The sequence below is a fragment of the Rossellomorea sp. y25 genome, assembly GCF_038049935.1.
Lineage (GTDB): Bacteria > Bacillota > Bacilli > Bacillales > Bacillaceae_B > Rossellomorea.
The window spans coordinates 158,943-216,613 of sequence record NZ_CP145886.1 but is presented as its reverse complement, the minus strand read 5'-3'; the positions used below and the strand labels follow the sequence as shown (position 1 = coordinate 216,613).

At 42.6% G+C, this 57,671-nt stretch carries 53 protein-coding genes, 9 tRNA genes, 3 rRNA genes and 2 riboswitches (2 of these 67 cut by a window edge); of the genes, 18 read left to right on the top strand and 47 right to left on the bottom strand.

The genetic code is table 11. The features are described 5' to 3' along the window. A protein-coding gene (gene argS / locus AAEM60_RS01195) for an arginine--tRNA ligase (RefSeq protein ID WP_341357959.1) crosses the window boundary here: on the top strand, positions 1–1,106 show its 3' portion. The gene continues 583 nt to the left of window position 1, outside the view; 1,106 of the gene's 1,689 nt are visible here — the last part of the coding sequence; its start codon lies off the left edge, out of view; the stop codon is at positions 1,104–1,106. 229 nt (positions 1,107–1,335) lie between these two features. Further along, the gene (locus AAEM60_RS01190; RefSeq protein ID WP_299746703.1) at positions 1,336–1,917 is read left to right on the top strand and encodes a YqaA family protein; all 582 of its coding nucleotides are present in this window, start codon (positions 1,336–1,338) and stop codon (positions 1,915–1,917) included. Between the two features lie 48 nt (positions 1,918–1,965). On the opposite strand, the gene AAEM60_RS01185 is transcribed toward AAEM60_RS01190, so the two are convergent. The 3 genes from AAEM60_RS01185 to AAEM60_RS01175 all read right to left on the bottom strand — a co-directional run bounded on the left by AAEM60_RS01185 (position 1,966) and on the right by AAEM60_RS01175 (position 3,547). After that, on the bottom strand, positions 1,966–2,865 hold the full coding sequence (locus tag AAEM60_RS01185) for a diacylglycerol kinase family protein (protein ID WP_341357244.1): 900 nt from the start codon (positions 2,863–2,865) through the stop codon (positions 1,966–1,968). A 168-nt stretch (positions 2,866–3,033) separates the two neighbouring features. Then, a complete protein-coding gene (locus AAEM60_RS01180; protein ID WP_341357243.1) occupies positions 3,034–3,315 on the bottom strand; it encodes a hypothetical protein in 282 nt (93 codons plus the stop codon). 82 nt (positions 3,316–3,397) lie between these two features. Continuing rightward, positions 3,398–3,547, bottom strand: coding sequence for an Lmo0850 family protein (locus tag AAEM60_RS01175; protein WP_098351100.1), 150 nt, complete (start codon positions 3,545–3,547; stop codon positions 3,398–3,400). 166 nt (positions 3,548–3,713) lie between these two features. Here AAEM60_RS01175 and safA point away from each other — a divergent pair, with 166 nt between their 5' ends. From safA to AAEM60_RS01140, 7 genes are all read left to right on the top strand, one after another. Further along, on the top strand, positions 3,714–4,334 hold the full coding sequence (gene safA, locus AAEM60_RS01170; RefSeq protein ID WP_299746715.1) for a SafA/ExsA family spore coat assembly protein: 621 nt from the start codon (positions 3,714–3,716) through the stop codon (positions 4,332–4,334). Positions 4,335–4,462: 128 nt separating this feature from the next. Next, the gene (locus AAEM60_RS01165) at positions 4,463–4,876 is read left to right on the top strand and encodes a CBS domain-containing protein (protein ID WP_299746718.1); all 414 of its coding nucleotides are present in this window, start codon (positions 4,463–4,465) and stop codon (positions 4,874–4,876) included. A gap of 234 nt (positions 4,877–5,110) precedes the next feature. Then, positions 5,111–5,278: a hypothetical protein gene (locus AAEM60_RS01160; protein WP_156142539.1), complete on the top strand. Its 168-nt coding sequence runs from the start codon at positions 5,111–5,113 to the stop codon at positions 5,276–5,278. Between the two features lie 252 nt (positions 5,279–5,530). Further along, a complete protein-coding gene (locus tag AAEM60_RS01155; RefSeq protein WP_299746732.1) occupies positions 5,531–6,733 on the top strand; it encodes a DUF819 family protein in 1,203 nt (400 codons plus the stop codon). A gap of 303 nt (positions 6,734–7,036) precedes the next feature. Continuing rightward, the gene (locus AAEM60_RS01150; RefSeq protein ID WP_299746734.1) at positions 7,037–8,470 is read left to right on the top strand and encodes an alanine/glycine:cation symporter family protein; all 1,434 of its coding nucleotides are present in this window, start codon (positions 7,037–7,039) and stop codon (positions 8,468–8,470) included. Between the two features lie 117 nt (positions 8,471–8,587). After that, on the top strand, positions 8,588–10,036 hold the full coding sequence (gene cls / locus AAEM60_RS01145) for a cardiolipin synthase (RefSeq protein WP_341357242.1): 1,449 nt from the start codon (positions 8,588–8,590) through the stop codon (positions 10,034–10,036). Between the two features lie 84 nt (positions 10,037–10,120). Further along, positions 10,121–10,381 (top strand): YpbS family protein, encoded by a 261-nt coding sequence (locus AAEM60_RS01140; protein WP_299746740.1) that lies wholly within the window; start codon positions 10,121–10,123, stop codon positions 10,379–10,381. A 73-nt stretch (positions 10,382–10,454) separates the two neighbouring features. Here AAEM60_RS01140 and AAEM60_RS01135 read toward each other — a convergent pair whose 3' ends face one another. The 3 genes from AAEM60_RS01135 to AAEM60_RS01125 all read right to left on the bottom strand — a co-directional run bounded on the left by AAEM60_RS01135 (position 10,455) and on the right by AAEM60_RS01125 (position 12,869). Next, positions 10,455–10,727: a DUF2187 family protein gene (locus AAEM60_RS01135; protein ID WP_299746742.1), complete on the bottom strand. Its 273-nt coding sequence runs from the start codon at positions 10,725–10,727 to the stop codon at positions 10,455–10,457. Between the two features lie 194 nt (positions 10,728–10,921). Further along, entirely contained in the window at positions 10,922–11,545 is a 624-nt protein-coding gene (locus AAEM60_RS01130) for a hypothetical protein (protein ID WP_299746745.1), read from the bottom strand. Positions 11,546–11,696: 151 nt separating this feature from the next. Next, positions 11,697–12,869, bottom strand: a complete 1,173-nt coding sequence (locus tag AAEM60_RS01125; protein ID WP_341357241.1) for an MFS transporter — start codon at positions 12,867–12,869, stop codon at positions 11,697–11,699. A gap of 445 nt (positions 12,870–13,314) precedes the next feature. Then, a riboswitch (SAM riboswitch) is annotated at positions 13,315–13,421 on the top strand. 89 nt (positions 13,422–13,510) lie between these two features. On the opposite strand from AAEM60_RS01125, the gene AAEM60_RS01120 reads away from it, so the two are divergent. Next, positions 13,511–14,827: a Na+/H+ antiporter NhaC family protein gene (locus AAEM60_RS01120; RefSeq protein WP_299746910.1), complete on the top strand. Its 1,317-nt coding sequence runs from the start codon at positions 13,511–13,513 to the stop codon at positions 14,825–14,827. 408 nt (positions 14,828–15,235) lie between these two features. Here the strand turns inward: AAEM60_RS01120 and AAEM60_RS01115 are convergent, their stop codons facing one another. The 7 genes from AAEM60_RS01115 to AAEM60_RS01085 all read right to left on the bottom strand — a co-directional run bounded on the left by AAEM60_RS01115 (position 15,236) and on the right by AAEM60_RS01085 (position 22,331). Continuing rightward, positions 15,236–15,991, bottom strand: a complete 756-nt coding sequence (locus AAEM60_RS01115; protein ID WP_299746913.1) for a (S)-benzoin forming benzil reductase — start codon at positions 15,989–15,991, stop codon at positions 15,236–15,238. Between the two features lie 104 nt (positions 15,992–16,095). After that, positions 16,096–16,881: a divergent polysaccharide deacetylase family protein gene (locus tag AAEM60_RS01110; RefSeq protein WP_299746916.1), complete on the bottom strand. Its 786-nt coding sequence runs from the start codon at positions 16,879–16,881 to the stop codon at positions 16,096–16,098. A gap of 125 nt (positions 16,882–17,006) precedes the next feature. Then, positions 17,007–17,480 (bottom strand): helix-hairpin-helix domain-containing protein, encoded by a 474-nt coding sequence (locus AAEM60_RS01105; RefSeq protein ID WP_299746919.1) that lies wholly within the window; start codon positions 17,478–17,480, stop codon positions 17,007–17,009. A 16-nt stretch (positions 17,481–17,496) separates the two neighbouring features. Further along, positions 17,497–19,476 (bottom strand): ABC transporter permease subunit, encoded by a 1,980-nt coding sequence (locus tag AAEM60_RS01100; RefSeq protein ID WP_341357240.1) that lies wholly within the window; start codon positions 19,474–19,476, stop codon positions 17,497–17,499. A gap of 138 nt (positions 19,477–19,614) precedes the next feature. Continuing rightward, positions 19,615–20,325: an EAL domain-containing protein gene (locus AAEM60_RS01095; RefSeq protein ID WP_299746925.1), complete on the bottom strand. Its 711-nt coding sequence runs from the start codon at positions 20,323–20,325 to the stop codon at positions 19,615–19,617. Between the two features lie 90 nt (positions 20,326–20,415). Beyond that, positions 20,416–20,496: riboswitch (cyclic di-GMP riboswitch) on the bottom strand. 104 nt (positions 20,497–20,600) lie between these two features. After that, positions 20,601–21,185 (bottom strand): DNA-3-methyladenine glycosylase, encoded by a 585-nt coding sequence (locus tag AAEM60_RS01090; RefSeq protein WP_299746928.1) that lies wholly within the window; start codon positions 21,183–21,185, stop codon positions 20,601–20,603. 96 nt (positions 21,186–21,281) lie between these two features. Next, on the bottom strand, positions 21,282–22,331 hold the full coding sequence (locus AAEM60_RS01085) for a P1 family peptidase (protein ID WP_299746931.1): 1,050 nt from the start codon (positions 22,329–22,331) through the stop codon (positions 21,282–21,284). A 175-nt stretch (positions 22,332–22,506) separates the two neighbouring features. Here AAEM60_RS01085 and AAEM60_RS01080 point away from each other — a divergent pair, with 175 nt between their 5' ends. Together AAEM60_RS01080 and AAEM60_RS01075 are read left to right on the top strand one after the other, a co-directional pair. Beyond that, entirely contained in the window at positions 22,507–23,268 is a 762-nt protein-coding gene (locus AAEM60_RS01080) for a CAP domain-containing protein (protein WP_299746934.1), read from the top strand. Positions 23,269–23,434: 166 nt separating this feature from the next. Further along, a complete protein-coding gene (locus AAEM60_RS01075; protein WP_341357239.1) occupies positions 23,435–24,298 on the top strand; it encodes a DUF4097 family beta strand repeat-containing protein in 864 nt (287 codons plus the stop codon). A gap of 38 nt (positions 24,299–24,336) precedes the next feature. Here AAEM60_RS01075 and AAEM60_RS01070 read toward each other — a convergent pair whose 3' ends face one another. Both AAEM60_RS01070 and AAEM60_RS01065 read right to left on the bottom strand, forming a co-directional pair. Beyond that, positions 24,337–25,065 (bottom strand): YqcI/YcgG family protein, encoded by a 729-nt coding sequence (locus tag AAEM60_RS01070; RefSeq protein ID WP_299746940.1) that lies wholly within the window; start codon positions 25,063–25,065, stop codon positions 24,337–24,339. 151 nt (positions 25,066–25,216) lie between these two features. Then, the gene (locus tag AAEM60_RS01065; protein ID WP_341357238.1) at positions 25,217–27,415 is read right to left on the bottom strand and encodes an FUSC family protein; all 2,199 of its coding nucleotides are present in this window, start codon (positions 27,413–27,415) and stop codon (positions 25,217–25,219) included. 278 nt (positions 27,416–27,693) lie between these two features. On the opposite strand from AAEM60_RS01065, the gene AAEM60_RS01060 reads away from it, so the two are divergent. Genes AAEM60_RS01060 through AAEM60_RS01050 form a run of 3 tightly spaced genes read left to right on the top strand, consistent with a single transcriptional unit; the run spans position 27,694 to position 31,332 of the window. Then, positions 27,694–28,770, top strand: a complete 1,077-nt coding sequence (locus AAEM60_RS01060) for an endospore germination permease (RefSeq protein WP_341357237.1) — start codon at positions 27,694–27,696, stop codon at positions 28,768–28,770. After that, a complete protein-coding gene (locus AAEM60_RS01055; RefSeq protein WP_341357236.1) occupies positions 28,767–30,218 on the top strand; it encodes a spore germination protein in 1,452 nt (483 codons plus the stop codon). The genes AAEM60_RS01060 and AAEM60_RS01055 overlap by 4 nt, the downstream gene beginning before the upstream one ends. Before the next feature lies 1 nt (position 30,219). Then, a complete protein-coding gene (locus tag AAEM60_RS01050) occupies positions 30,220–31,332 on the top strand; it encodes a Ger(x)C family spore germination protein (protein ID WP_299746952.1) in 1,113 nt (370 codons plus the stop codon). Positions 31,333–31,398: 66 nt separating this feature from the next. On the opposite strand, the gene glmS is transcribed toward AAEM60_RS01050, so the two are convergent. The 6 genes from glmS to sigW form a co-directional block, all read right to left on the bottom strand. Continuing rightward, a complete protein-coding gene (gene glmS, locus AAEM60_RS01045) occupies positions 31,399–33,201 on the bottom strand; it encodes a glutamine--fructose-6-phosphate transaminase (isomerizing) (RefSeq protein WP_299746955.1) in 1,803 nt (600 codons plus the stop codon). 559 nt (positions 33,202–33,760) lie between these two features. Continuing rightward, positions 33,761–35,110, bottom strand: a complete 1,350-nt coding sequence (gene glmM / locus AAEM60_RS01040; RefSeq protein WP_299746958.1) for a phosphoglucosamine mutase — start codon at positions 35,108–35,110, stop codon at positions 33,761–33,763. 25 nt (positions 35,111–35,135) lie between these two features. Then, a complete protein-coding gene (locus AAEM60_RS01035; protein ID WP_341357235.1) occupies positions 35,136–36,377 on the bottom strand; it encodes a CdaR family protein in 1,242 nt (413 codons plus the stop codon). Continuing rightward, positions 36,370–37,206, bottom strand: coding sequence for a diadenylate cyclase CdaA (cdaA, locus tag AAEM60_RS01030; RefSeq protein ID WP_299746964.1), 837 nt, complete (start codon positions 37,204–37,206; stop codon positions 36,370–36,372). Before cdaA ends, AAEM60_RS01035 begins: the two co-directional genes overlap by 8 nt. A gap of 234 nt (positions 37,207–37,440) precedes the next feature. After that, a complete protein-coding gene (locus AAEM60_RS01025; protein WP_299746967.1) occupies positions 37,441–38,073 on the bottom strand; it encodes an anti-sigma factor in 633 nt (210 codons plus the stop codon). 15 nt (positions 38,074–38,088) lie between these two features. Beyond that, positions 38,089–38,652, bottom strand: a complete 564-nt coding sequence (sigW, locus tag AAEM60_RS01020) for an RNA polymerase sigma factor SigW (RefSeq protein WP_044340373.1) — start codon at positions 38,650–38,652, stop codon at positions 38,089–38,091. A gap of 167 nt (positions 38,653–38,819) precedes the next feature. On the opposite strand from sigW, the gene AAEM60_RS01015 reads away from it, so the two are divergent. After that, positions 38,820–38,981 carry an aspartyl-phosphate phosphatase Spo0E family protein gene (locus AAEM60_RS01015; protein ID WP_082051360.1) on the top strand — a complete coding sequence of 54 codons (162 nt, stop codon included), beginning with the start codon at positions 38,820–38,822 and terminating at the stop codon, positions 38,979–38,981. Positions 38,982–39,131: 150 nt separating this feature from the next. Here AAEM60_RS01015 and rocF read toward each other — a convergent pair whose 3' ends face one another. The 14 genes from rocF to AAEM60_RS00945 all read right to left on the bottom strand — a co-directional run bounded on the left by rocF (position 39,132) and on the right by AAEM60_RS00945 (position 47,148). After that, positions 39,132–40,034 (bottom strand): arginase, encoded by a 903-nt coding sequence (gene rocF / locus AAEM60_RS01010; protein WP_299746974.1) that lies wholly within the window; start codon positions 40,032–40,034, stop codon positions 39,132–39,134. A gap of 635 nt (positions 40,035–40,669) precedes the next feature. Beyond that, positions 40,670–40,745, bottom strand: a tRNA-Ala gene (locus AAEM60_RS01005). A gap of 57 nt (positions 40,746–40,802) precedes the next feature. Next, positions 40,803–40,875: transfer RNA gene (locus AAEM60_RS01000), tRNA-Lys, on the bottom strand. A 5-nt stretch (positions 40,876–40,880) separates the two neighbouring features. Next, positions 40,881–40,955: transfer RNA gene (locus AAEM60_RS00995), tRNA-Gln, on the bottom strand. A 66-nt stretch (positions 40,956–41,021) separates the two neighbouring features. Further along, positions 41,022–41,105, bottom strand: a tRNA-Tyr gene (locus tag AAEM60_RS00990). Positions 41,106–41,116: 11 nt separating this feature from the next. Next, positions 41,117–41,192, bottom strand: a tRNA-Thr gene (locus AAEM60_RS00985). Positions 41,193–41,218: 26 nt separating this feature from the next. Further along, positions 41,219–41,294 (bottom strand) — tRNA-Val (locus AAEM60_RS00980). Between the two features lie 42 nt (positions 41,295–41,336). Next, a tRNA-Glu gene (locus AAEM60_RS00975) sits at positions 41,337–41,411 on the bottom strand. A gap of 19 nt (positions 41,412–41,430) precedes the next feature. Further along, a tRNA-Thr gene (locus AAEM60_RS00970) sits at positions 41,431–41,503 on the bottom strand. Between the two features lie 2 nt (positions 41,504–41,505). After that, positions 41,506–41,580, bottom strand: a tRNA-Asn gene (locus AAEM60_RS00965). Between the two features lie 8 nt (positions 41,581–41,588). Next, a 5S ribosomal RNA gene (gene rrf, locus AAEM60_RS00960) occupies positions 41,589–41,705 on the bottom strand. A gap of 151 nt (positions 41,706–41,856) precedes the next feature. After that, positions 41,857–44,791: ribosomal RNA gene (locus AAEM60_RS00955) — 23S ribosomal RNA — on the bottom strand. Positions 44,792–44,993: 202 nt separating this feature from the next. Beyond that, positions 44,994–46,545 (bottom strand): 16S ribosomal RNA (locus tag AAEM60_RS00950). The 16S, 23S and 5S rRNA genes sit together here with 9 tRNA genes alongside, the layout of an rRNA operon. A 375-nt stretch (positions 46,546–46,920) precedes the next feature. Beyond that, the gene (locus AAEM60_RS00945; RefSeq protein ID WP_299746257.1) at positions 46,921–47,148 is read right to left on the bottom strand and encodes a hypothetical protein; all 228 of its coding nucleotides are present in this window, start codon (positions 47,146–47,148) and stop codon (positions 46,921–46,923) included. A 140-nt stretch (positions 47,149–47,288) separates the two neighbouring features. Here AAEM60_RS00945 and pdaB point away from each other — a divergent pair, with 140 nt between their 5' ends. Continuing rightward, positions 47,289–48,038, top strand: coding sequence for a polysaccharide deacetylase family sporulation protein PdaB (gene pdaB / locus AAEM60_RS00940; protein ID WP_341357234.1), 750 nt, complete (start codon positions 47,289–47,291; stop codon positions 48,036–48,038). 46 nt (positions 48,039–48,084) lie between these two features. Here the strand turns inward: pdaB and AAEM60_RS00935 are convergent, their stop codons facing one another. Then, on the bottom strand, positions 48,085–48,720 hold the full coding sequence (locus AAEM60_RS00935; protein WP_341357233.1) for a KinB-signaling pathway activation protein: 636 nt from the start codon (positions 48,718–48,720) through the stop codon (positions 48,085–48,087). A 148-nt stretch (positions 48,721–48,868) separates the two neighbouring features. On the opposite strand from AAEM60_RS00935, the gene gerD reads away from it, so the two are divergent. Next, positions 48,869–49,516, top strand: coding sequence for a spore germination lipoprotein GerD (gene gerD, locus AAEM60_RS00930; RefSeq protein ID WP_299746248.1), 648 nt, complete (start codon positions 48,869–48,871; stop codon positions 49,514–49,516). A gap of 58 nt (positions 49,517–49,574) precedes the next feature. Here the strand turns inward: gerD and AAEM60_RS00925 are convergent, their stop codons facing one another. From AAEM60_RS00925 to AAEM60_RS00875, 11 genes are all read right to left on the bottom strand, one after another. Next, the gene (locus AAEM60_RS00925) at positions 49,575–50,624 is read right to left on the bottom strand and encodes a P-loop NTPase (protein WP_299746245.1); all 1,050 of its coding nucleotides are present in this window, start codon (positions 50,622–50,624) and stop codon (positions 49,575–49,577) included. A gap of 385 nt (positions 50,625–51,009) precedes the next feature. Further along, positions 51,010–51,738 carry an N-acetylmuramoyl-L-alanine amidase CwlD gene (gene cwlD, locus AAEM60_RS00920; protein ID WP_341357232.1) on the bottom strand — a complete coding sequence of 243 codons (729 nt, stop codon included), beginning with the start codon at positions 51,736–51,738 and terminating at the stop codon, positions 51,010–51,012. 106 nt (positions 51,739–51,844) lie between these two features. After that, the gene (locus AAEM60_RS00915; protein ID WP_299746240.1) at positions 51,845–52,291 is read right to left on the bottom strand and encodes a DUF2521 family protein; all 447 of its coding nucleotides are present in this window, start codon (positions 52,289–52,291) and stop codon (positions 51,845–51,847) included. Between the two features lie 208 nt (positions 52,292–52,499). Continuing rightward, entirely contained in the window at positions 52,500–52,892 is a 393-nt protein-coding gene (rpsI, locus tag AAEM60_RS00910) for a 30S ribosomal protein S9 (RefSeq protein ID WP_034765933.1), read from the bottom strand. Between the two features lie 22 nt (positions 52,893–52,914). Beyond that, a complete protein-coding gene (rplM, locus tag AAEM60_RS00905; protein ID WP_113970906.1) occupies positions 52,915–53,352 on the bottom strand; it encodes a 50S ribosomal protein L13 in 438 nt (145 codons plus the stop codon). A gap of 182 nt (positions 53,353–53,534) precedes the next feature. Beyond that, complete coding sequence (gene truA / locus AAEM60_RS00900; protein WP_341357231.1) at positions 53,535–54,287, bottom strand: tRNA pseudouridine(38-40) synthase TruA; 753 nt, start codon at positions 54,285–54,287, stop codon at positions 53,535–53,537. A 14-nt stretch (positions 54,288–54,301) separates the two neighbouring features. Further along, entirely contained in the window at positions 54,302–55,099 is a 798-nt protein-coding gene (locus AAEM60_RS00895) for an energy-coupling factor transporter transmembrane protein EcfT (RefSeq protein ID WP_299746228.1), read from the bottom strand. Continuing rightward, complete coding sequence (locus AAEM60_RS00890) at positions 55,096–55,965, bottom strand: energy-coupling factor ABC transporter ATP-binding protein (RefSeq protein WP_299746225.1); 870 nt, start codon at positions 55,963–55,965, stop codon at positions 55,096–55,098. Before AAEM60_RS00890 ends, AAEM60_RS00895 begins: the two co-directional genes overlap by 4 nt. After that, positions 55,941–56,777 (bottom strand): energy-coupling factor ABC transporter ATP-binding protein, encoded by an 837-nt coding sequence (locus AAEM60_RS00885; protein ID WP_299746223.1) that lies wholly within the window; start codon positions 56,775–56,777, stop codon positions 55,941–55,943. Before AAEM60_RS00885 ends, AAEM60_RS00890 begins: the two co-directional genes overlap by 25 nt. Positions 56,778–57,062: 285 nt before the next feature. Further along, entirely contained in the window at positions 57,063–57,425 is a 363-nt protein-coding gene (gene rplQ / locus AAEM60_RS00880) for a 50S ribosomal protein L17 (RefSeq protein ID WP_299746220.1), read from the bottom strand. Between the two features lie 46 nt (positions 57,426–57,471). Next, positions 57,472–57,671, bottom strand: the 3' portion of a protein-coding gene (locus tag AAEM60_RS00875; RefSeq protein WP_034765941.1) for a DNA-directed RNA polymerase subunit alpha. It continues 745 nt past the right edge of the window; only the last 200 of its 945 coding nucleotides appear in the window; its start codon lies off the right edge, out of view — the gene reads right to left on this strand; it ends in the stop codon at positions 57,472–57,474.

The window sequence follows — 57,671 nt, the reverse complement described above, 5'->3', positions numbered from 1 at the left end:
AGAAGTTTCATCAGGAAGCAGAATCAGATCCCTCACTCGAGGAAGAAGGAAGAAGAGCCTTTAAGCTTCTTGAAGACGGAGATAAAGAAGTAACGGAGCTTTGGAGATGGTTTAAAGACGAATCACTTGAAGCCTTTAAAACGATTTACTCGTTGCTCGGAGTTGAATTTGATTCCTATAATGGCGAAGCGTTCTTCAATGACAAGATGGCAGAGGTCGTAACATTGCTTCAAAACCATCATCTCCTGGAAACATCACAAGGAGCGCAAGTGGTTCGTTTAGAAGAAGAGAATCTTCCGCCTTGTCTCATCAAAAAGTCAGATGGAGCTACCCTTTATGCCACGAGAGACCTGGCAGCTGCCCTGTATCGCCATCGCCAGTATGCCTTTGATGAAGCCTTGTATGTCGTTGGCCAGGAACAAACCGTTCACTTCAAACAAGTGATGGAAGTATTGAAGAAGCTCGGGTTTAACTGGGCGAATGATATGAAACATATCCCTTTTGGTCTTTATCTAAAGGATGGGAAGAAAATGTCCACCAGAAAAGGCCGAGTCATTTTACTCCAAGAGGTTCTTCAGGAAGCAATCAAAATGGCTGAAGAAAATATCAAACGGAAGAATCCCGACTTAATAAATGCAACAGAAGTGGCAAAAGATGTTGGGGTTGGGGCCATTATCTTTCATGATTTGAAAAATGACCGGGTTAACGATATAGAATTTTCCCTGGAACATATGCTGACCTTCGAAGGAGAAACAGGTCCATATATTCAATATACTTATGCCAGAGCCCAATCCATTCTGAGAAAAACGGATGCTGACCTTCCACTGACATTTAAGGGGCTTGACGATGCTGAGAGCTGGGAAGTGGTGAAGCAGCTACGATTATTTCCAGAAATGGTTGAGAAAGCATGGAACCACTATGCTCCTTCGGTTATTGCCAAGTATTTAGTCGATACCGCACAAAGCTTTAACCGTTATTACGGGAAAACTAAAATCATTTCCGAGGATCTAGAGCAAACCTCCCGCTTAGCACTAGTTCATGCTGTTTCGACAGTCCTTGCTGAAGGAATACGATTATTAGGAATGAAGTCTCCTTCTGAAATGTAGAATAAATTAGATTTCTGTCACTATTTCCCGAGAAATAGATTATTTTCGATTAAAGCTTTTTTCAAACTTTGTTAAGAGTATCATCAACTGCATATGTGACGAAACTTCCGTGAAGTGGTTTCAACCATACGGGATATTTCATGACTCCTTTTGTAAAAAGTGATATACTTTCTTATGTTCAATTAAAATCAAAAATGACGTTTTATCAATAAAGGAGAATACTGAACTTATGTCTGAACTACTTCACGCTTTCGAAGCTTGGTTACTGGATTATGGTGTATGGGGTCTGATTCTTGTTTCATTCGCCGATTCATCATTCTTCCCTATACCACCTGATGTACTACTGATTCCATTAGCGATAGCCAATCCGGATAGCGCATTGCTGTATGCACTTTATACGACTATCGCTTCCGTTGTCGGAGCCCTTTTTGGCTGGTTGATCGGAAAAAAACTTGGACGGCCGATCCTTGTATATTTCTTCTCTGAAAAGAGGATTCAAAAAGTAGAGGAATACTTTACTAAATATGGGGCAATGGCTCTTTTAATTGCAGGACTGACACCTGTCCCTTATAAGATCTTTACGATTTTCGCAGGGGTTTCCGGTGTTAAGATCAGGGTATTGGTGATCTGGTCTATTATCGGGAGAGGAATTCGTTTCTTCCTTGAAGGTGCGATTATTTTAGCACTGGGAGCTAAAGCTAAGCCCTTTATTGAGGAGAACTTTACACTTCTTACACTTGCAGCTGGTGGCGTTCTAATCGCCGTTTATCTTGTATACTTGGTCATAAAGAAGAGAAAGAAAACTGTATAATCATAGCAAAAGAGAGCAAGGGGAAAAATGCACCCCCTTGCTCTCTTTTTATTCTGAGCTGCCAACGACAAATCGCAAATGCTTAGTTAATACTCGAAGGGACTGCCCGGTTCCTTCATATAATTCTCCATCCATATCAAGCTTCTCATTCTGACCTAGTTCTATATGGGCTTCTCTTGCTTGGATATGCATAATATCATCATATTGCTCGCTGATATTGCCTGTACTTTTGATAACCAAAAATTCCTTTAATAATGGGAAACCGCTTTTTTTGACGACGTAAATATCCATCAGTCCATCTTCCATATCAATGGAGGTGGGCAGTGGATTAGAGCCAATGGAACGGCCATTTGCAACCAATAGCATCACCACTTCCTCTTCAATTACGTCATTTTCCGTTGTGACCTTCACATCTAAGATCGGCGATTCCTGGATGGATTGAAACGCACTTATATAATAGCTTAGTTTACCGAGGACACTCTTAGATCCTACATCTATATTATCGCTCGTCTGAGAGACCAGCCCCGTTCCCCAGAAATTGCTGAAATACCGATCGTCTGCCTTGACGATATCGATATCCTTTTCAAGAGGCCGTTCAGTTATAAGGCGGACAGCTTGTCCAATGTTCATGGGAATATGCAACGAACGGGCAAAGTCATTACACGTCCCTCCAGGGATAATCCCTACCAATGGCCGTTTTTCTAAGGCTGACAATCCGTTGATGGCCTCATGAATCGTTCCATCACCACCCATAATGACAACCAGCTCATATTGATTACCTGTCTCCTTACAAATTCTTTCAGCATCGCCTTTCTCTTTCGTTTTATGAATAATTAAGTTCGTGCAGATGTCTAATAAGGGAGGCACAGCATCTTTTAACAGAACTTCCAGCGTTCCTTGACCTGCCTTCCCATTACAGACCAGCAATATATCCGAAAACACCGTCATGAATATCGTCACCTAACTTTTAGATTAGAATAGTAAATAAAAAGAGGCTGACCCAAAACGATGAGTTAGTATCATCCTTACAGGACCAGTCCTTATGCTTTCAGAGTTACTTATATATGTCTGTGATTTGATTTTAGAACCCCTTGGATCTTGGGTCAACCTCTTTCGCTATGCTGTATTGGAATCTTCTTGAGGAACTTTGAGTACAGATCGATAGGCAATTCCCAGCCGGCCTTTAATATAGCTCTGTGGGTCATAGGGGATAGGATGATTCTGCATGCGATGAATTTCCATTTCTGCAAACATCGCAAGGGCACGACATACTTGATCTAACGCCATGCTTACACGATGAGGATCCGGTTGATTCCGGCTCATACAGTGGTATGAAATTTCATCTGCCTTCTTTCTGATTTCCTTTAATGCTTGTAAATCAAACATCATTCTCTCCATACCTAACCCTCCTCTTCACTACTATTTAGTATATCGTGAGAAAAGGGGAAATATGTCTGTCCAACGTTTCTAAGATGTGAGCTTAAGAGTCTTGGGTTAACGTCTTAGGTAATGGCTGATACTGCTTTAGTGAATGAAGAATTTCCCGTCTTGATTTCGTTTTTGAAATATTTACGCCCACGTTTGACAATTTCGTTATCACTTTTTTAAAGCGATCGTTCTCCTTTACCACGTTATTCACCTCTTTTATAAAATATCGTTACCTATTTGTACGATTGGTTTCGCAAAAAGTTTCACTTTATGTTTAATAGTTTTTCTTTTCCCTAAAAATGAAACAATAATCCTATTTTTGAACTTTTTCTTAGAATATTTTGTCCATAATTACACATTTTATAGTCATGAAAACTAAACTCGCTCTTATCATTGTTGCACTATCCATTATCATTAGTCTATTTGGTCTAAATGAAACCTCTGCAGCAAGTGCCTATACAGTCAAGAAAGGAGATACTCTTTGGAAAATTTCAAAAAAGTTGCGGATTGGACTGTCTGAAATCATAAAAGCTAATCCTCAATTGTCGAATCCAGATTTAATTTATCCAAGTCAAGAAATCTACATCCCGGGGATTAAAGGTTCAATAACGATTGAAAGCCAGGTCATTGACCTGACGAATCAAGAAAGACAAAAGAATGGACTTTCTGTTCTTCAGCTTGATTGGCAGCTTTCAAGGGTGGCCCGTTACAAGTCTCGAAATATGAGGGACATTGGATACTTCTCTCACAGAAGCCCGACATACGGATCTCCTTTTGATATGATGAAGAGCTTTAATGTCAGCTACATCAAAGCTGCAGAAAATATTGCAGCCGGTCAAACGAGTCCCCGGCAGGTTGTGAGGGAATGGATGGAGAGTCCTCCACACAGAAAGAATATCCTGACGGGATCCTACACTCATATTGGCGTGGGATATGCGGAAGGTGGAACGTACGGTACGTATTGGACTCAAATGTTCATTGAAAAGTAGTATTCAATTCCCCACCTATGAAGTCCGTCCCCCTCATTTGAAAATACTGGCTGAACGCATTAAGAATAATTCAGTGGAATTGTCGAATAATAATGGTGTACTGCCAATTTGATTAAGGGGGAATTTACATGCAAGTACGTGATATTATGTCGACAAATGTGGAAGCAGCTTCTAACCAGGATTCACTTCAGAGCGTCGCATCTAAAATGAGTTCTAAAAATGTTGGTTCCGTTCCCGTTGTTGAAAACGGGCAAGTTGTCGGTATGGTAACAGACCGTGATATTGCTACTCGTGGACTGACTCAAGGTACACAAGGAAATGTCTCTCAAGTTATGTCACAGCATGTTGTGACAATCTCTCCGGATGCCTCTGCTGAAGAAGCTTCAGCTTTAATGTCCCAGCACCAGGTTCGTCGATTACCTGTTGTGGAAAATGGGCAGCTTGTCGGGATGTTGGCTCTGGGAGATTTGGCAGTACAGCAGAAATCGGATCAAAGTGCAGGAAGTGCCCTTAGCGAAATCTCAGAAAATCACCTCCGCTAACAAAGGCAACTGGCACGCTACTGTAAGCTTTCTTTATGAGAGTAAGAGGCTATCCTAGTATAGCCTCTTACTTTATTTTGGACTCTAGACACAAGGAAGGTCCGTCCCTCTATTCGACTGAATTAGACGGAGTTACAGGGAAGTCGTCAAATATTTCACTTTCAGGAAGGATTTTCTTATTTTGTGGTGAATATGTTTAGTATTAATGATGTTTATGGAGGAGGAGGTTTTTGTATGAGTCGTGCTGCACGATCGTATCGTAAGGAAGTACGTCATTTTAAACGTGAGAACCGCAAAAGAGTCTTCGCTGACAGCATTCTTGATTTCTTATTTATGTTATTTGGTATTTCAATGATTACGGGAATTTTATTATTCGCTTTAGGATTTTGGAATTACTATTGATCTCTATCTCTCCTTCTTTATAAAAAATCCAATTCATCTCTATTTCATCTATTTCAAATGAGAGAGCAAGTTGTTGCCATGGATTTCTATGGCATTTTTTTGTGAACCATGCTTCTCAAACCCCCCCATTCTTTCCTTCAACTCCAATTATATTCTGTATTGAACAAAGATTAGCACTTATTAAAATTCTAATTAGTAACCGTTTTCAATGTTATAGTAAACCTTGTTATCGATTTTTAAGGAGGTTTTACTATGTGGTGGCGTTTTGACACTATCTTAATTCAAGAACCTATGGCAATCTTTTCTTACTTAGCTGCCTTAGTTGGTCTTGTATTCATTCTTGGAGAGTCGAAGAATCCTTTCCTACAGAAGTTCTTTCACTATGCTCCCCCATTAATCTGGACTTATTTCCTTCCGATGTTATCTACAACGTTTGGAATCATCCCGGATCAGTCATCTTTATATGACTTTACATCAGCTTACATATTGCCAGTGGGATTATTATTGCTGCTTCTTTCTGCGAATGTTCCCGCAACATTAAAGCTAGGTCCGAAAGCGATTACGATGTTCCTTGCAGGGACACTTGGTGTCGTGATCGGAGGACCCATCGCTTTAGCCATCTTCCAGCCGTTTCTTCCTGAGGACGCTTGGACTGGTGTAGCGGCTCTCGCTGGAAGCTGGATTGGCGGAAGTGCCAATATGGCAGCCATGATTGAAGCTACTGGTACACCTAAAGAAATTCTTTCGCCTATTATTGTCGTTGATACCGTTGTCGGATATAGTTGGATGGGAATCATGATCGCCCTTGCAGGATTTCAGCATAAATTCGATAAGTGGAACAAAGCGGATAACTCGATCATCCGTAAAGTGAATGAGGATATGGGGGAAATACAACGTAAAAATGCCCGTCCTATTGAAGTTCCTTATCTGGCTGCCATCATTGGTTTAGGATTCGGAGTCGCTTACGTTGTACGAAAGTTCTCGGAAACGTTACCGGTCACGAATGTACTCTCTGCCGGAACGTGGACGATTATGATCATTTCAGCGGTCGGGATCATCTTCTCCTTTACTAAAATTCGCACCCTGGAAAACTACGGGGCAAGTAAAATCGGATATGCAGGAATTTATCTATTGCTTGCAACAATTGGAGCAAAAGCCGACCTGGCATATGTATGGGATTCTCCTCAGTACGTCGCAATGGGAATTGTATGGTTAGCCATTCATGTGATGATTATTTTCTTAGTGGCACGCCTACTAAGAGCTCCTCTATTCTTCGTAGCTGTAGGTTCTCAAGGGAATATTGGCGGGACAAGCTCGGCACCTGTTGTAGCTTCTGTGTTCCAACCTTCACTTGCTCCTGTAGGACTGTTGATGGGGATACTGGGCAATGTAGTGGGAACTTACGCTGCCGTTGCCTGCGCCTGGATTGCCGAATGGGTAAGCAGGACACTTTAACCAATCTAAAACGGATCACTGTTCATCAGCAGTGATCCGTTTTTTTCATTTCACTTCAAGTTCGTCATACCCAAATAAAAAAACATTATCCGAATAGACCGAAATATATTATTTCAGAATAATTTATTTAACTCTACTTTATACCCGCCTCATTGAAAAAACCCTTAATTATTATGACAAAATAGTTCGCCCTCCTAAATACCTAACTGGTAATATTTTAATATTCAGATAATAACTTGACTTTTATTTTAAATTTTCAGATAATGTTAAGCGTAACCGACACAAATTTCTGAGGGGGTTATCATGGATATTTTAAACAATTTAGTCACGGAAGCAAATTCAATATTATGGGGATATATTTTAATAGGCGTACTCCTCATTTTAGGATTATACTTCACAATCGGATCTAAATTCGTTCAAATTCGCCACTTTGGTGAAATGCTTCGACTATTAGGTGATAAAGACGTGGTAGAGGCGGAAGGGGAAAAGCAAATATCATCCCTGCAAGCATTCTTTATTGGAGCAGGTACTCGAATTGGTACAGGTAATTTAGCAGGAGTAGCCATTGCCTTAGCAATTGGGGGACCTGGAGCGGTCTTCTGGATGTGGCTTGTTGCCATTCTGGGAGGAGCCAGCGCCTTTGTCGAAAGTACATTGGCCCAGATTTATAAAGAAAAAGATAAAGTTGGATTCAAGGGCGGCCCTGGCTACTATATGAAGAAACAACTGGGCAAGCCCTGGATGAGTTCGATCTTTGCTGTCACCATCATCCTTTCCTTTGGGACAACCTTTAACGCCGTTCAAAGTAACACCATCGCAACAGCTTTCAGTAACTCATTCGGAATCAATACGTTTGTTATCGGAATTGTGTTAGCTGGTTTGACTGCACTCATCATCTTCGGGGGCGTTAAACGTATAGCGACCTTTTCTTCCATTATTGTTCCGATCATGGCGGTCTTCTATATTGTTTTAGCCTTGTTTGTAGTCATTACGAATATTACGGAAATGCCGGGAGTCATTGCACTTATTTTTAAAAGTGCCTTTGGATTTGAACAAGTGGTCGGTGGTGGAATTGGTGCCGCGATTATGAACGGTGTAAAGCGCGGACTATTCTCCAATGAAGCCGGTATGGGTAGCGCGCCGAATGCTGCCGCTACAGCATCTGTTTCTCACCCGGTCAAACAAGGGTTCATTCAAGCACTTGGGGTATTCTTTGATACGCTGCTCGTTTGTTCTGCAACCGCGTTTATCATCTTAACTTCAGATGCGTACGGTTCCGGGCTGACGGGTATCGAGCTATCTCAAGCAGCCATGTCTGAGCACTTTAACTCATGGGCTGGTATTTTCTTAGCGATTGCCATTTTCACCTTTGCCTTTAGTTCCATCATTGGAAGCTATTACTACGGGGAAGCCAATCTTCCATTCATTAATAATAGTAAGACTGGACTTCTGATTTATCGCCTCATTGCTTTAGGAATGGTGATCTTCGGTTCTGTTGCAAGCCTTGATATTGTTTGGAGCTTAGCGGACTTTTCCATGGCATTGATGGCTCTTACCAACTTGATTGCCATCGGTATTTTAGCACCAATTGCCTTTAAAGCATTGGACAACTATATGAGTCAGCGTCGACAAGGATTGGACCCGATCTTCTATGCAGATGACATCCCAGGTTTAAAGGGTGTCGAAAGCTGGCCTACCCGTGGGCGCGAGATGACTAAAAAAGCTGTGAATGAATAAAGATTCCCACCGAACAGAGCAGGCTGACAGTCTGCTCTGTTTTTCTTTGTCATTTTTTTCTATTCCATTCTCAGGTATACTACTTATAGAAAGCTAGTTAAAGGAGCCTTACATATTATGAGTATCCTATCTACTCTTCTAGGGGTTTTATTTGTTCTTAACCTGGTCCTCGCGGGCGTCATCATCTTCCTCGAACGAAAAGATGCCGGTGCGACATGGGCCTGGCTTATGGTTCTGTTTTTCATTCCCCTTCTCGGCTTTATTCTCTATTTAATCTTCGGTCAGAACTTAAGCAGAAAGCGATTATTCGACTGGGAAGATATGAAGAAAATCGGCATTGATGATTTAATTCAAAAGCAAATACATTCTCTGAAAGAACACCGCTTCCCTTTTATAAATGAGACGTCCGCTCATTATCAGGACCTTATTTATATGCATCTCCTGAATAATGAAGCTCTTTTGACTCAGGATAACGAAGTACAAATGTTCACCCATGGGGAGGACAAATTTGAATCCTTATTAGAAGACATGGAAGCAGCACAGGATCATATTCATCTTCAGTATTATATCTTTAAGAAAGATCACTTAGGTAAGCGCATCCTGGAGAAACTTACTGAAAAAGCAAAACAAGGTGTTAAGATCCGGGTTTTATATGATGAAATGGGCTCCCGGCGGACAAGAAGAAGCTTCTTTAAAGAACTTCTCGCTGCAGGCGGGGAAGTGGCTGTGTTTTTCCCTTCGAAAATTCCCTTTATCAATCTCCGACTAAACTATCGTAACCATCGAAAGCTCGTGATTATCGATGGGAAGATCGGGTACGTAGGCGGTTTTAACATTGGGGATGAATATCTGGGCTTGAATCCTAAGTTCGGTTATTGGCGGGATACTCACTTGCGGATTGTCGGGAGCTCTTCACTTGCCATGCAAACCCGGTTTATTCTTGATTGGAATCAAGCCAGCCGTTCGAAGAAGATTGCCTATGATTTACGATACTTTCCACAGTCTTCCTTTACCGGTCATGCCGGTGTCCAAATTGTGACATGCGGTCCTGACTCTGAATGGGAGCAGATAAAAAATGGATATATTAAGATGATTTCTTCAGCGAAGAAGTCCATTTATATTCAAACCCCTTATTTCATCCCGGACGTGAGCCTGTTGGATTCATTAAGGATTGCCGCGCTTACGGGGGTGGATGTACGCATTATGATTCCAAACATGCCTGACCATTTATTTGTCTATTGGGCGACTTATTCCTATATCGGGGAATTACTGAAGGCAGGAGTGAGGATTTATATTTATGATAATGGCTTCATACATGCCAAAACCATTGTAGTGGATGACACCATTTCTTCTGTCGGTACAGCCAATATCGATGTACGAAGCTTTCGCCTGAACTTTGAGGTTAATGCCTTTTTATATGACCAGGCACTTTCTGAAAAATTGAGCGTTGTGTTTTGCAAGGATATTGATAATAGTAGGGAATTGACGCTCAAGGAGTATAACGAAAGACCTATAAAGATCAAAGTGAAAGAATCGGTTTCAAGGCTCCTTTCCCCAATCTTATAGAAGTGGTATTTGGACATTGCCATGAGTACGTTGAAGAAGGCATAATAGAGGGTATAATGCGTCAAATCAGAGAGGGATGAAATCATGAGTGTACACAAAGACATTACAAAGCATTCAAGTAAACAAAATCAATTGGTACAACAGTTTATGATATTAGATGAGCGTAGAGAAAAAGCGATCGACGAAGCTGTTGAGCTGTGTTTGGCTGAACAACCGTTTACAACGGATAAGATTAATCAGGTGACCAATGAAATCAACGCCCTTGCCCGTCAAGGTGTCGTGCCGCAGAGAAAGCTTGTCACCACTGGAATGGTTGAGGAATATGTAAACAGCAAATTAAAATAAAAAAGATCCTAATACGTCTTTAGCCATGCTACTGGTCTAGGCGTGTTAGGATCTTTTTCTTTGCAGATGAAGTTTAGGCTTTTAATGCGCTATTCCACCCATCATATACAAATACAGGTTGTGAATCATTTTCAGCTCTTTCAATGACGACATAGTTTTTATGTGCCACTACGGTTTGATCATCTGGTAAATCCAGCTTTTTTGCCACATTTTTATCCATTTTGACGATGACCGTATTTTCTCTAAGAGTGGTCACCACACCATTGATGACATTCTTCTTTCTTTTAAATTGCACGGTATCTCCAAGGTTAGCATTATCTTTTGAGTAGACGAATGTATTCTCCATTTTAAAATCCCCTTTTCTATAGATTAGACGCTATTTTTATTGGTATTTTACAATTGTCGTATATGAATTGATGCATTTATGAGATTGCTTTTGAATATCTTATCCTACTTGTACCACAATTCAAGATGATCAAAACCTTTTAATGTTACTTTTTTGAAGACTGATGTTCTCTGCCGTTTCGTTTTTCAGGTTTTTTATTCTGTTGATTGCAAAGCCTCCCGGTCGGTTACCGTGACTTTGAATACATACGCTTTGTCTGCTTCCAGGATTCCTCCTGAAGGCTTACCATTTTCATCAAGGGATAACCCTGAAATTTGACCATCTTGCGTTCCGGCAATCGCATACAAATATATGGGCTGCCCTTTTTCTAAAGTGGTTTTTGTTGAAAGAAGACTAGCAAAGGTATAACCACCAGAAACGAAATCATTCATCATGGTAAACGTTCCACCTTCACTGCCATGTATAAACTTTAACTTTTCCTCATCATCTGAAGTAAATCCAAAGGATAAGAGAGAATGCTTGAATAGGTGCTCCATTTGATTAGAAGAAAAAGGCTCGTTCTCCACTTGTTTGCCATTTTCATATACCTCAATCGTTTTTTGCAGATCATCCTCTTCTCCAAGACTTCCGTCTAACTCAAAATATTGAATATCCTGAATCCCGGTGAACATAATCAGCTCTTTTTCTTTTGCATTTAATTTATAAGGTTTAATCGTGAGTTCTGTCTTGTTTGATCGGTCTTTTTGATATGTCTGCTCAGGTGTACATGCTGTAAGTAAAAGGAAAATTCCTATTATGAAAACCCCTGTGATCCTCATTATGTCATCACCCACAAAATTTTCTGCTTCTATATACTATTACACGCAGACATAGGTAAATCCTTCCTTTATTTTAATTTATTTAAATTTTCTAACAAATAAAAAAGGCATCTAGGAGAGAGACTCTCATTAGACGCCTTGAAATAACATATTAATATGCAAGTGCATTCTTCTTTTCTTCTTTCATGAGAACGAAGCAAAGGAAAATACCTAATAGGGATAGGACTGCGAAGAATAAGTACACCGTGTAAATGGAGTACGTTTCATAGATAAAACCGCCAACAAAGGTACTGAACCAATTCCCCAGTCCGTTTCCGATTGCTGAATATACCGTAACGGCTGTTGCTGTAATGTGGGAAGGCGTGATTTCTTTAATGTAACGTAAGCCCGCCGGAATGAATAACCCAATGGCAAGTCCTTGCATCACAGCCGATGAATAGACCAGCCAAAGACTAGGTTCCGTAAAGTAAAAGAGCCAGCGGAGCATGGACGCAGCACCTGCTAACGCAGCCACCGTTAATAGTCCGAATTTATCAATCCATCCCCCGGCAATCCTCATAAAGGGCACTTCTGATAAAACGGCGATTAAAAACGCAAGACCGATTCCGGCATACGTCCCCCCAGAATCCTCAACAAATAAGCCGAAGTAAACATTATTGGCCAGGTTTGGACCGAATACTAAGAAGGTTACAGCTAAGAAAATGAGGAATTTCTTCATTGTAAATAATTCTTTCATCCCTGCTTTTAAATCAAGCTTTGCTGCCGCTCTCTCCTTAGGAAACCGAAAGGAAAGGAATCCTGAAAGTACCAGACAGATAAAGAAAGAGTAAAAGATGATGGTGGGTCCGATGAAACCTTCCGAAAGTTTCCCCATTATAAAGACAGCAATCCCGAAGCCCAATGAACCGAACAGACGGATATTTCCGTAGTTATACCGGACTTTACTTGTATACTTCAAGCTAATACTATCGGAAACCGGAATGATTGCACTTTGAAAGATTGCAACTAAAATGGCCACGATAAGCAGACCATAGTAAAAGTCCATAAACAAATAACCGAGTGCAAAGATCCCAGCCACTAAAGAGGTTAAACCAAGAACCAAGGTGGGACGATTGGTCGTGTCACTCACCATTCCCCAAATCGGCTGGAAGAAAATCGTCATGATCGGACCTACAGACATGATCGTTCCAATCTGATATCCGTTTAATCCAACGCTTTCACTCAAATACACACTGAGTAAGGGATATAAACTACCAACACCGAAGAACGTTAATAAATAAAATCCTTGTAAGGTAAAAATTTGATTTCGTACAGTTCTTTCCACTACCGTATCCCCCAGATGTTTTTTGTCTTCCTTATAGTAGACCTTGAACGTTCAATTGTCTATGAGTTTATACCTTATTATGGATAAAGTCATGCATTTTTAGAGCTTTGAATGTTTCGTCCAGCTACGGCGGCTAGCCCCTCGAGGTCATAAGCCAATAACGCCATAAAGGCAAAAGGCGCCTTTCCGGCGTTCTCGTCTTATGCTTGTCGGGCCTGAGCGAACCGCCTCCGCTTTTGTTTCGGCCAGCTACGGCGGCTAGTCCCTCGAGGTCATAAGCCAATAACACCATAAAGGCAAAAGGCGCCTTTCCGGCGTTCTCGTCTTATGCTTGTCGGGCCTGAGCGAGCCGCCTCCGCTTTTGTTTCAAAAATTCCCGTTTGACTTTTTTGAGTAAACCCTTTAAAGTATGGAAGTATATTTTAAATCAACTAAATAACATATCTTCTTATCCAGAGAGACGGAGGGACTGGCCCTGCGATGTCTCGGCAGCGGACTCAGGCTTTGAGTGCTGTGCCACATCCAGCAAGCGTAAAGCTTGAAAGATAAGAGGAGTGTTTCGTTCTATTGAAACCTCTTCTTATTTTTGAAGAGGTTTTTTGTATTTTACGAAATTGAACAATGACAAAGGAGTGTTAGGAATGAATCAAGAAAAAGGAAATTTATTGGCATTACTGCCTTTAATTATATTTGTTTCTCTGTTCCTTGGAGCAGGCATCATTTCTGGAGACTTTTATGCTTTTCCTGTATTAGTATCAATTATCATTGCATCCGTTGTAGGTCTGTTGATGAACCGGAAAGAGACGTTAACGGCTAAGATTGAGCGTTTCGCTAAAGGAGCCGGTCATCCTGATATCATGATCATGGTCTTTATCTTCCTTTTAGCAGGAGCTTTTTCAGGAGTAGCTGAAAAGATGGGAGCTGTTGATTCTACCGTAAACTTTGCCCTTTCCGTGCTGCCTGGTAACTTGATTATTGTAGGATTATTCATTATCGCTGCTTTCATTTCGTTATCGATGGGAACATCCATGGGGACGATCGCAGCACTCGCGCCAATCGGTGTCGGGATTAGTTCAGGAACAGATATTTCCATGCCGCTTGCCATGGCAACAGTCATTGGAGGAGCGATGTTCGGAGATAACTTATCATTTATTTCTGATACGACAATCGCAGCCGTTCGTACACAGAAAACGGAAATGAAGGATAAATTTAAAGTCAACTTTTTCATTGTATTACCTGCGGCAATCATCACAATGGTGATTCTTCTTGTTCTTACTATGGGGAATCAATCGACTGTCGGAGCGGAAAGCTTTAATTGGATTAAAATCCTGCCTTACCTTGGAGTGATCATCGGTGCTCTTGCAGGACTAAATGTGTTTGTTGTATTGTTAGGCGGAATTGTTTTAGCCGGAATTATTGGATTCATTGATGGAAGCTTTACCCCGGCAAGTTATTTCGGGAGTGTAGCCGATGGGATGACTGGCATGGCAGAGATTGTAATCCTTTCTGTACTGATTGGCGGGGTTGTTGAACTAATCCGTCATAACGGCGGGATTCAGGCTTTACTTTATCACGCCACCCGCAAAATCAAGTCTCCTCAGGGAGCACAGCTTGCTACAGCAGGATTAGTGAGTTCTACTAATCTTTGCACAGCAAACAACACGATTTCGATCATCATTGCCGGCCCCCTTGCTAAAACAATTAGTGAAAACTATGGAGTTGACGCCCGTAAATCAGCCAGTATCCTTGATATTTTCTCTTGTTCCGTTCAAGGGTTAATTCCATACGGAGCGCAGGCTCTGTTAGTGGCTGAAGTGGCAGGCATATCACCGATCAGCATTATCCCATATGCCTTCTACCCGATCTTAATTGCTGTTTGCGGCATTATTGCCATTCGATTTGCACTACCAAAATTCACACGCAAAACAGCACCTGACGCAAACCCGGTGCGATCTTAATAAATGAGAGTAGAGAGACAAATCCTTTGGGGTTTGTCTCTTTTTTTCGAAAAGAGAGTTATCACGGTAGGTTGATGAACGAAAATAACAAATATAGGAGACGAATTAAATCATTTCGGCAAATCTTCTTTGATTTTTATTCAAACTTGGACTTTTTTGTGTTGTTGGTTAAAAATTTTCCACTTCATCAGCACATTCCCATAAAAACCCCCAATTTTGCCTTTTAAACCTTAATTGTAGGGCCGTGGATATTTTTGTTGTGCCACTTTCGAGGAAACTTGTGCCACTCTCATCCAAAATTGTGCCACTTTTGCAGTTTATTGTGCCAAATTGTGAATACCGCTAATCATTATTGTTTACAGCCCAAAATTCAAAAAGCAGATCCCCTTCCAGGAATCTGCTTTCTTTTTATAATAAATCATTTACATGATAAAGCTTACCACTTTCAAGTTCGCTTTCTGTCACAAGCTTGACCAGTGCATCTGCCACCGTATCTGTTTCACGAAGCATGCCTTCCTCTTTATATCGCTGAAATGCTTCTACATCGACAAAGGCTTCTTTAGAGGATGAACGGATTTCTCCTTGCATATCCGTATTCATCACACCCGGGCTGAAGGCAATCGCTTGATGGCGGCTATGCTTTTTAGAAAGCTCTAAGCTTATGGTTTCTGTCAGCATGTTCACACCGGCTTTGGTTGCGCAGTACGTGCTCCATCCGTAAACAGGGCGACTTCCTGCTCCTGAGCTGATATTGATCATGATCATCTTCGAGTCAGAACCCCGTGCTGCTTTTATCATCTCATTGGTAGAGATCATGGGAGAAAGTAAATTCACATGCACACTCGTTTCGAGAGCTTGGTTTTCTACTTCACCAGACCGATTGATTGGTGTCACCACACCGGCATTATGGACAACATAGACTCTGTCCGGTTGATATCCGAATACCTTCGTCCCCACTTCACGGAAGACCGCTTCTGTTTCTCCTGATTGTGCAAGATCGCATGGAAAGAAGTCATACGATACCTCTTTTTCCCCGGCAAGCTTTTGCAGTCTTTCGTTATTTGATCTGGAAACATTGATCAACCCTATGCCTTTTTCAATAAATAGCTTGGCGATCGATTCACCTAAGCCTCTTGTTGCTCCCGTTACAATTGCATAATCCATATCGAATCATCTCCTTCTTACCTTCTGATTATAAGGGAGGGTCTTCTTATATCAAATAAATAAGCATTGGTTTAACAGAAGATTTACAAAGAAAGAGCACACCATCAAGGCATGCTCTCATCAATCAAATGATATTCAGGTATTAAATCTGACAGTGGTACAATGGATGCTTTTTTCTCATAAAGTGGAAGAAACTCTTCAAGCATGGTTGCGACCTTGATTCCTGTGACCCCGACATGACCTATGGCAATGGTGGAAGTGTCACTGTCCAATTCTTTAGAAAGGAGCTTGGCTTGCTTTCCGATATGCTGGACGGTATAGACATCATCAAAGAATAATTCATTTTCAAGATAGGGAACGTCCAATTCTTTCGCAAGCTTGGGAATGACGCTCTTTCCTGTTGTTTTACTATCCAAATAAAATAAACCCTTTTCCTTGCATACCTCTAAAACGATCCTCATGACCCTCTCATCAGCTGTGGCTTTTGAACCCATATGGTGATTGACGCCTACTGCGTAGGGAACCTCTTCAATCGCCTTTTCTACTCTTTTCCGGATTTCGTCATTTGAAAGTGAAGTGGTGATTGCCCCTGGCCCAAGCCAACTTGCTTTCCCTGACATCGGTTCCATGGGTAGATGGACGATGACCTCATGGCCAAGCCCATGTGCCTTCTCCGCATCTTGCCTTGTTGTGGGCAGAAAGGGCATAACTGCAATCGTCAAGGTGACGGGTAATTTCAGGATTTCTTCTGTTCCCTTCATGTCGTTTCCTAAATCATCAATAACGATTGCGAGTTCATTGTGATGGGCTGGAAGGGGCAGAATGTTTCTTGCAGAAGATGACGCATGAAAAAAGAACGGCAATAGAAAACAGATGAATAGGACTCTCATCTTTCATCACTCCTTTTCCCTTATCATGTCCATTTTGAGGAGTATATACGAAAGAGGTCCGTCCCTGAAGAGAACGCATATAAATTAAGACAGGAAGCTGATTCTTTGCTTCCTGCCTTTTTAGTTTATGAGGTCCGTCCCTCATCCCAGGCTTTGGTTGGACGGTCACTGGGGTAACCGTGGGTTTGGCGGTAGTTTTTTCTTTGGGTGGTGAAGTCCCACCAGTTTTTGGTGGAGTTTGGATTGTTTGCGTGGTGGACGACGCACCTGAGGGAGTCTTCCACGCACGGGTCCATCCAGACGCCGTACTTCTTTTCCAGGTCTATAATGAGGTCTTCCCCTTTTTCATTCTTAATGTCTTCGTATGAATGAAATCCAAGATCTTTAACCACATTATGCGCCATATTCGGTCCGATCGACGGAATTCGTTGGAAAATGGACATGCCTACTAAGTACCGGGCTCTAGCCATAGAGATGTTTAGTTTTTCACTTAACACATCGGGAGACAGTTCGAAGATGTCTCCCAGTCTGATTTTCTCTTTACGAAGTGCCGATCTTTCCTCATCGGTTAGTGGTAATTTAGGACTCTTTCTACTCACTCTCTATCTCTCCCCTCTATCCCTTAAAGGATTGTTGCCGAACCAAATGGAAGTCTTCCACCACTGGACGGTAGGTTTTGTTCTTGACCAGCTCATGTTTATTCTTAATTGGAGTGTTGTTCACCAGTACCCCCACCTTTGTTTGCTGGATTTCCTTCACACCTTGTACAATCAACTGCATGGCGATGATGGCAATCATAAAGGCTGCTAACGGAGCAATGACAATCCAGTACTTTCCGGTCATCAGGGAATCTTTAGTGGAACTGATCAGACCTGACCATTCAAATGTTCCTGATTTCGGAGGATCGGGTACCAGTCCTCCTGTAATGATCGTTCCACCCAGGAACAGATGAAACAATCCCAGGTGCACAAGGATGAGAAGCGTTTGGATAAATTGCTGTCCCCATATAATGAATAGTCGTGGTGCCAGATGTGGGAATAGGTGCGTCCACAGCAAATGCCGATTACTTCCCCCTAAGAGCTTCGCCGACAGGACAAAATCCTGTTTTCCTAATAACTTCAGTTCATTCCCTATTAAAACTGTCGTTAACGGCAGCACAAGAATCGTCAAGACGACAGCTTCAAAAACGAGTCTTTCAAAAATGGAGTGTTCCCATCCCAAAACGGGCAATCCCCAAAGCACAGGTCTTAATAGAAGATACGCAATGAGACTTAAAGGCAGGAAATGAATGGAATCAACCATTCGATCAAGCCAGTTTTTCCTGTTTTCTTTTAAATGAAAATGATAGGCAATACCTAGATAGAATCCACCAATCACCCTTAGGGAAGCGACAACCAGTGCAAATAGGAGGGTATACTTTGCCCCGACAATCAGTTGATCGAGGATGCTATACCCGAAGAAATCGGAGCCTAAGATCATCTCTCCAAATGGTTTATGAGGAGGTGCACTGATGATTCGTCCCTCATCGTTCTTCATAAACTGAATTTGTTTAATCGGCTCTTCTTTCATGACTGGATAAAGGAAACTGATAACAATCAAGAGAAAGATGACACTAAAGCCGATGGCAAACTTCCCATTATGCATATGCTGCCACCAAAGCCGTCTAATCGTAGAAAGCCAGCCCCATATCTTCCATTCATTCCACCTCGTTTTATCCCTTTTATATTTGGAATGATCGACGCTTCCCTCCCGATTAATCCATAGATATACACCTTGATACACAACAAAAAAAGGTGTGTAAATCATCATCAGCGAGATGGCTATGACCATCGGTCTGAAGTCCTGGACGATATAATACGTGATTCCTCTCATATTGAAAATCGTTTCAATGATAAATAAGCTCGACAGCATCCCCCAAATAATCAGCTTTCCATGATAAAACAGGCTTGGAGAAATATTTTTCAGTACGTGGGCAAAGAGGATCCTGCCTTTTGACATTCCCTTACTTTGGGCAAACTCTATATGTGGCTTAAGCATCTCTTCTTCCATAATAAAAAGAAGAATACGAAAGAAAGAGATCATGGGAATAATCGATAATGTGATGATAGGAGCAAGAAAGATCTTTTCATCCCCAAACTCTGTAAATTTCATTAATTCGAAGCCGAAATGCTTTATACCATACACAATGAGAAGCTGGAGCATAAACGCAAACATTAAGTCAGGTACCGTCTCAAATAGGTTTAATACTTTCTTTAGAGAAGACGTAACCCATCGGGGCAAAAACACTGTGAATAGTGTAAGGATGAATGCTATTCCCAGGCCCAAACCCAATGCTCCGCCGATAATCTGCAAAGAATACAGATAAGGTCCCCAAAGCATGTCCAGAAAATCGACGGTTATCCCTTTATAGGAATAGCTCCAATTTTCACGGTCCAAAAATACAAAAACAAATTTAATGAACTCTTCAAAGAATCCGACAAAATTATACAGACCCCTCTCCTTAAATACTTCAGGTGCGATACTCACGGCTAAAATACCAATCAACCCGAGAATATAATAGAACATAAATTTCAGCGGAAATGTGAGAAGCCTCATACCTTGATCCCCTTTTTTCTCTTTTTCCTCAGTTTAATGGAAATGTTAAATATTTTCAATTTTATTTCAATTCCAACAAAACCACTGTAGGTTTCCACGAAAAAAGGTAACTCCCACACTTCAGAGTCACCATTCCATTTAAGCTAATAGTCGACTTGGCCTTCCCAGATAAAAGCCTTGTCCTATTGTAATCCCAATTTCCTCTGCCACTTTCATATCCTGTTTGGTTTCAATTCCTTCTAACACAATTAACGTATCCTTACCGTAAAATTGATTAAAAAAGGACAGGAATCGTTGTTTCTTATCATCTTGAGCCAGATTTAGAGCAAAATAGCGATCCAGCTTAATGATTTCCGGTTCATATTCAATGGATTTCTTGATGGAGGATGTCCCTTGACCAAAGTCATCAATCGCATACCATACTCCATATTGCTTAAGTTCTTTGAGTGACTCTTTTAATAATGGATTCTGCCAGAGTTCCTCCGCACTCGACTCATTAATCTCAAGTACAAGACGCCCCTTAATTTCAGGATGCTTCTTCATGAGGTCATAAAAATAGGTATGAAAGCTTGGGTGAAGAATCGTCGTAATATAAATATTAAGAAATAACTTACAGTTCTTCAATCCATTCTCTGAAAAGCTTTCAAGAGCTTTTGAAATGGATAAGGTATCAAGCTTATATAAGATATTCGCTTTCATGGCAGACTGAAAGACACTTTCAGGGTTTTCGTTATACTTGTTTCGTAACAGGCCCTCATATGCATAGAGGGATTGATGCTTGCCCATTTCATATAAGGGCTGAAAATCATGATAAATATAATCGTTTTGAAAAATAGTAAAGATGTTCATAGGACCCCTATACTCTCTGTTTATTTTTATAGAAGATGTCTAAATGTAAAAAAGCCTTATAAAAAAACCACACAAAAACGTATTCCTACGTTCGTATGTGGTCGGTTGCGCTACTAGCTCCCCTAAATGTAAGCGCCCATCTATCATTTAGGTTCAAAGCTCCCATTCGAATTGTCTGTATTCAATGAAATTAGTCTTATAAGAAAAATATACCACAAACGTAGTACTTATGGGGTATGTTTTCAATGGATATTAGAAAATTCTTAAAAAAACACTCATCTTGATACATACGGATTGTCTTTAACCCAAAACCTCCATGGATAATCCCTCGCTTCTCCAGTGTTTTCAATTCCTATTCGTTTTCCTTCTACAATGTTTTCTGGCTGGTATCCTCTTGAGATGATGAGAGGCGGTTCTAAATAGCTCCCTCCGTAGTCCTCCATTGTGATGCCTAACGCTTTCGTCAGCTTTCCTGGACCATTTGTCCAATTTTTCTTTATATGACCCGGCCTTCTTCTTTCCATAAGCCCCAACCCTTCAAGTGGTTCAACGGCTCTAATGAGAATCGCTTCAGGCTTCTCTCGTTCACCGCTCACTACATTCACTAAACAATGGGTATGCATAACATATGTATATATCCGGCCTGCTTCATGAAACATGACTTCCGTCCGCTTCGTACGCCTGTTTCCATAACTGTGAGCCGCTCGATCCTCAGGCCCTAAATAGGCTTCCGTTTCCACAATGTAACCTGATGCAGTTCCCTCCTCCGTCTCTTTCATTAATACACATCCCAACAGGGACTTTGCAAGCTCCAAAGTGGGTTGTTCGAAAAAGGAAGGCGGCATAGGCGTATACTTCATGATTTTCACTTCCTTTAACCAAATAGTCAGTACTCATAAGTATTGGTATACCCCATTTACTTGAGGGTTAAATATAATAGAATGTTTAGCTTTTATTTATAGCCTACCCTTAAACAAATCTAAAGGTATGGCTTCCACCTTCCGATCATTCCTGCCCGTTGTGGTTTCTGCTTTACAAAGAGAGTTCCAAATGGCTTCTTCTACGCTATCCACGGTCATTTCAAATAGGGTGGATATGATCGGTCCGTCTTCTTTAATGAAAGAGTAAAGAATCGTGTTATCATTGTCGGGCTGATGTGGAATCCGGTGAGCAGTAGAGAAAGCAAGAACAACATCACCACTTCCATGTGCTGCATACGAACCCGTTCTTGAAAGACCGAATGAAGCACGTTTGGCCAATCGTTTAAGCTGCCTTTCATTGAGAGGTGCATCGGTAGCTAAGATGATCATGATGGATCCATCGGGTATATCCATATCCTCCCCGGTGTGAAGGGTGGGAACCATTAAATCTTTTCTGTGGCCGAAATTCGTTAATACGAGTGCTCCCACTTTATACTTTTCATCTCCAAATGCATACTCCCTGGAGCTCGTCCCTATACCACCTTTATATCCTAAACAAAGCATCCCGGTTCCCGCTCCTACACACCCTTCTTCAACAGGTCCGGATTGTGCATGAAGAATGGCTTCCCTGGCATCTTCAGGCTTTACATGAAGGCCCCGGATATCATTGAGATAACCATCATTGCATTCTCCCACAACGACATTTACTGTCCCTGTTGTGTCGCCGATTTCAGGTGTTTCGCCCAGCATATATTGAACGGTCCCTTTTAACACATCCCCAACGGAAAGAGTATTCGTCAAGAGAATCGGGCTCTCAAGGACACCCAGCTCCTCCATTTGAATCGTCCCGACTGTTTTTCCAAAGCCATTGATTACATAGCTGGCAGCAAATATCTTTTCTCGAAACAGATTGCCTTCATGAGGTAATACCGCCGTAACACCCGTCCTTACCACGGTACCGTCATGCTCATAGTGAAGGGTTTTATGTCCAACCTTCACTCCCTCAATATCGGTAATACTGTTATTTTCCCCACATGTATACGAGCCGATACTACCTCCGATCTCCCGAAATCGTTTCCGTTCCATTAATGAAAAACCTCCTTCTTCCTTATCAGTAATTATTCGGGTCAAGAGCTCAAAACCCTTTTAAAACACAGAAGTAAACCCTATTTTTTACAGGGTAAAAATGAAGGCGGGAGTACATATTAAAGACTGTTAATGCCTGTTATAAAAGGTAATCAACAATATTGGAGGATCAAACATGAAAAAACGCTTTCTTTCGATAACAGTCTGTGCCGTCATCCCGTTTATGCTGATGACTGCCTGTAACACTAACGATACAAACGATAACCTGATGGATACACAGAACGTGAATTACGATCCGGTTTCCTATGGAAACAATGGACGAGATAGAATGGATGGGATGCAAGGAAACCAAACTCCCCTTCACCGTTTCATGGCTCCGATCGATCCAAATGGAGACTTACGCGAATTTACACACTTAGATCCAGGTGAGGAAAATACGCCTGGAAATGAAGAAGCCGGGCAGCCGAATCAGCCTGCACAAGAACCGAATACGGGTCAGCCCGAACCACCCACGGAACAGCAGCCTAAGCAGGATACACAGACTTCAGATGCAAATGGATTTATGAAGCAAGTAGTGGATTTGACCAACCAGGAACGCAAGAAGAATGGACTTAATGCCCTGAAGATGGATGGAGAGTTAGCGAATGTGGCGGAGATGAAATCAGAGGACATGAAGGAAAATGACTATTTCTCTCATACGTCTCCTACGTACGGATCTCCTTTTGAAATGATGGAGAATTTCGGGGTGGATTACTCCACGGCAGCAGAAAACATTGCCGTTGGACAAAAAACACCTGAATCTGTCGTTAACGCTTGGATGAACAGTCCCGGACACCGCAAAAATATTTTAAATAAACAAGTCACTCATATTGGCGTGGGAACAGCGAAGGATCCCAGTCAGGGGATTTATTGGACGCAGATGTTCATCGCGAAATAAAGGCTAAGACCGGTCACCTGTGATCGGTCTTTTCTATTCATTAGCCCACACCGAACTCGGCCTCTGGTCTGATTCAAAAATAATCCTATGGCTCATTGTGATGAACCGGCAGCTGCATTAAAATAATACTATAAAATGGAAAAACAAACCAAAGCGAGGGATTTTAATGAAAAATGCTTTTGCCGTGATCATTGCACTGCTTGCACTTGGAACGCTATACGTCATCCTGAATGACAATACATCGTTATTTGCTAAAGAAAGTCAGTCAGGAGAACGCATCGGGGTAACGGACAGAATCGATCACATCGATCTTAAAATGGAAGGCAGCGACACAGAAGTTATTCCTACAGACCAGAATGAAGTCAAAGTTGATATCAAAGGAAAAGGAACACTGACTTTAGCTGAAAAAGGTGACACCATTGAAGTGGCTGTAAAGCATAAATGGTATGAATGGGTAGCATTCAACCGCAAATCGAACGTAACCGTATACATTCCAAAAGAGTATGATCGAAGCCTCGAAATCAATATTGGCTCCGGTAACCTGCAATTTGCCGGAGAATCCGAAAAGAATCGAATGAAGTTCGATGAGTTATCCGTGGAGATGGGTTCCGGAAACATGATTCTCGAAAATCTTGAGACGAATGTATTCGAACATGATGGTTCTTCCGGAGACTTGGTCGTGAATGCTCTCTCCACAAAAGAAGGTAATGTAGACATCAGCTCCGGGGATGTAGAATTGTCGAACTACGAAGGTCCTCTGGAAGGTGACTTATCATCTGGCGAATTAACGGTCTCGATGGACACTCTAAAGGGAGACCTGAATTTTGATGTAAGTTCTGGAGGTGTCAACCTGGATTTACCTGAAGACGCGAGCTTTAAGCTGAACGGAAAAGCAAGCAGCGGAGATATCTCCTGCAACCTCCCATTAAAGAATCAGAAGGTAGACAATGGAGACATTTCAGGTGTGGCAGGGTCTGGTAAATACAACATCAATGTTTCCGTTTCCAGTGGGAATGTCGATATCTATTAAGAAAAAGAGTGTCAGGCCGCGACCTGACACTCTTTCTCTTATTTATGGTGAAAAGGGCATTTGCCCTCGATCGGTACCACATCGTCTCCAATGAAGTATTGCTTCCACTCACGGTGTTCAGGATCCCCGTAATGGCTGATATTCGGGTGCTTCGGTAAGCCGTCCCACTTCTCGACCCGCTCCCTTACTTTCTCACGGGACATAATGCCACCCTTTGACGTTCCTTCCAACCCTTCAAAGATCCTTCTCGGCTGAAAGCCTAATACCAAGCTATTTCCAAGGTCTCTCGTCTTTCGCTGCTTATAAGCAGGAGCATTCCCAAACACGAAAAACGGCTCCCCGGCAAACGAAAACGCCCACAAATGATGATCCGGATCCTCCGGATAATCCTCAGGCCAAGCCTCCTCATCCTCATCATGAAGAAACTGCAGAATCTTCCAGAAATACTCACGATAATGAGGGACGGACCTCTCCTCATCCTCTGGTTCCACAAACAAAAAGAATCCGTGACGAATCAGCCGCTCACCTTCTGGTACATCGAACAAGTCGATAAACTCTTGAATCGTTTCGGGAAGATGCTCCCAATTATCGTGACTTATATACGAATACCGAAGCTCTCCTTTTTTCTCTCCGGTCATACCGAAGTAACAAGGAAACGTTCGATCAGTTACTACCTCGTGAAAGTTCTTATATTCTTCTATCACCCATTGGGGAACAAGATCAGGGTTTTTCATATCTTCTTTTATCAGTAATAAGCTTTTCGCCATTTGCTCCACCTCACCATTATAAAAATGTATAGATGGTATGGTTTTCCCGAAGAGTGTAGGGTTAAAACAATTTCTGACAAGAAGTTATCTAAAACGACTATCCCGACAGGTGGAATAAGCGCAATAAACAAAAGGGTAAAGCGAATTCGCTTTACCCTTTTGTTTGAGTTTCCTTCACTTCCGCGCCCAATTCCTCTCCAAGTGCCACAATCGATTGATTGATTTTCCACACATAGTAGAGGTGATGAATCAGATCCATCTGTGACTTCAGTCTGCTTGGTGCCAGGGTTTCGATCTTTTCCCTTTCCACACTTATACTCCAAAGAACTTGTGCGTTCTCTTTTTCTTTTAGCAGCTCACGTAATGTTTCGATGTTATGAGTGATTTTCTCTTCTGTCTGCTTAAAAACGCTATTTAGTTCATCGGAAACCTTTGATGGTACTTTTCTATGGGATGAAGCAAGCAGATGCTTCGCATAGTAGTTGGTGGCTGTCACCACTGTGATCCAACGGCCGATCCCCGATCGTGTCATGGATCCAGGTCGTTGCAGAAGCGATTGTGCTTCATCCTTTATACTCTGAAGCTTCTGATCGAGATCAAAGGCTTGATCTGTTAATGGTTTTTCATCAATATTCGTAAAGGTTTTTATATAGGAAGAAACATAGCCTCCAAGCTCTTCAAGAAAATCATCAAAGGCGTCTGCCACCTTGTCCTTCGTTTTCTTTGGAAATACAAATGCCGAGACAGTCAGGGCAATCAGCGCTCCAGCAATTGTATCAATGACCCGTGCCCCCATCAGCTGCATGCTGATTCCGCCTAGCAGCAGGTCATACATAAACGCAATGAGCATTGTAATGAACAAGCTCATTAGAGTATAAGAAACCGTGAAGAGATAGAAGGCCAGGAACAGAACGACAAACAGAAGAAAAACTTCAAGCTCAGAATTTCCTGAAACGAGTTTTGCCGCTCCGAATCCAAGTATTGCTCCGATCACCGTTCCGACCGATCGCTGAAAGGCTTTCATGTAGGTTCTTCCTACTGACTCTGTACCAATTTGAATAATAAAGGTCGTTAACAGCACCCAGTAGGGCTGTGCAGGAGCAATCAGCTCCCCAACGATAATAGCTAGTGTACCTGCTACAAGAGCTTGAATCGCCTTACGTGTAGACGGTTTTAAACTCTTAGTCTCTTCTTCAGGCTTATTCTCTTTTCCCTCATCTTCAGACTCGTCCTTATTCTCTATGTTCGTTTCCTTGCTTTCTGAGACTTTCAGTGATTCTTGAATGGTGATGGCTGCTTCCAGGACATGATTGGCAATGGACTCAATACGCCTTAGAAGGTACACCCAGCCCTTAGGCTTTACTTCTTGATTCAACATCTCTGATAACAGAAAACGAAGGGCCTGGATGGCTTTTTCCGCTTCTTCAAGTGAACGGGGATCATAATCCTGAGCCAGTACCTCGGCATCACGGAGCGAACGAAGAACCCAAACCAACAGGCGTCTAAGCTCCTTAACCTCTAAGGCATCCAACTCCTTGAGCCGCTTCAAAGAATCGGTTAACGTCTGAATCAACATCTCTGTATCAAAAACATATAGACGCAATTGCGAAGGCTCGATACCTGGCCAAAGCTTCTTCAAATCATTCTCATTGATATCACTGGCTACGATTCTTGCATACTCATTCAGCCTTCGAACATTTCGATCGAGAAGATTCCTACGTTTACTACTCGTATCCGGATCCTCTATCATCTTCATTAAAATCGTAAACGTCAAATTTGATTGAATATGAAACGAACGCATGCTTCTTCGTAAGACATGAACCGAACCTTTAAAGATAATGAAATTATAAAGAAAAGCGTACATGACACCAATCACAATCCCAATATAAAACCATGATAGATGCGCCACATCAAGCTGCAGAATCGACGAAATATAAATCGACATAAATCCTGCCATTCCCATGGAAAAATACCGGATGGCAAAGCGGGAGAAGTAAAAAGCGCTGAATATCGCTCCTACCAGTAGAGTATTCACCACGAGACTATAATGGGCAAAGGCGGAGCCTAATGTGATTCCAACCGCTACCGCCACACCGATCAACGGGGTCGTGACCTTCTTTTTAGCCGTTGTGTCATCCATGACGACGAAAATCCCGAGCATCCCCACCATCCCTGACACAATGGCCGGTGTAATCGCTGAGTGATTAAATAGTTTTAATAAGAATAGCATCGTAAATACGGCCGATATTAAGCTGATCGTTGCCTTACCTGCCTGCTGAAATCTCTTCCGGCCCGGGTCTGATGCAAGGAACCTCCCCAGCCATACATACTGTCTATGTAACTGTTTCATTTATCATCATACCCTTACTTTCAAACCGTTTTTCATTCTCTATTATCGTACCCTTCCCAATAAAAAAGTAACCTGGACTGCGGAAGCAGCAGGTTACTCTTTATTCGCTGGTGCACGAAGAGAACATGAATCTATTTGTATGATTATAAGGGTTTTGGATGGTTGGGTAAAGGAAAGTGCCTGGAGTTTCCTATTTTCTCACTACTTACCTATCGAGATACCTATTCTGTGCATAATCCCCACCCCAAATGGCAAACTACCAAATGGTGATAAATTCTATGAATAAACGATCGATCTATCTCATTCATATCTTCTCAATCATTATTCTTTCATCCGGATTGATGGTACATGTACTCATTCTTCCCAGCCTTTTAAGTGCCGGGAAACGTGATTCATGGATAAGTGTATTATTATCCGTACCTCCTCTTTTCCTTTGGATACTTTTATTGTATTACATTTATAAAAAGCTCGGAAATCAAGATCCCATCCAATTCATTCGCATTCATTTCGGTAAAAAGCTCTCGAATATGATCGGTTATTTATTAAGCCTCTATTTTATGGGGAGTGCCTTTGTCACTCTTAATTACACGGCGAACTGGAGCCTGACGAATTATACCTTCGAAGTCCCTTTCTGGGTTATCTTGACCAGCATTGCGGTCACCACCCTTTACGGGACGTACAAAGGGGTCAGGACCATTGGAATGATTGCTTTTATCTGTCTCCCTGTTGTCACCTTTTTAGGGTTTTTTGTGGCTTCAGGTAACATGAAGAATAAAGACTACTCCCGACTCTTCCCCATTTTCGAAAATGGAATGTCAGATGCATTATTAGGAATGATTTATGTAGGTGCCGGAATTTTTGAACTCGCCGTTTTTTTGTTTCTTGTTCCTTTCGTCGTGACGGGGGAAATCAAAAAGAAATGGCTGATTGGTCTGGGTATTATACTTGTATTTCTCACGTTGGGACCAGTTACCGGGGCAATTTCCGAGTTTGGGATAGAAGAATCCATGAAGATGAAGAATCCAGCCTATGAACAGTGGCGATTATTGACCCTTGGAGAGTATATAACCCGATTAGATTCCCTATCCATCCTCCAATGGCTATCCGGGGCATTTGTACGGATCAGCATCAGTGTCTACATCACTGAAAAACTTTTATTTACCACTGAAAATAAACGGTTCCTTAAAATCCTGATCTTATATGGGGTATTGTTTATAGGAGCTCTTATACCTTGGAATGAAGCTTCCTTTTTTAATTTTTTGTATACCTATTTTTTACCCTATAGTCTTGTTCTATTAATTCTATGCATCGGTGTACTGGGGATATTAGTAAAGATAGGAGGGAAAAAATCATGAAAGAGAATCATGGAAGGTCCATTGATTTGCTACCTTTTAAAGATAGCTCGGATATTTTGGTTTCCGAAAAAAAAGTTGTGAGGGACGGAAATGATATTGAGTTGATTTATGTCTATTCCCCCAATATGGCTGATCAAAATACCTTGTACAAGTGGATCATTCCTGAAGTCCAAAGACTCCTCCATTCAAACGGTTCACTGAAGGCGAACCAATTTTCCGATTTCATCAATGTTTCAAGTCCTGATCAGGACATAGATATTCAAAGGCAAGCTGAGCAGAGGATATTCTCCGGGGATATCATGATCGTGACTCCTCATGATCATCATGTACTCTTTTTCTCTGCCAGCAAGCTCGCCAAACGTTCACCGGAAGAATCAAACACTGAAGTTTCAATTAGAGGGCCCAGGGATGGGTTCGTTGAAGACGTTGGTGATAATATGACCCTCATCAGGCATCGGTTAAAGACCAGCTCATTAAAGAGTCTCAAAATATCCATCGGGAGACGGAGTCAAACAGATGTTATGCTTCTATATATAGACGATATCATGAACCCTGACATTCTTAAGGACGTAAAAAGCCGACTGAAATCCATTGATACTGATGTTATTGTCAGTAGTTACGAATTAGAAGAGTATTTATACGACAATACGTTTTCTATCGTTCCATTGGCCCAATACGTGGGGAGGCCCGATTATGTAGTGGAGTCTTTAAACCAGGGGAGATTCGCCATTCTTGTAGATGGGAACCCGACTTGCTTAATAGGTCCTGCTAACTTGGGATTGATGCTGAACTCACCGGAAGATGCCCACACCAGCTTCTTCTATGTGAGTATTGAAAGGATATTGAGATTCCTCGCTTTCGCAACGACCATTTTTCTACCTGGCTTCTGGGTTGCGGTTACGACTCATCAGCTGGAGCAAATCCCTTACCCTTTATTAGCCACTATTACGGTGTCCAGAACAGGACTCCCCCTTTCAACCGGGATGGAATTGACTCTTATGCTCATCCTATTTGAATTGTTCAAGGAAGCCGGTGTACGCCTTCCGAAAGCAGTCGGTCAGACGGTTGCCGTGTTGGGAGGACTCATTGTAGGGGATGCTGCCATCAGAGGAGGATTCACCTCTCCCACGATGCTGGTTGTCGCGGCGATTACCATCATTTCAAGTTATACACTAATGAATCAAAGCTTGACGGGAAATATTCTGATTTTACGGTTTACAAATTTATTCGTCTCCTCTTTATTAGGCTTATATGGATTCTTTTTATGCGGGTTTATCTTCTTGATCGCTCTCGTCAGTACAGAAAGCTTTGGACAACCCTTCCTGACCACCTTTGCAAAGCCTACAATGGGTGATTACTTTAAAGGATATATCAAATTGCCAAGCTCACTCACAAAGAAACGGAACTTGGGGTATTCACCAACCGACCAAGATCGGAAGGAGTCGTAAAATGGTAAGGCGATCAGTCATTCCATTGCACCTACTGGTTCTGTGTTGTTTACTACTCACGGGCTGTTTAGGTTCCAAGGAAATTCAGGATCAGGCTTATATCACTTCAATCGGATTTGATGTAGAAGATGAGCAGATCATCGTCTACTTCCAGGCACTCAGCTTTGCGAATATTGCCAAGAAAGAAGGAGGAGAGCCTACAGCAGCGCCCATTCTGATCGGCAGAGGGAAAGGATCCTCAATAGAAGAAGCGTTTAACGATATCGAGCAGACCACGGCTGTACCTCTTCATTACGGACAAATCAATACGCTTGTCATAAGTGAGAAAGCGATGGAAAAATGGTTGAACACGATTCTGGATTTTATGGGAAGAAATTCTTTTTTACGCTACACAACGTGGACGTATGGAACAAAAGAAAGTATCCAAGATATCTTTGCAGCAGAAAGTTTCTTTGGGCAACCTCCTCTTTATTCCATATTACATAGACCGTTAACAGTGATAAAGGAAAATTCCTTTCTTCCTGTAGTACCATTTCATGATTTCATAGGTGATTTTTATGAGCCAGTAGGGGCTTCCTACATTCCTTCTATTTATATCCATAAAGAAAATTGGCAGGAAGAAAAAGAAAAGAAATTAACGGCTATCGATGGATTATATTTATTCTCTGAAGAAAAGTTTAAAGGAAAGTTTACGAAAGGCGATTTGGAAGGCCTGAAATGGTTCAACCCGGAAACCAATAAAATATATGTCCCCCTGAAAAAATTAAAAGTAAGTGTTCAAATTGTTAAACCTAAAGCGAAAATCAGGTTAAAAGGAAAGGATAAGCCGGTATACAGTGTTGAAATCGATGTTGAAAGTACGTTAGATCAGAATGTTGAAGGATTAGAGGTAAAAACGATTGAAAAACACCTGGAGAAAAAAATCAAAAAACAAATCATGAAAACGTATGCAAAAGCACTTGAGAAAAAGATCGACATCTATAATTTAACAAGGAACACGTATCGCTTTCACCATAAGCGATGGGATGTTGCGACGATTAATGATCTTTCAAAGGATTCTCTTGAAGTAAAGGTGAATGTATTCATCCCTCATACAGGAGATTATAAGAAATAACACCTAATAGCATAAAAAAACCGGTCGGCCCCAGAGGGACACAACCGGTTTTCATCTATTTAACCCTTACTCAACCGTAACCGACTTTGCCAGGTTACGCGGCTTATCTACATCACAATCGCGATGAAGGGCAGCATAGTAAGAAATTAATTGTAATGGGATGACAGAGATAAGAGGTGTTAACAATGGGTTAACCTCCGGGATGACGAAGCGATCTTCTTCGTCTTCTAAGCCTTTCATGGAAATGATACAAGGGTTTGCTCCACGAGCGACTACCTCTTTCACATTTCCTCTGATGCCTAGATTTACTTCTTCTTGAGTTGCAAGTGCAACGATCGGAGTACCTTCTTCGATCAGAGCGATCGTACCGTGCTTAAGCTCTCCTCCGGCAAATCCTTCTGCCTGGATGTAAGAGATTTCTTTCAGCTTCAAAGCGCCTTCGAGCCCTACATAGAAGTCAAGTGAACGGCCGATGAAGAAACAGTTGCGAGTCGTTGACAGATATTCGCGTGCGATATCTTCAAACTCTTCTTTCGTATCGCAAAGTGCTTCCATCGCAGTAGCAACAATACCAAGCTCTTGAACAAGATCAAAGTCCTGGTTATTTCCACATGCCTGCCCGGCAACGTGCGCAAGGATAGCAAGAACCGCCAGCTGAGCTGTGTACGCTTTGGTTGAAGCAACGGCGATTTCAGGTCCTGCATGAAGAAGCAATGTGTAATCCGCTTCTCGGGAAAGCGTAGAACCCGCTACGTTTGTGATCGTTAATGATTTATGACCAAGCTCTTTGACTTGAACCAGTACGGCACGACTATCTGCCGTTTCACCACTTTGAGAAATAAAGATAAATAATGGTTTTTCAGAAAGTAAAGGCATGTTGTAGCTGAATTCGCTTGCTACATGAACTTCAACAGGAATTCCTGCACTCTTCTCGATGAATTGCTTTCCAACAAGACCGGCGTGGTAGCTCGTTCCACATGCAATGATGTAGACACGGTCCGCTTCCTTCATCGCACCGACGATCGGCTCATCAATGTGAAGCTCGTTGTTCTCATTTTGGTAAGCTTGAATGATTTTACGCATCACTAGTGGCTGCTCATCGATTTCTTTAAGCATGTAGTGAGGGTATGTTCCTTTTTCGATATCACTCGCATCGATTTCAGCTGTGTAAGGAGCACGTTCCATTACTTCACCGATCAGATTTTGAATTTCAACCTTTTCTTTCGTTACGATGACCATTTCTTTATCCATAAGCTCAACGTATTGGTCTGTTACTTGAATCATCGCCATAGCATCACTTGCTACAACGTTGAAGTCTTTTCCTAGACCTACAAGCAGTGGACTTTTGTTTTTCGCTACAAAGATTGTTTCATCATTTTCAGAATCTAAAAGGGCGATGGCATAAGAGCCTTTAAGAAGCATTAACGTTTGACGGAAAGCTTCCTCTACCGTGTTTCCTTCTTCTACAATCTTTTCAATCAACTGGACGATGACTTCTGTATCCGTGTCACTCTTAAACGTTACATCCGTTAAATATTCACGCTTAAGTTGAGAGTAATTTTCGATTACTCCGTTATGAACGATTGTAAAACGGCCTGAATTACTTTGATGAGGGTGAGCGTTCACCTTGCTCGGTACACCGTGGGTAGCCCAGCGAGTGTGGCCGATTCCTGTGTTGCTTGATACACTCTCATCAACAATACCGCGAAGGTCGGCGATACGACCCTTCTCTTTAAACACATGAATGCCTTCATCGTTTTGAACGGCAATACCTGCAGAGTCATAACCGCGGTACTCAAGCTTTTCAAGACCTTTTAAAAGAATTTCCTTTGTATCTGAATTTCCAATATATCCAACAATTCCACACATAATTAATATATCCTCCCTGAACATGCAAGGGGGCAAGAACTCTTTTGGGGACAACTTGCCCCCTTATCTCTGTTTGTCATTAGTATTTACATTGGTCACTTTTTTCTTCCCTTTGTCCATCAAGTTGCCTCAACGATTTAAGGAAGAAACTTTCGGTTCTGTGACACATACGAACCGGGAGGCATCCGCCGAATGCTCGATAAACCTCCACCTCGTCAACTAAACGATCCTTGTCGTATCCATCGTTTAGCCCTGGCGCTTTATAAGGATGGTTACTCACTATCCACCTTTCCTTCTTGACTCATTTCCAATTAATTTGAAAAACGAAAACAAAATCATCATACACTAGCACGTTTCCCTTAGTCAACAAAAATCTTACAAGAACAAGAAGTTGTTATCCCATTGTCATGTTCCCGAAACAGAGCAGCGATAAACCATGTGGTCTAAAAACCTTTCTATTAGGACATCATCGGGGTACCTTTATCCCCTATTCAAAAGGACTCTTCTTATTAAATATGCATAAGGGGCACCTGTTGACCCCTTATGCACAAAAAATCAACTATTCGTTTAAACCCATTTCTTCGTCAACAACTTGTACGATTTCATTTACATACCGCTCGCAAAGTTCTTCTGTAGGAGCTTCTGCCATTACACGTACTAACGGCTCAGTTCCAGAAGGACGAACAAGAATACGGCCATTTCCGTTCATTTCTTCTTCAACCTTTTCAATCACTTTTTTAACGGTTTCGTTATCTGTTACATGATGCTTGTCTGTCACTCGCACATTCACAAGCTTCTGAGGGAACTTTTGCATTTCTCCCGCTAGTTCAGATAATGATTTACCGGTCATTTTCATAATGTTTACGAGCTGGATCCCCGTTAACAGACCGTCACCTGTTGTATTGTAATCGAGGAAGATGATGTGGCCTGACTGCTCACCGCCAAGAGTATAGCCATTTTTCTTCATCTCTTCCACTACGTAGCGATCTCCAACCGCCGTTTGAATGCTTTGAATCCCGTGCTCTTCAAGCCCTTTATGGAAGCCAAGATTACTCATGACAGTAGATACGACTGTAGACTGTTTCAATTGACCTTGTGACTTTAAGTATTTACCGCAGATATACATGATCTGGTCTCCGTCCACAATCTGTCCATGCTCGTCGATCGCGATGATACGATCTCCATCACCATCAAAGGCAAGTCCTAAGTCTGCACCTTTTTCTTTCACCATCTCAGCAAGTGATTCAGGGTGGGTAGACCCAACACCTTCATTAATGTTTAATCCGTTTGGTGATGCTCCCATCGTCGAGATGTCAGCATCCAGATCAGCAAACAGATGAGTAGCAAGAGCGGACGTTGCACCATGTGCACAGTCTAACGCAATATGTAAGCCATCGAAATCTTCGTCTACTGACTGTTTTAAATACTGCAGATATTTTTGTCCACCTTCGAAATAATCACTAACTTGTCCTAAGTCAGCTCCGGTCGGACGAGGCAGCCCGTCAACGGTTTGATCTAATAGACCTTCAATTTCGTTTTCCTGGTCATCAGAAAGCTTGAAGCCATCTGGTCCGAAGAATTTAATTCCGTTATCTGCAACCGGATTATGAGAAGCAGAAATCATGACACCAGCCTGGGCTCCTAACGCTTTCGTTAAGTAAGCTACCCCTGGAGTTGAAATCACACCCAAACGCATCACTTCAGCACCAATTGATAGAAGTCCCGCTACAAGAGCCCCTTCCAGCATATGTCCGGAAATCCGAGTATCTCTTCCAATCAATATTTTGGGGCGCGTAGCATCCTTTGTTAAAACATAACCACCAAAACGTCCAAGCTTAAATGCTAATTCCGGTGTTAATTCTGTATTCGCTACACCTCTTACTCCATCCGTTCCAAAATACTTACCCATTGTCATTCTCTCCTTTTTACAGCTCTTATGCTGATGTGTTCTTTTCTTTAATTTCTACTTTTACTGTTTGCTGAGACAAGGTCCATTCTATATCTTCGGGACCTTCTGCCTCTATTTCCACCTCATGCTCGCCTGGTTCGAGCCCTGAAAGATCGAGCGCCAGTGAGAAATCATCTTTCGTCACTTTGCTCACTTGTGCATTCTCACCCTTCAACGCTACGTCTACCAGACCCTCTTCAGGTGACATGATGGTATACTCATATTCTTCAGCTAATCCCTGTGGTGAAATTTTAAGTCCTGTAAGGCTCTTTTCTTCGGTTGTATTGACATCAACCTTCACCTTCACTTCCTCAGGGGCCACTTTATTTAAACCATCTTGCAACGCAAGTGGTACCGCAATGGTTGAGTCCTTCGTAATCTTTGAAAGATCGATCTCTGCCAGCAATTCTTCCACTGTATCCAATACTTCCTGTCTGCCAAAAATCGTTGCCTCTTTAGGTTCAACTGAAATCGACTCCAGGGTTGTGCCTTCAGGAAGACTGCCTTTTTGTTTTATGGTGACAGGTACACTCTTACTCGGATTCGCAACCGAAACGGTCACCTCGACCACTTCCGGAGCAATTTGAACATCTAATTTGTTATACTCACGGTCAAGTACTTGCACCCGGGCTTCCCTTGTCACATTTTCACTGATCTCTTCATCTAAATCTAGAGTTGCAATGACATATGCAATTCGTTCTACTTCATCCCTCGAGCCCGTCACTTTCACTGTTTTTGGATCCACAGCAAGTCCTTCTGCTTCATACCCATTGGATAAAATACTTTCATTGAATTGAGGTTCAACTGTAAATTCTTCTGTGACCTTTTCTTGAACCGATATATTGACAAAATCCGGATCGAGTTTGACATCAAGTTTTTCGGAAATATTATCAATCTGAATATCAACCTGATGCTCACCGATTCCGATATCATTTAAGTCCACATAGACTCTGAAATCCTTCACTTGTTTAGCTTGTTGTACAATCGCCCTGGATCCTTCCACCGTTACATTCACCGTATCAGGCAAGCCGCTTACTTCTAAATTCTCACGATCATAAAAAACTTCAAGCGGGACGTCCTGGATCGTTTCAATCGCATTTTGAGAGTTGCCGGTATTGTTGTTAGCCGTCTTCTGTATTTCATCAAAGTTAACGGATAGATAGAGAATGAATGCCAACATTAGTCCTACAATACGCATGAACCAACGACTTTCCATGAATTTATCCATTTTCTTTCTTCCCCCTAAAGCTCCATTTCGTTGAGGAAGCATTCGTCTTATCGCCAATGAGCTCTACCGTAAGAATTTCCCTGAAGCGCTCCAAAGAGAGGTCGCGATGTAACTCCCCATTTTTCGTAATGGAGATAGCTCCCGTTTCTTCTGATACAACAATTGTAATACTATCTGTTACTTCACTGACGCCAAGTGCTGCCCGGTGTCTTGTTCCCAATTCTTTTGATATAAATGGGCTTTCCGACAATGGAAGATAACAAGCTGCTGCAGCAATTTGACTCTTTTGAATAATAACAGCCCCATCATGAAGAGGTGTATTGGGGATAAAGATATTAATCAGTAATTGAGACGTAATCTTGGCATTAAGTGGTATACCTGTTTCAATATAATCACTCATCCCTGTTTCCCGCTCAAGGGTAAGGAGGGCACCAATTCGACGCTTTGCCATATAACTTACAGCCTTCGTCATCGATTCAATCATCTGCTCTTGCTCTTCTTCTTCCTGAAGTCCGGACCTCGAGAATAAACGGCCCCTTCCGAGCTGTTCAAGGGCTCTGCGGAGCTCAGGCTGGAAGATGATGATAATCGCCAGGAACCCCCAGGTGAGGGCTTGTTCCATCATCCATCCCAGTGTATCCAATCCAAAGATACTACTAAGGCCTCTCACTATGATAATGACAAAAATACCTTTTAATAATTGTACTGCTTTCGTTCCTTTTATCAGCATGATCAGTTTATAGATTACAAACCATACTACGAGTATATCTACAATATCAGAGACATAATCCAGCGCGGAGTAATCCGAAAAAATATTGATAAACGGCATATTACATCCTCCAATAGCTTAATCGAAAGCGTAAGCCGCCATGTGTGGCTTCTCCATTTTCGTAACGTTCCCATTATAGCACATTTTTTCACTGTCAAATGAGAGACACCCACGGCCTCATGATTCTTTCTTTTCTATTCATGAACTCACGTTTTTACAAAAAAAACTGACACGAAAATCAAAGGTGTCAGCCCTTTAGGGACGGACCTTACATTCCATCCCTTCTATTTTATCCTACTTTTCTTCAAGTTGCGAATTTCCCCAATCCAAGGTGTCTTTAGCCCCTTTTTTGATCTGGTACCAAAGCCACTCAAATGCCTCATCGATTTCATGGATCTCTCCTGTCACGCTCCCTGCAGAAGCCAAGTACTGCTTTCCGTTGATGACCGTGACATTCCCTGTTACTTTTCCTTCAATTTTCACATCGCCGTTTCGAACCGTCAGATCCCCGTTTACGACTTCACCTTCAGGAACGACAACCGTATGATCCTGAACGACTAATTTAGCATTTTTCGTAAAAGAGAAAGCCTGATCATCATTCCAGGAAGTGAGGAAGCTCCCGGTCATAAAGAACAGAAATAGTGCAGCAGCCGTGAGTAACGGATGGTGCCTAAACCACCTCTGGACCCCAACCTTCTTCTTCTCTTTCGGTAATCTTGACATGACTTTATCCGTAAAGTCTGTAGAAGCACTAATATGAGATGTGCTCTGTACAAACGCAATTGCTTTTTTCAGCTCATGGAAGTGGTGCTGGCAATCACTGCATTCCTGCAAATGTTGTTTCAGCGTTCCTTCTTTTTCTCTATTTAAATCTCCATCTAAATAATCATGCATATACTCAATGATTTCTTCAGGACAAGGCTTCATGTTCACTCACCCTCTCTACAGTGATCTTAATTGTTTACGGAGAGCTTCCCGCCCTCTATGTACTCTTGTTTTAACCGTTCCCAGGGGTAAATCCAATATCTCACTGATTTCTTGAAGAGGAAGCTCTTCAATATATTTTAAAACAATGACCGATCGATATTTCTCAGGTAACTTGGAAATTTCCTTCTGAATGGTTTCCTGCAGCTCCATATTCTCCACTTCATCTTCCGGTAGCTGAACATCCGCTGCCACCTGTGAGTACATCGTTAAGCCTTCAGTCCCTGCTACCTCTGCATCTAAGAAATAATCCGGCTTCTTCTTCCGAATCCGGTCGATACAAAGATTCGTCGCTATCCGAAAGAGCCAAGTCGAAAACTTTCTCTTTTGATTAAAGGTTTCAATATTTACATATGCCCTGATAAAAGCCTCTTGAGCAATATCCTCTGCCTCATGACGATTACCAAGCATCCGGTAGCAAATTTGAAACACTTTATCCTTGTAAAGCTCGACTAATTCTGCAAAGGCGTTCTGATCACCTTTCAATACTTGTTTTATCCGCTTTTTCACTAATGCTTCCATTTCACAACCTCCGCTCTATGCGGCTATATTTATATACGTAACACCCTATCAAAAGGTTTCAAATTTTTTATATTACTATCCTAACAAATTTTTCAGGAAAAATGTTTACAATTATTAGAAAAAGGGTATAAAGGAACTAATTATTTCTATTGTGGGAGGATCTCGAAATGAGGGGAAGAATGAATGAGTTATTATTTCAAATTGAAGACTGCCGTCGCCAAATGGTCGAACTAGCTTTAAAGTCATCCTTTGCCGATGAGCAAGTTGTTGATTTGAGTACTCGTCTTGACGATCTATTAAATCAATACCAAGTGGTCAAACACCATTGAAGACAAAATAGATGAAGGCTGAGAACCGTGAAGGGCTCTCAGCCTTTTTTTGATGTATTCACTCTTGCAAGTCATCCCGTATTGCGAAAGGGACACCCTTAAAATATCCTACCGGCCTTTATGTGGGAAGCATTGTGAACACAGACTGGATTATAGTAATTTCTCTCCAAGCAGGGATCCCATCAATGCTACAGCTACAGTAGCCGTTTTATTCTTTTCATCCAGAATAGGATTAACTTCTACAAATTCCGCAGATGTAATAATTCCTGCTTCTTGTAGCATCTCCATTGCCAAATGACTCTCACGGTAGCTTATCCCCCCAAGAACAGGAGTTCCTACCCCAGGAGCATCGCTTGGATCCAATCCATCTAAATCAAGAGATAAATGAACGCCATCCGTTTTACTCTTCAAGTAATCAATGGACTCTTCCATTACCTTCGTCATACCAAGACGATCGATTTCATGCATCGTATATACTTTAATACCCTTTTCTTTAATTAACTCTCTTTCTCCTTCATCTAAAGAACGAGCTCCAATAATGACAATGTTCTCAGGCTTAATCTTTGGAGAGCTCTGCCCGATACTTGTCAAATCTTCATGGCCTATACCCAAGCTCACCGCAAGTGGCATACCATGAATATTACCTGACGGAGATGTATCCCCTGTATTCAAATCACCATGTGCATCATACCAAATCACACCTAAGTTTTCATAGTGAGGAGAAACACCAGCCAACGTTCCTATCGCAATACTGTGGTCTCCACCAAAGATCAATGGGAAATCTCCACTCCCGATTACATCATTCACCTTACCAGCCAACGTCTCACTGGCTTCAGCAACCGCTTTCAAATTACGCAGATTCGTATCAGGATTATTATGTACACGCTCAGCCTGGCCAATCTCGATATCACCCAAGTCTTTAATCTCATACCCAAGTTTCTCCAGACGCTCAACAATACCGGCGTAACGAATCGCACTCGGCCCCATATCCACGCCTCTGCGCATTTGACCTAAATCCATAGGTACACCAATAATAGAAATATTTTTCTTCATGAAAAATTCCCCCAATTCGAAATTTATTTACACCTCTATTTTATCCATACTATGAGCCATGGTTCAACCGGACAGGATTGTGTATATATATGCGTGTGTAGAGGTGTTTAAGGTGGATTGGTGCAAGATTATGTAGACGGATTCTTGACGAGGATGCTAGTGTGAAATCGATTGGTTGGCGGTCCGTGGTAAAGAGCGATTTGAAAATATAATCTGTAATTTGAAAATAAATGATTCAGAATTGAAAATACAATCTAAAATTTGAAAACAAATGTGGGAAATTTGAAAATATCCTGAGAAAGATGCGAGGGAAATAGGGGTTTGCTGGTCAATTATAGAACAATATAATTTCACTCATATTCCCCTAACCAACTTCTATCCACTTAGGAATCAAAACCCAGACAACTCTCTCCCATCCCCGTTGCTGCAACGAGCAGCACAATTTACTAGCCCTCCAGCCATCATAAAGAGCAATCTTTCACTGTTGGTCAATCCACAATCGTAAATCTATCTTCACAAACAAAAAAACCTCAAATCTCATAAAAGATTCAAGGTTTAATCATGTCGTATGTATGGTTACTTCACTCCGCTAACGCTTTGTAAGCAGATAGATTTTTTGCTTTCGCAAAAATCTTTGGTGGAGCCTAGCGGGATCGAACCGCTGACCTCCTGCGTGCAAAGCAGGCGCTCTCCCAGCTGAGCTAAGGCCCCCCTATGTTATAGATGATAGAGAAATTCTCACACCTTGCGATGTGAGAAAATGTGTGATGAGCCATGAAGGACTCGAACCTTCGACCCTCTGATTAAAAGTCAGATGCTCTACCAACTGAGCTAATGGCTCTTAAGTGGCTGGGCTAGCTGGATTCGAACCAACGCATGTCGCAGTCAAAGTGCGATGCCTTACCGCTTGGCTATAGCCCAATAATAACTTTAATGGCATAAAAAAGGGACATTTATAGGATGTCCATTTTACACTTTAATATACAGTGGTGGAGGGGGGCAGATTCGAACTGCCGAACCCGAAGGAGCGGATTTACAGTCCGCCGCGTTTAGCCACTTCGCTACCCCTCCAGCTGAAAAAATGGTGCCGGCAAGAGGACTTGAACCCCCAACCTACTGATTACAAGTCAGTTGCTCTACCAGTTGAGCTACACCGGCATATTGAATTATTCTTAAATAAAAAATGGTGGAGGATGACGGGATCGAACCGCCGACCCTCTGCTTGTAAGGCAGATGCTCTCCCAGCTGAGCTAATCCTCCAATATGTAACTGGTGAGTTATTTTGCTTTTGCAAAAAAACTTTGGTGACCCATACGGGATTCGAACCCGTGTTACCGCCGTGAAAGGGCGGTGTCTTAACCGCTTGACCAATGGGCCATTCAAAATAAAATATAAAAGCTTCCAACCGGGCTCGAACCGGTGACCTCTTCCTTACCATGGAAGCACTCTACCTGCTGAGCTATGGAAGCAATGGCTCCGCAGGCAAGATTCGAACTTGCGACCGATCGGTTAACAGCCGATAGCTCTACCACTGAGCTACTGCGGAATGATATTGCCTGGCGATGTCCTACTCTCACAGGGGGAGATCCCCCAACTACCATCGGCGCTGAAGAGCTTAACTTCCGTGTTCGGCATGGGAACGGGTGTGACCTCTTCGCCATTATCACCAGACGAATTGCTTACAATGACAAATACTATTATATAATATTTTCAGTGTTTTTCAAGGGGTAATTAAAATTTATTCCCTGAAAACTAGATAAAGAATTGATGTCAAGAAAGCCGAATACCGACCAATTGTTGTTCATTTAAAAAATGACTCTTTGTGGTTAAGTCCTCGATCGATTAGTATCAGTCAACTCCACATGTCGCCATGCTTCCATCTCTGACCTATCTACCTAGTCATCTTCTAGGGATCTTACTCACATACGTGATGGGAAATCTCATCTCGAGGGGGGCTTCATGCTTAGATGCTTTCAGCACTTATCCCTTCCGCACATAGCTACCCAGCGATGCCTTTGGCAAGACAACTGGTACACCAGCGGTGCGTCCATCCCGGTCCTCTCGTACTAAGGACAGCTCCTCTCAAATTTCCTGCGCCCACGACGGATAGGGACCGAACTGTCTCACGACGTTCTGAACCCAGCTCGCGTACCGCTTTAATGGGCGAACAGCCCAACCCTTGGGACCGACTACAGCCCCAGGATGCGATGAGCCGACATCGAGGTGCCAAACCTCCCCGTCGATGTGGACTCTTGGGGGAGATAAGCCTGTTATCCCCGGGGTAGCTTTTATCCGTTGAGCGATGGCCCTTCCATGCGGAACCACCGGATCACTAAGCCCGACTTTCGTCCCTGCTCGACTTGTAGGTCTCGCAGTCAAGCTCCCTTGTGCCTTTACACTCTGCGAATGATTTCCAACCATTCTGAGGGAACCTTTGGGCGCCTCCGTTACTCTTTAGGAGGCGACCGCCCCAGTCAAACTGCCCACCTGACACTGTCTCCCACCCCGATAAGGGGCGCGGGTTAGAATTTCAATACAGCCAGGGTAGTATCCCACCGATGCCTCCACCGAAGCTGGCGCTCCGGCTTCCAAGGCTCCTACCTATCCTGTACAAGCTGTACCAAAATTCAATATCAGGCTACAGTAAAGCTCCACGGGGTCTTTCCGTCCTGTCGCGGGTAACCTGCATCTTCACAGGTACTATAATTTCACCGAGTCTCTCGTTGAGACAGTGCCCAGATCGTTACGCCTTTCGTGCGGGTCGGAACTTACCCGACAAGGAATTTCGCTACCTTAGGACCGTTATAGTTACGGCCGCCGTTTACTGGGGCTTCGATTCGCACCTTCGCTTGCGCTAAGCACTCCTCTTAACCTTCCAGCACCGGGCAGGCGTCAGCCCCTATACTTCGCCTTACGGCTTCGCAGAGACCTGTGTTTTTGCTAAACAGTCGCCTGGGCCTATTCACTGCGGCTCTCTCGGGCTTGCACCCTACCAGAGCACCCCTTCTCCCGAAGTTACGGGGTCATTTTGCCGAGTTCCTTAACGAGAGTTCTCTCGCTCACCTTAGGATTCTCTCCTCGCCTACCTGTGTCGGTTTGCGGTACGGGCACCTTTTTCCTCGCTAGAGGCTTTTCTTGGCAGTGTGGAATCAGGAACTTCGCTACTATAATTCGCTCGCTATCACAGCTCAGCCTTCACGATGATGGGATTTGCCTCATCATCAGCCTAACTGCTTAGACGCACATATCCAGCAGTGCGCTTACCCTATCCTCCTGCGTCCCCCCATTGCTCAAACGGAAAAGAGGTGGTACAGGAATATCAACCTGTTGTCCATCGTCTACGCCTATCGGCCTCGACTTAGGTCCCGACTAACCCTGAGCGGACGAGCCTTCCTCAGGAAACCTTAGGCATTCGGTGGATGGGATTCTCACCCATCTTTCGCTACTCATACCGGCATTCTCACTTCTAAGCACTCCACCAGTCCTTACGGTCTAGCTTCGCAGTCCTTAGAACGCTCTCCTACCACTGACACCTAAAGGTGTCAATCCACAGCTTCGGTGATACGTTTAGCCCCGGTACATTTTCGGCGCAGAGTCACTCGACCAGTGAGCTATTACGCACTCTTTAAATGGTGGCTGCTTCTAAGCCAACATCCTGGTTGTCTAAGCAACTCCACATCCTTTTCCACTTAACGTATACTTTGGGACCTTAGCTGGTGGTCTGGGCTGTTTCCCTTTCGACTACGGATCTTATCACTCGCAGTCTGACTCCCATGGATAAGTCTTTGGCATTCGGAGTTTGTCTGAATTCGGTAACCCGATGAGGGCCCCTAGTCCAAACAGTGCTCTACCTCCAAGACTCTTACACATGAGGCTAGCCCTAAAGCTATTTCGGAGAGAACCAGCTATCTCCAAGTTCGATTGGAATTTCTCCGCTACCCACACCTCATCCCCGCACTTTTCAACGTGCGTGGGTTCGGACCTCCATTCAGTGTTACCTGAACTTCATCCTGGACATGGGTAGATCACCTGGTTTCGGGTCTACGACCACATACTCATTCGCCCTATTCAGACTCGCTTTCGCTGCGGCTCCGTCTCATCGACTTAACCTTGCATGGGATCGTAACTCGCCGGTTCATTCTACAAAAGGCACGCCATCACCCGTTAACGGGCTCTGACTACTTGTAGGCACACGGTTTCAGGTTCTATTTCACTCCCCTTCCGGGGTGCTTTTCACCTTTCCCTCACGGTACTGGTTCACTATCGGTCACTAGGGAGTATTTAGCCTTGGGAGATGGTCCTCCCAGCTTCCGACGGGATTTCACGTGTCCCGCCGTACTCAGGATCCACTCAAGAGGGAATGAAGTTTCAACTACAGGGTTGTTACCTTCTTTGACGAGCCTTTCCAGACTTCTTCGTCTACTTCATTCCTTTGTAACTCCGTATAGAGTGTCCTACAACCCCAAGAGGCAAGCCTCTTGGTTTGGGCTACATCCCGTTTCGCTCGCCGCTACTCAGGGAATCGCAATTGCTTTCTCTTCCTCCAGGTACTTAGATGTTTCAGTTCCCTGGGTCTGCCTTCCATACTCTATGTATTCAAGTAAGGATATTGTTCCATTACGAACAATGGGTTCCCCCATTCGGAAATCTCTGGATCAAAGCTCACTTACAGCTCCCCAAAGCATATCGGTGTTAGTCCCGTCCTTCGTCGGCTCCTAGTGCCAAGGCATCCACCGTGCGCCCTTCATAACTTAACCGAATTGGTTGTTACATCAGGTTTAAAACCTAAAATGGCGATACTCGGTAATTTCTTGACTATCAATTATATCTTTATCTAGTTTTCAAAGAACAAACACAACTTCTATCTCGTAAGAGATAAAAAATGTTTTGACGGTAATTAAACCATCAAAACTGAACAAAACTTCGACGTGTCAAACGTTTTAGTTAAATCTTCCTTAGAAAGGAGGTGATCCAGCCGCACCTTCCGATACGGCTACCTTGTTACGACTTCACCCCAATCATCTGTCCCACCTTAGGCGGCTGGCTCCAAAAGGTTACCTCACCGACTTCGGGTGTTACAAACTCTCGTGGTGTGACGGGCGGTGTGTACAAGGCCCGGGAACGTATTCACCGCGGCATGCTGATCCGCGATTACTAGCGATTCCAGCTTCATGTAGGCGAGTTGCAGCCTACAATCCGAACTGAGAACGGTTTTATGGGATTGGCTAAACCTCGCGGTCTTGCTGCCCTTTGTACCGTCCATTGTAGCACGTGTGTAGCCCAGGTCATAAGGGGCATGATGATTTGACGTCATCCCCACCTTCCTCCGGTTTGTCACCGGCAGTCATCTTAGAGTGCCCAACTGAATGCTGGCAACTAAGATCAAGGGTTGCGCTCGTTGCGGGACTTAACCCAACATCTCACGACACGAGCTGACGACAACCATGCACCACCTGTCACTCTGTCCCCCGAAGGGGAAAGCCCTATCTCTAGGGTTGTCAGAGGATGTCAAGACCTGGTAAGGTTCTTCGCGTTGCTTCGAATTAAACCACATGCTCCACCGCTTGTGCGGGCCCCCGTCAATTCCTTTGAGTTTCAGTCTTGCGACCGTACTCCCCAGGCGGAGTGCTTAATGCGTTAGCTGCAGCACTAAGGGGCGGAAACCCCCTAACACTTAGCACTCATCGTTTACGGCGTGGACTACCAGGGTATCTAATCCTGTTTGCTCCCCACGCTTTCGCGCCTCAGTGTCAGTTACAGACCAGAAAGTCGCCTTCGCCACTGGTGTTCCTCCAAATATCTACGCATTTCACCGCTACACTTGGAATTCCACTTTCCTCTTCTGCACTCAAGTTCCCCAGTTTCCAATGACCCTCCACGGTTGAGCCGTGGGCTTTCACATCAGACTTAAGAAACCACCTGCGCGCGCTTTACGCCCAATAATTCCGGACAACGCTTGCCACCTACGTATTACCGCGGCTGCTGGCACGTAGTTAGCCGTGGCTTTCTGGTTAGGTACCGTCAAGGTACCGCCCTATTCGAACGGTACTTGTTCTTCCCTAACAACAGAGTTTTACGATCCGAAAACCTTCATCACTCACGCGGCGTTGCTCCGTCAGACTTTCGTCCATTGCGGAAGATTCCCTACTGCTGCCTCCCGTAGGAGTCTGGGCCGTGTCTCAGTCCCAGTGTGGCCGATCACCCTCTCAGGTCGGCTACGCATCGTCGCCTTGGTGAGCCGTTACCTCACCAACTAGCTAATGCGCCGCGGGTCCATCTGTAAGTGATAGCAAGAAGCCATCTTTCAACATTTCCTCATGCGAGGAAATGAGTTATCCGGTATTAGCCCCGGTTTCCCGGAGTTATCCCAGTCTTACAGGCAGGTTACCCACGTGTTACTCACCCGTCCGCCGCTGATATCAGGGAGCAAGCTCCCATCAATCCGCTCGACTTGCATGTATTAGGCACGCCGCCAGCGTTCGTCCTGAGCCAGGATCAAACTCTCCGATAAAAGTTTGAATAGCTCTTTAAAAATAAATCTAGAATTAACGTTGACGTATTGTCTTGTTTTGTTCAGTTTTCAAGGTTCAATGTGTGTCACGTCCGTTTGGAGCGACTTTATTAATTTATCACACATCAATGTGTGATGTCAACTGTTTTTTGAAATTATTTATTGGTGTTTCTTCTAAATAATTCATTGTGTTTCAGCGACGTTTATTAATATACCAAGATTTTTCGGGAGGGTCAATACATTTATGAATTTTTTTCAAAAAAATATTTCAAACACATTAACTATCTTACACACCCGCATCTTATTCAGGCAGCTGTCCCCTGAACTCATTAATAGTAAAGCTCCCACTCGAATATAAGCGGAAGCTGATTTTCTTTAATATGTTTCTTTCTTTGCTGCCGTCTTCATATACTTTAAACATTCCTTTTGACTGGCAAACCTTTTAAAGAGTGAGAATAAGATTTTATACCGTTCATCCATTGCTCTCTTAACGATATGATCAATTCGAGAATCTCTTAGATCGAACAGTATTTCATCCATCTCTCTTTTTAACAAATACTCTATTTCTTGTTTCTCTCTGTCATTAATCATTAACCCCAGCAAGTATGTCACCCCTTAATATTTGTATTTGTAGTTTTTTCCATTAAAAGAAATTTATAATCATTTTTTTAAAAGATAGATATTTTTTCCGGGGACATGCATATCTTTAGTAGAGATAGACGGTTGAACGGAGGGATGAACGATTGAATACGTTTCACACAATTAATGCTAAGAAATTAAAGCAAATCAGTCTGATTATCGTGATTTCATTTTTTACTGCCTTGTTTGTATATAGCAGTAACCTTTCGACACTTTCTGTTTTTAGTACGAAGGATGGACCGAAAGCGATCTACAAAGGGGAAAAAGGAGTCGCGATTACATTCAATATTGGTTGGGGAGATGAAAAAGCGGGGCCGATCCTTGAAGAATTAAAGAAAATGAATGTCCAGTCAGCTACCTTCTTTCTTTCCGGAGCCTGGGCGGAGAGACACCCTGATTTAGTGGAGAAAATTGTGAAGCAGGGTTATGAAATCGGAAATCTTGGCTATGCCTATTCCGATTATACGGATATGGAACCAAATAAGATCAAGCAGGACATATTAAAAGCCGATACCGTTTTTAAGAAGCTAAATGTTAAAGATGTGAAGTTATTACGCGTGCCTACCGGTCACTTTAATAAAGAAACATTAAAGGTAGCCGACTCTCTTGGGCTTACTGTGGTTCACTGGAGTGTAGACTCTAAAGATTGGACGAATCCTGGTGTAGATGAAATTATCAATAATGTGAAGAAAGCCAAAAAAGGGGATATCATTCTCCTTCACGCATCGGATTCAGCTAAACAAACGAAATCCGCTTTGCCGACCATCGTGAAAGAATTAAAAGGAAAAGGTAACTTCATTACGGTTTCAGACATGATTTCAAACGGGGATGCCAAGTCTTCCCTCATACAGTAATAAAAGCCCGCTGATGAAGGGACCTCATCAGCGGGCTTTTATTTGTTTAACTCTTAGTAGGCTGCTTACGTTGCCTTTCCACTTGGGACTTCTCGATATATTTAGGAAGACGCAGAAGCTGGAATGCATTACATGCCAATAAGGCCAGCAGCATAAGGTACAGCCATTTAACGGAATTCACCAGTAAAACCGGCAACCACTCCAGTGTGGTTACAACAATCATAAAGAATAAGGCAGACACAAATGTGTTCGTCTTGGCTTCTGATTGCTTATTCTTCATATAAGCTACGACTAAACCAACGACCAGGATGCCGATTCCCAGAAAAATATAAGGGGTATACGACTCACCTTCCTCAGCGAAAGCTCTGAATCGGAAGTAGATTAAATCAAACAGGACAAGGGCAATCAGCACCACTTGAACAGGATTCCATAAGCTCTTAAACATTCCCATCCCGAATTGATGGATGGTCAAATAAGCAAAATAGCCCATCTGACTGATTACACTAAATGTGAAACCTACAAAAACAAACCAAAGTAGACTTGATAATATGCCAATCACGTTTCCGTCTTGGATGTATGGTCCGAACTGATCCCATCTAATGAGAAGTGCGGCTACACCGGTAACGACTCCACCGATCACTAACGTATGAATGAAAAAACGAATCCAATTGCGGATGGTCACTTCTATTTTCCTCCAAATAAAAAAATATACACTCTTTTGATTGTACCAACGCTACTATAAAAAATCTAGGTTCCAGTTTTTCTTATGCATATTTTTTTCGTTATTTCTCATATTAAGGGTAAGGAATTTGTATGGAAGGAGCCTACCCATGAAAAGATATTCCTTTCTTTTTCTACTGTCGATTCTTCTTCTATCCGCTTGTGGCGGTGGCGGAGATACAGGCAGTGGCAAAATGGATTATGAAGAAACCAAGAAAATGGTTGTCGATATATTAAAGACCGATGATGGTAAAAAAGCGATTGAAGAAGTCATGTCTGATGAAAAAATGAAATCAGAGCTTATTATGGACCAAGGGGTTGTGACGGATACGATTTCTAAGACGTTAACCTCTGAAAAAGGAACTGAATTCTGGAAGAAATCCTTCGAAGACCCTAAGTTTGCCGAAGCGATGGCAAAAAGCATGAAGGATGGAAATGAAAAATTACTCAAAGACCTCATGAAGGATCCAGAGTATCAAAAGATGATGATGGATCTGTTAAAGGACCCTGAATTCAAGAAGGAACTGACTGAAGCTTTAAAAAGCCAGGAATATAGGGAACATCTGCAAAAAGTCATTACGGAAACATTTGAAAGCCCTCTATTCAAGGCTAAGATGCAGGATGTGTTACTGAAGGCTGCCGGTGAAATGAAAGAAGGCGGTAAAAGCGAAGGTGGCAGTGAGTCTTCTTCCGGCGGTGATGAGGGCGGATCTGGTGATTCTGGAGGTTCTGGCAGCGGTGGTGGCGGTGGCCAATAATTGTTAAAAAGGACAAATGCGTGGAGGTTCCAACGCATTTGTCCTTTTATTCGTCTACCTAAGACAGTTTTTCAATCACTTTATGAGCGATGTCTCCATAAATCTGCCCTAAACGGTGGTCCTCTGCGTAAATGGAAGGAGCAAAATCCTCTTCGTTCCAGTCAGGCTGTTGAAGTGGGAGCTTGCCTAATAAGTCGGTACGTAGTTCTTCCGTTAGCTTCTCTCCTCCACCTTGCCCGAATACGAATTCTTTTTCGCCTGTTAATTTACTTTCGAAATAGGACATGTTCTCAACCACACCAAGAATGTCATGGTCGGTTTGCAGAGCCATGGCGCCTGCACGGGCCGCTACGAATGCTGCTGTTGGATGCGGTGTTGTAACGATGATCTCCTTACAATGTGGGAGCATCGTGTGAAGATCAAGGGCAACGTCACCTGTCCCTGGTGGCAGGTCCAGCAGTAAATAGTCCAGTTCTCCCCACTCTACTTCTGAGAAGAAATTGTTGAGCATTTTCCCAAGCATAGGACCTCTCCAAATCACGGGAGCATTGTCCTCAACAAAGAAGCCCATGGAAATGACTTTTACGCCAAAACGTTCTACTGGAATAATTCTTTCTCCCCTAACGACTGGTCGTTTCACGATTCCCATCATATCAGGCACACTGAACCCGTAAATATCAGCATCCACCAGCCCGACTTTTTTTCCTTGACGGGCCAATGATACAGCTAAGTTAACAGAAACCGTCGACTTTCCTACTCCGCCTTTTCCACTCGCAATCGCGATAAAGGTTGTTTTACTTGCAGGTGATAATAAATCCGTTCCTTCTCCACCGGATCCTCTGTGCTTTTCAAGCTCTTCCTGTGGAAGCTCCGTGAAGCGGATCCCGACAGATTCAGCTCCATTATCCTTTAGAACTTGTACGATCTTTTGCTGGAATTGCATTTGTTCACCAGTACCTGTCTTGGCAATGGCGATCTTCACGCTTACATGCTTCTTTTCTTCCTTAATTGAAATTTCGACGATACCATTTGTTTCTTCTAACGTTTTATTTAAAAAAGGATCTTTTAATCCAAATAAAAGTTCGCGTGTCTGTTGTTCAGTTAACATGAATATCCACCCTTTTCTATGTATTCGTTTTCAATCAACCTGCTTTCAGTATAACATATTCTTAGTTGAATGAATGATCAAAAGGTTTTGAATGCTTTTGTTGAATAATGAAAAAAGCTCTTTTCGTAACGTTTGATTCTTTCTTAGATAAGACAGTTGATTTCCGGTACAGGATGCTCGCTTTCCACGGGGCTGGCGGTGAGCCTCCGCTTTTTGTACTGTCTAGCTTTTCCCGCAGGAGTAGAGCATCCTTCCGCTCCAATCAACTTTCGAAGCATGTTTCTTTAAAGGCTATTCTCTACACACTCACTGACACAGGTCAAAGAGCTCTTCTGTATTAAAACAACAATCTTTTCGAAATTAGCCAAAAATAAAAGCTGAGAGGTTATTCCTCGTCAGCTTCTTCTTTATCTTCTTCATCCATTGTTAAATAATTGAGAACTCCCTGATACACTGAGGCAGCAATCTTTTGCTGATAATCTTCTTTAAGCAAATTGGCCCGCTCACCTGGATTCGATAGAAACCCGATTTCCACTAAGGCACCTGACTTTTTGGCGTGTTTTAAAATATACACGTTTTGAAGACCTTTCGCTTCTCGTGTCGTGTTTTCTAAATTACGTGTCAACTCTCCTTGAATAGCTTTGGCAAGGACTTTATTTTCTTCATACTTTGGATTATAGAATGTTTGGGCACCGCTCCACTTTGCAGATGGAATGGAGTTCAGATGGATACTTAAAAATAAGTCTGCTTCGGATTCATTGATTAAGCTAAGCCTGTTCTTTAAATCCTCCACTTTCCGACGGCTGTATCCCTTTGTATCTTCATCAGCAAGATCCTCGTCTTTTTCCCGTGTCAGGATGACGAGAGCTCCTTGTTCTTGGAGATAATCCCTTATCATCAAAGACACATTTAAAGCAATATCCTTTTCCAAGGCATCTTTATCACCGGCTCCACCGTCTGGACCGCCATGGCCTGGGTCTATATAGATGATCTTACCTGATAAAGGAAGGTTCCAGGAATCCCATGTATCCTTGTCTAAAACCTTATATTGAATAATGAATAATAAAATAGCCAGTGCAGAAATTATCCCGACGACCTTTAGTTTATGAACCATTCCAGTCCTCCTATTTCCCAGTTTCAACCCGGAGAAAAAACTCTTTATAGCTCCGCTGTCCTTACTAAAAAATATGGGACAAGAATGATTTTTAGAACTGAATTGATTAATTCAAACGCAGTTTGTGACGCTTGATCCCCTTTTCATACCCTTCTGACCACCATGTTTCCACAAAGTGCTCACAGCAAAAATAAAAGGACTCATCAACTTGATTGGAAACGCCCATCTCAGACCAATACAACCAGAAATTATAAAGCGTATCGATAAAGTGTTTTAATTCTTCCTCGCACCGCTTTTTAACGACATCAGAAGGTTCACCAGTATATCCAAACTTGCTAACCTTTCCACCCAGCAGATAAGCTTCAATGGCCACATCAAAGCATGCCTCATCAAAGCCCTGCTGCATAAATACACCGCCCTGAACCTTTATATATCCAAAATGCTTACGGACACTTTCCTGAAGCATTTTAATCGAAATCTCTTTCAGCAACGTTCTTTCCGACTTAATTTGTTTTTCTCTTCTCTTTGTATTGAAAGTTGTAATAACGTTCAAAGATCATCCACCCCTTTGAACGTATTTTCCTACTTAACACAACAGTTCATTCGAGTAACTGTTACCAATTTTTTTGAGGGACGGAACTCCCGATTCAATGCCGGCCATGAAGCTGATCGAAGTTCATGGTGTGGTGAAATTGGAGGTCCGTCCCCAACAAAAAAAGCCCAACCGAATGAATCGGTTGAGCTTTTGTTTGAAATAATAATTAACGCTTAGAGAATTGTGGCGCGCGACGTGCACCTTTAAGACCGTATTTTTTACGCTCTTTCATACGAGAGTCACGAGTTAATAATCCAGCGCGTTTTAGAGTTCCGCGGTACTCAGGATCTGCTTGTAGTAAAGCACGAGCGATTCCGTGACGGATCGCACCAGCTTGACCAGCATAGCCTCCACCATTAACGTTTACTAAAACGTCATAGTTACCAAGAGTTTCAGTTGCAACTAGTGGTTGCTTAATTACTTCTCTTAGTGCTGCGAATGGGATATAAACTTCTACTTCACGATCATTGATAACAATGTTTCCGTTACCTGGTACTAAACGTACACGAGCTACTGAGCTCTTACGACGACCAGTTCCGTAATATTGAACTTGAGCCAAGATAATAACCTCCTCTTATTAATTATCCACGAAGTTCGTAAACTTCAGGTTGTTGTGCTTGATGCTTATGCTCTGCTCCAGCATACACATGTAATTTCTTGAACATTTGACGACCTAGAGAACCTTTTGGAAGCATACCTTTGATAGTAAGCTCTAACATTTTCTCTGAGTAGTTTGTACGCATTTCTAATGCTGTACGTTGCTTTAAACCACCTGGGTGATTCGTGTGACGGTAGTAGATCTTATCCGTTAACTTTTTACCAGTTAGTTCAATTTTTGAAGCATTAAGAATGATAACATGATCACCAGTGTCTACATGTGGTGTGAATGTTGGTTTGTGTTTTCCGCGTAGAATAGAAGCAACTTCACTAGCTAAACGTCCTAGAGTTTTGCCTTCAGCATCTACAACGAACCATTTACGATCGATTTCGTTGGCTTTTGCCATATACGTTGTACGCATGATTTAACCTCCTATTTAATGAATCCGTAGTATTTATTTTCTAATCACAATAAGTTTCCGGGGCTTATCGTGGGGTTAATAACATACCATATGCTATATTATCTTGTTCCCAGTCTATTGTCAAGAGAATGTTACACCAGGATTAGTTGTTTTAGTATTTTTTTTGAAAGTAATATAAATTTCTATTTAACAATAGGGTCATAATCGACCTTCCACAGATAAAGTCCATGAGGAGGTGCAGTCTTCCCTGCCCGATTACGATCCCTGGCATCCAGTATTCCAGGAATCTCTTCTACTTGGATATTCCCAGAACCTACCTCTAATAATGTACCAACCAATATCCTCACCATATTATAGAGAAATCCATTTCCCACAAAAGAAAAAATGATTTCTTCCTCATGCTCTTGAATCTCAATATGGTGAATGGTTCTTACTTTATCTTCTACTTCGGTTTTCGCTGAACAAAAACTCGTGAAGTCATGCTCCCCGATCAGATGCCGTGCAGCACGCTCCATATCCGTCACAGATAAAGTGTAGGGATAATGAAGGGAAAAGTGACGGTTAAACGGACTTCTCGACTCTCCCGTATAAACACGGTATCGATATTCCTTCTGTAGGACAGAGAACCTTGAGTGGAAGTCAGTAGGAACAAGCTCAGCTTCTTTAATGGTTACTTCATCCGGTAAGCGGGTGTTCAGTACCACCGGCCATTTCTCTTCAGGGATGGCCAATGGTGTATCAAAATGAAAAACCTGACCATTCGCATGGACACCAGCGTCCGTACGTCCCGACCCACTGATACGGATTCTTTCCCCTTTATGGATAGTGGATAGAATATCTTCGATGAGCCCCTGGACGGTTCGCTGACTGGGTTGAACCTGATAACCATGAAAATTAGTCCCATCGTAGGCGATGGTACACTTCACTCTCTGCATACACGACACTCCCGTTATCCTCTAAAAATAATCAATACAACTGTTAAAAGGGCCAGTACCACTAAAGCTCCCGTATCCTTCTTGTGCCAGGATAACAGTCGGTATTTCGTTCTGCCTTCTCCACCTTGATACCCTCTTGCCTCCATGGCTGTTGCCAGATCCTCAGCACGTTTAAAGGCGCTGACAAAGAGAGGGATCAGTAAAGGAATGATGGCTTTAATCCGGTCTTTCACGGGACCGGAAGAAAACTCAGCCCCCCTTGCGATTTGGGCTTTCATGATTTTATCTGTTTCCTCCATCAAGGTCGGAATGAAACGTAAAGAAATCGACATCATAAGAGCCAGCTCATGAACTGGAAACTTTACTTTTCTTAATGGATTCAGAAGCGTCTCAAGACCGTCTGTAATCGTGATAGGGGAAGTCGTCAGGGTTAATAAAGACGTTACGAGAATCAGATAAAAGAATCGTAAAGAAATAAAGATCCCCTGCCTTAACCCCTCTTCATGAACAGACAATATTCCCATGTCCAGAATGACAGGGCCTTCCTTGGTAAAAAACACATGTAAGAAGAATGTAAATAAGATTAACCATAGGATAGGCTTCAATCCACCGATAATAAAACGCAGCGAAAGATTAGAAAGAATAAGTGCGCTAAACGTAAAAAGGCCGAGCAGTGCATACGTAACAAAATTATTTGCTAAAAAGACGACACATATAAACCCAAAAATAAATAAGAGCTTTGCCCTTGGATCCATCTGATGAAGAATGGATTTAGCGGGTACATATCGGCCAAAGATCATTTTCTCCATCATGGGGCTTCACCTCCATCTCGAAGTGAACGGATGGCTGAAGCTAATTCCTCTATCGTTAAACAGGTTTTCGGGAGCTTCTTCCCCGTTTTCTGTTCAAATTGATATTGAAAACGAACGACGTCGGGAACGTCTAATCCCATCTCAAACAGTTCATCTGCCTGGGAGAAAATCTCTTCAGGACTTCCCTTTCTCTTTAGGCGGCCCTTCTGCATAATCACAATCTCTTCTGCGTAATGAGCTGCGTCTTCCATGCTATGGGTAACGAGAATGGTTGTCAGTCCCTTTTCTTTATGAAGAGCATAGAACATGTCCATGATCTCACGTTGACCTCTGGGATCGAGTCCTGCCGTAGGTTCGTCTAAGACAATGACCTCCGGATTCATAGCAAGTACACCTGCAATGGCTACCCGTCTCATTTGTCCCCCTGATAAATCAAATGGAGATTTTTGTAATACCTCTTCAGAGAGACCCACCTTTACGATCAACTCTTTCGCTCTTCGTATCGCTTCTTCCTCCGATACGCCAAAGTTCATTGGACCGTAGCAAATATCCTTGAGCACGGTTTCTTCAAACAGCTGATGCTCAGGAAATTGAAAGACGATGCCTACTTTCTGTCTTACCGGCTTTAAACTTTTTGCCTTTTGCTTCGCTTTTATTTGATATTCTCCTACCTGGACAAGACCTTCCGTAGGCTTTAACAATCCGTTTAAATGCTGGAGGAGTGTTGACTTTCCCGAACCGGTGTGACCGATAACCGCGAGAAACTGACCTGTCGGGATGGAAAGATTGATATCTTGAAGGGCAAGTTTTTCGAATGGAGTGTTGAATGAATATCGGTATTCTACCTGTTGAAATGTGATTTGCATAACTCATCCACCAACTCTTCTTCTGTAAAATAGGTTTTAGACAGGGGAATCCCTGCTTCTTTAAGGGCTCCGGCAAGCTTAATCGTAAAAGGGGAGTCCAGTCCCAGTCCGATTAACTTGTCCTCTAATAGAAAAATATCTTCCGGGATACCCTCCTTAAAAACCCCCCCTTGATTTAATACAATCATTCGATCTGCCTTTGTTGCTTCTTCCAGGTCATGGGTAATGGAGATCACCGTTAAGTTTTCTTCCTCTTTCAGCTTACGAACCGTTTCAAGAACTTCTTTTCTTCCTTTTGGATCAAGCATGGATGTAGCTTCATCTAAGATGATGATCGATGGCTGCAGGGCTACGACCCCGGCGATCGCTACACGCTGTTTTTGACCACCTGACAAATGGTGCGGCTCTTGAACAAGAAAATCTTCCATATGGACACTTTTTAAAGCATCAGTGACTCTCTGTACCATTGTTTCATACGGTACCCCATGGTTTTCTAACCCAAAAGCCACATCATCTTCTACTGTAGCACCAACAAACTGATTATCGGGATTTTGAAAAACCATACCCAGCTTTGAACGGATGTCCCATATAGATCCTTCTGAAAGAACAATCCCATCAACCGTTACACTCCCCTTCTCAGGAAAATGAAGCCCATTCAACATTTTGGCAAGCGTCGACTTACCGGAACCGTTATGTCCGACAATCGCCAGCCATTCACCTTGATTGACAGTCAGACTAATGCCTTTAAGGGCGTAGGTATTCTGATCAGGGTATCTGAAATGCACATCGTCTACTTTAATGATTTCCTTCAATTTCTGTAACCTCCTCTACGCTCTTCCATACTCAGCTCTGCTATAAAAATCTCTGCATATAAAAAAAAGCCTGCACCCCGACCAAAGAAAAGAGCATCTTTTCTTGTTCAACCATTGAACAGCTTCTATGAATATAGAAGTTGGAAGGGGTGCACGAGCTAGACGAGTCAGACAGCGCTGCTCATCGTAACGCTCTGCTTTTCATCAACATGCACTTATACAAAAAGGGCAAAGAAGCAGTTAAGGATTAACTGTCCCGCCCTTAATGTTAGTAGTCACGAATTATTAAACTAATTCGATGATTGCCATTGGAGCACCGTCACCACGGCGAGGACCAACCTTCATAATGCGAGTATATCCGCCTTGACGCTCTGTGTAACGAGGAGCGATGTCAGAGAATAACTTTTGTAAAGCATCTTGGTTGTTTTCAGCGTTTGCAACTTCTTTACGAATGTATGCACCAGCTTGACGACGAGCATGAACGTCACCACGTTTACCTAAAGTGATCATTTTTTCCACAACTGAACGAAGCTCTTTCGCACGAGTTTCAGTTGTTTCGATGCGCTCGTTAATGATTAGGTCTGTAGCTAAATCACGTAGCATTGCTTTACGTTGAGCACTGGTACGTCCTAACTTTCTGTAAGCCATTAAGGGTTCCCTCCTTTGTTGAATCTATATATGAAAGAAGATGTTATCAGTCGTCTTTACGTAAGCCAAGTCCAAGGTCTTCAAGTTTAACTTTAACCTCTTCAAGTGATTTACGTCCTAAGTTACGCACTTTCATCATATCTTCTTCTGTCTTGTTAGCAAGCTCTTGAACAGTATTGATTCCAGCACGCTTCAGGCAGTTATAAGAACGAACAGAAAGATCTAATTCTTCGATCGTCATCTCAA

What these genes read in the sequence shown, in the direction of transcription:
- AAEM60_RS01190 (WP_299746703.1), top strand. Translation starts at nt 1,336, where the DNA reads ATGTCTGAACTACTTCACGCTTTCGAAGCTTGGTTACTGGATTATGGT.
- AAEM60_RS01185 (WP_341357244.1), bottom strand. Translation starts at nt 2,865, where the DNA reads ATGACGGTGTTTTCGGATATATTGCTGGTCTGTAATGGGAAGGCAGGT.
- AAEM60_RS01180 (WP_341357243.1), bottom strand. Translation starts at nt 3,315, where the DNA reads ATGGAGAGAATGATGTTTGATTTACAAGCATTAAAGGAAATCAGAAAG.
- safA (WP_299746715.1), top strand. Translation starts at nt 3,714, where the DNA reads ATGAAAACTAAACTCGCTCTTATCATTGTTGCACTATCCATTATCATT.
- AAEM60_RS01165 (WP_299746718.1), top strand. Translation starts at nt 4,463, where the DNA reads ATGCAAGTACGTGATATTATGTCGACAAATGTGGAAGCAGCTTCTAAC.
- AAEM60_RS01160 (WP_156142539.1), top strand. Translation starts at nt 5,111, where the DNA reads ATGAGTCGTGCTGCACGATCGTATCGTAAGGAAGTACGTCATTTTAAA.
- AAEM60_RS01155 (WP_299746732.1), top strand. Translation starts at nt 5,531, where the DNA reads ATGTGGTGGCGTTTTGACACTATCTTAATTCAAGAACCTATGGCAATC.
- AAEM60_RS01150 (WP_299746734.1), top strand. Translation starts at nt 7,037, where the DNA reads ATGGATATTTTAAACAATTTAGTCACGGAAGCAAATTCAATATTATGG.
- cls (WP_341357242.1), top strand. Translation starts at nt 8,588, where the DNA reads ATGAGTATCCTATCTACTCTTCTAGGGGTTTTATTTGTTCTTAACCTG.
- AAEM60_RS01140 (WP_299746740.1), top strand. Translation starts at nt 10,121, where the DNA reads ATGAGTGTACACAAAGACATTACAAAGCATTCAAGTAAACAAAATCAA.
- AAEM60_RS01135 (WP_299746742.1), bottom strand. Translation starts at nt 10,727, where the DNA reads ATGGAGAATACATTCGTCTACTCAAAAGATAATGCTAACCTTGGAGAT.
- AAEM60_RS01130 (WP_299746745.1), bottom strand. Translation starts at nt 11,545, where the DNA reads ATGAGGATCACAGGGGTTTTCATAATAGGAATTTTCCTTTTACTTACA.
- AAEM60_RS01120 (WP_299746910.1), top strand. Translation starts at nt 13,511, where the DNA reads ATGAATCAAGAAAAAGGAAATTTATTGGCATTACTGCCTTTAATTATA.
- AAEM60_RS01115 (WP_299746913.1), bottom strand. Translation starts at nt 15,991, where the DNA reads ATGGATTATGCAATTGTAACGGGAGCAACAAGAGGCTTAGGTGAATCG.
- AAEM60_RS01110 (WP_299746916.1), bottom strand. Translation starts at nt 16,881, where the DNA reads ATGAGAGTCCTATTCATCTGTTTTCTATTGCCGTTCTTTTTTCATGCG.
- AAEM60_RS01100 (WP_341357240.1), bottom strand. Translation starts at nt 19,476, where the DNA reads ATGAGGCTTCTCACATTTCCGCTGAAATTTATGTTCTATTATATTCTC.
- AAEM60_RS01095 (WP_299746925.1), bottom strand. Translation starts at nt 20,325, where the DNA reads ATGAACATCTTTACTATTTTTCAAAACGATTATATTTATCATGATTTT.
- AAEM60_RS01090 (WP_299746928.1), bottom strand. Translation starts at nt 21,185, where the DNA reads ATGAAGTATACGCCTATGCCGCCTTCCTTTTTCGAACAACCCACTTTG.
- AAEM60_RS01085 (WP_299746931.1), bottom strand. Translation starts at nt 22,331, where the DNA reads ATGGAACGGAAACGATTTCGGGAGATCGGAGGTAGTATCGGCTCGTAT.
- AAEM60_RS01080 (WP_299746934.1), top strand. Translation starts at nt 22,507, where the DNA reads ATGAAAAAACGCTTTCTTTCGATAACAGTCTGTGCCGTCATCCCGTTT.
- AAEM60_RS01075 (WP_341357239.1), top strand. Translation starts at nt 23,435, where the DNA reads ATGAAAAATGCTTTTGCCGTGATCATTGCACTGCTTGCACTTGGAACG.
- AAEM60_RS01070 (WP_299746940.1), bottom strand. Translation starts at nt 25,065, where the DNA reads ATGGCGAAAAGCTTATTACTGATAAAAGAAGATATGAAAAACCCTGAT.
- AAEM60_RS01065 (WP_341357238.1), bottom strand. Translation starts at nt 27,415, where the DNA reads ATGAAACAGTTACATAGACAGTATGTATGGCTGGGGAGGTTCCTTGCA.
- AAEM60_RS01060 (WP_341357237.1), top strand. Translation starts at nt 27,694, where the DNA reads ATGAATAAACGATCGATCTATCTCATTCATATCTTCTCAATCATTATT.
- AAEM60_RS01055 (WP_341357236.1), top strand. Translation starts at nt 28,767, where the DNA reads ATGAAAGAGAATCATGGAAGGTCCATTGATTTGCTACCTTTTAAAGAT.
- AAEM60_RS01050 (WP_299746952.1), top strand. Translation starts at nt 30,220, where the DNA reads ATGGTAAGGCGATCAGTCATTCCATTGCACCTACTGGTTCTGTGTTGT.
- glmS (WP_299746955.1), bottom strand. Translation starts at nt 33,201, where the DNA reads ATGTGTGGAATTGTTGGATATATTGGAAATTCAGATACAAAGGAAATT.
- glmM (WP_299746958.1), bottom strand. Translation starts at nt 35,110, where the DNA reads ATGGGTAAGTATTTTGGAACGGATGGAGTAAGAGGTGTAGCGAATACA.
- AAEM60_RS01035 (WP_341357235.1), bottom strand. Translation starts at nt 36,377, where the DNA reads ATGGATAAATTCATGGAAAGTCGTTGGTTCATGCGTATTGTAGGACTA.
- cdaA (WP_299746964.1), bottom strand. Translation starts at nt 37,206, where the DNA reads ATGCCGTTTATCAATATTTTTTCGGATTACTCCGCGCTGGATTATGTC.
- AAEM60_RS01025 (WP_299746967.1), bottom strand. Translation starts at nt 38,073, where the DNA reads ATGAAGCCTTGTCCTGAAGAAATCATTGAGTATATGCATGATTATTTA.
- sigW (WP_044340373.1), bottom strand. Translation starts at nt 38,652, where the DNA reads ATGGAAGCATTAGTGAAAAAGCGGATAAAACAAGTATTGAAAGGTGAT.
- AAEM60_RS01015 (WP_082051360.1), top strand. Translation starts at nt 38,820, where the DNA reads ATGAGGGGAAGAATGAATGAGTTATTATTTCAAATTGAAGACTGCCGT.
- rocF (WP_299746974.1), bottom strand. Translation starts at nt 40,034, where the DNA reads ATGAAGAAAAATATTTCTATTATTGGTGTACCTATGGATTTAGGTCAA.
- gerD (WP_299746248.1), top strand. Translation starts at nt 48,869, where the DNA reads ATGAAAAGATATTCCTTTCTTTTTCTACTGTCGATTCTTCTTCTATCC.
- AAEM60_RS00925 (WP_299746245.1), bottom strand. Translation starts at nt 50,624, where the DNA reads ATGTTAACTGAACAACAGACACGCGAACTTTTATTTGGATTAAAAGAT.
- cwlD (WP_341357232.1), bottom strand. Translation starts at nt 51,738, where the DNA reads ATGGTTCATAAACTAAAGGTCGTCGGGATAATTTCTGCACTGGCTATT.
- rplM (WP_113970906.1), bottom strand. Translation starts at nt 53,352, where the DNA reads ATGCGTACAACGTATATGGCAAAAGCCAACGAAATCGATCGTAAATGG.
- truA (WP_341357231.1), bottom strand. Translation starts at nt 54,287, where the DNA reads ATGCAGAGAGTGAAGTGTACCATCGCCTACGATGGGACTAATTTTCAT.
- AAEM60_RS00895 (WP_299746228.1), bottom strand. Translation starts at nt 55,099, where the DNA reads ATGATGGAGAAAATGATCTTTGGCCGATATGTACCCGCTAAATCCATT.
- AAEM60_RS00890 (WP_299746225.1), bottom strand. Translation starts at nt 55,965, where the DNA reads ATGCAAATCACATTTCAACAGGTAGAATACCGATATTCATTCAACACT.
- rplQ (WP_299746220.1), bottom strand. Translation starts at nt 57,425, where the DNA reads ATGGCTTACAGAAAGTTAGGACGTACCAGTGCTCAACGTAAAGCAATG.